At 59.1% G+C, this 57,671-nt stretch carries 48 protein-coding genes (2 of these 48 cut by a window edge); 21 read left to right on the forward strand and 27 right to left on the reverse strand.

The window, feature by feature from the left end:
- Both AC1RJ3_RS10770 and AC1RJ3_RS10775 read right to left on the reverse strand, forming a co-directional pair.
- Window positions 1-1,579: the 5' end (the start) of a Tc toxin subunit A gene (locus AC1RJ3_RS10770; protein ID WP_493078849.1), read on the reverse strand. 2,174 nt of this gene lie to the left of the window's left edge; 1,579 of the gene's 3,753 nt are visible here — the first part of the coding sequence; its start codon is at window positions 1,577-1,579; its stop codon lies off the left edge, out of view.
- Window positions 1,580-1,623: 44 nt separating this feature from the next.
- Window positions 1,624-4,620 carry a hypothetical protein gene (locus tag AC1RJ3_RS10775; RefSeq protein WP_493078851.1) on the reverse strand — a complete coding sequence of 999 codons (2,997 nt, stop codon included), beginning with the start codon at window positions 4,618-4,620 and terminating at the stop codon, window positions 1,624-1,626.
- A 564-nt stretch (window positions 4,621-5,184) separates the two neighbouring features.
- On the opposite strand from AC1RJ3_RS10775, the gene AC1RJ3_RS10780 reads away from it, so the two are divergent.
- Window positions 5,185-5,574, forward strand: coding sequence for a DUF6124 family protein (locus tag AC1RJ3_RS10780; RefSeq protein ID WP_123584189.1), 390 nt, complete (start codon window positions 5,185-5,187; stop codon window positions 5,572-5,574).
- 78 nt (window positions 5,575-5,652) lie between these two features.
- On the opposite strand, the gene AC1RJ3_RS10785 is transcribed toward AC1RJ3_RS10780, so the two are convergent.
- From AC1RJ3_RS10785 to AC1RJ3_RS10800, 4 genes are all read right to left on the reverse strand, one after another.
- Complete coding sequence (locus tag AC1RJ3_RS10785; RefSeq protein WP_347927851.1) at window positions 5,653-6,099, reverse strand: hypothetical protein; 447 nt, start codon at window positions 6,097-6,099, stop codon at window positions 5,653-5,655.
- 251 nt (window positions 6,100-6,350) lie between these two features.
- Complete coding sequence (locus tag AC1RJ3_RS10790; protein WP_493079001.1) at window positions 6,351-6,710, reverse strand: PilZ domain-containing protein; 360 nt, start codon at window positions 6,708-6,710, stop codon at window positions 6,351-6,353.
- Window positions 6,711-7,129: 419 nt separating this feature from the next.
- Complete coding sequence (locus AC1RJ3_RS10795) at window positions 7,130-7,504, reverse strand: tetratricopeptide repeat protein (RefSeq protein ID WP_103315042.1); 375 nt, start codon at window positions 7,502-7,504, stop codon at window positions 7,130-7,132.
- A 127-nt stretch (window positions 7,505-7,631) separates the two neighbouring features.
- The gene (locus AC1RJ3_RS10800) at window positions 7,632-7,934 is read right to left on the reverse strand and encodes a hypothetical protein (RefSeq protein ID WP_493078854.1); all 303 of its coding nucleotides are present in this window, start codon (window positions 7,932-7,934) and stop codon (window positions 7,632-7,634) included.
- 245 nt (window positions 7,935-8,179) lie between these two features.
- Between AC1RJ3_RS10800 and pyk the strand changes: the two genes are divergently transcribed.
- Window positions 8,180-9,631 (forward strand): pyruvate kinase, encoded by a 1,452-nt coding sequence (pyk, locus tag AC1RJ3_RS10805; RefSeq protein WP_054593742.1) that lies wholly within the window; start codon window positions 8,180-8,182, stop codon window positions 9,629-9,631.
- A 255-nt stretch (window positions 9,632-9,886) separates the two neighbouring features.
- On the forward strand, window positions 9,887-11,185 hold the full coding sequence (locus AC1RJ3_RS10810; protein ID WP_493078856.1) for a hypothetical protein: 1,299 nt from the start codon (window positions 9,887-9,889) through the stop codon (window positions 11,183-11,185).
- A 216-nt stretch (window positions 11,186-11,401) separates the two neighbouring features.
- Here AC1RJ3_RS10810 and AC1RJ3_RS10815 read toward each other — a convergent pair whose 3' ends face one another.
- Genes AC1RJ3_RS10815 through AC1RJ3_RS10825 form a run of 3 tightly spaced genes read right to left on the reverse strand, consistent with a single transcriptional unit; the run spans window position 11,402 to window position 14,214 of the window.
- Window positions 11,402-12,151: an enoyl-CoA hydratase-related protein gene (locus AC1RJ3_RS10815; protein ID WP_493078858.1), complete on the reverse strand. Its 750-nt coding sequence runs from the start codon at window positions 12,149-12,151 to the stop codon at window positions 11,402-11,404.
- A 28-nt stretch (window positions 12,152-12,179) separates the two neighbouring features.
- Window positions 12,180-13,115 (reverse strand): iron-sulfur-binding ferredoxin reductase, encoded by a 936-nt coding sequence (locus tag AC1RJ3_RS10820; protein WP_347927855.1) that lies wholly within the window; start codon window positions 13,113-13,115, stop codon window positions 12,180-12,182.
- On the reverse strand, window positions 13,108-14,214 hold the full coding sequence (locus AC1RJ3_RS10825) for a GGDEF domain-containing protein (protein ID WP_493078861.1): 1,107 nt from the start codon (window positions 14,212-14,214) through the stop codon (window positions 13,108-13,110). The genes AC1RJ3_RS10820 and AC1RJ3_RS10825 overlap by 8 nt, the downstream gene beginning before the upstream one ends.
- A gap of 491 nt (window positions 14,215-14,705) precedes the next feature.
- Here AC1RJ3_RS10825 and AC1RJ3_RS10830 point away from each other — a divergent pair, with 491 nt between their 5' ends.
- The 9 genes from AC1RJ3_RS10830 to AC1RJ3_RS10870 all read left to right on the forward strand — a co-directional run bounded on the left by AC1RJ3_RS10830 (window position 14,706) and on the right by AC1RJ3_RS10870 (window position 32,723).
- A complete protein-coding gene (locus AC1RJ3_RS10830) occupies window positions 14,706-16,229 on the forward strand; it encodes a fumarate hydratase (RefSeq protein ID WP_054593746.1) in 1,524 nt (507 codons plus the stop codon).
- Window positions 16,230-16,463: 234 nt separating this feature from the next.
- On the forward strand, window positions 16,464-21,005 hold the full coding sequence (locus AC1RJ3_RS10835; protein ID WP_493078863.1) for a SpvB/TcaC N-terminal domain-containing protein: 4,542 nt from the start codon (window positions 16,464-16,466) through the stop codon (window positions 21,003-21,005).
- Window positions 21,002-23,689: an RHS repeat domain-containing protein gene (locus tag AC1RJ3_RS10840; protein WP_493078865.1), complete on the forward strand. Its 2,688-nt coding sequence runs from the start codon at window positions 21,002-21,004 to the stop codon at window positions 23,687-23,689. The genes AC1RJ3_RS10835 and AC1RJ3_RS10840 overlap by 4 nt, the downstream gene beginning before the upstream one ends.
- Window positions 23,690-23,754: 65 nt before the next feature.
- The gene (locus AC1RJ3_RS10845; protein WP_347927859.1) at window positions 23,755-26,487 is read left to right on the forward strand and encodes an RHS repeat domain-containing protein; all 2,733 of its coding nucleotides are present in this window, start codon (window positions 23,755-23,757) and stop codon (window positions 26,485-26,487) included.
- 109 nt (window positions 26,488-26,596) lie between these two features.
- Window positions 26,597-28,363, forward strand: a complete 1,767-nt coding sequence (locus AC1RJ3_RS10850) for a sensor histidine kinase (protein WP_493078867.1) — start codon at window positions 26,597-26,599, stop codon at window positions 28,361-28,363.
- Entirely contained in the window at window positions 28,357-29,682 is a 1,326-nt protein-coding gene (locus AC1RJ3_RS10855) for a sigma-54-dependent transcriptional regulator (protein ID WP_493078869.1), read from the forward strand. Before AC1RJ3_RS10850 ends, AC1RJ3_RS10855 begins: the two co-directional genes overlap by 7 nt.
- 206 nt (window positions 29,683-29,888) lie before the next feature.
- A complete protein-coding gene (locus AC1RJ3_RS10860) occupies window positions 29,889-31,208 on the forward strand; it encodes an MFS transporter (protein ID WP_477772139.1) in 1,320 nt (439 codons plus the stop codon).
- A gap of 450 nt (window positions 31,209-31,658) precedes the next feature.
- Complete coding sequence (locus AC1RJ3_RS10865; RefSeq protein WP_493078871.1) at window positions 31,659-31,946, forward strand: hypothetical protein; 288 nt, start codon at window positions 31,659-31,661, stop codon at window positions 31,944-31,946.
- A 144-nt stretch (window positions 31,947-32,090) separates the two neighbouring features.
- Window positions 32,091-32,723 carry a flavin reductase family protein gene (locus AC1RJ3_RS10870; RefSeq protein WP_054593751.1) on the forward strand — a complete coding sequence of 211 codons (633 nt, stop codon included), beginning with the start codon at window positions 32,091-32,093 and terminating at the stop codon, window positions 32,721-32,723.
- Window positions 32,724-32,732: 9 nt separating this feature from the next.
- Here the strand turns inward: AC1RJ3_RS10870 and AC1RJ3_RS10875 are convergent, their stop codons facing one another.
- Both AC1RJ3_RS10875 and AC1RJ3_RS10880 read right to left on the reverse strand, forming a co-directional pair.
- Window positions 32,733-32,996, reverse strand: coding sequence for a hypothetical protein (locus AC1RJ3_RS10875; RefSeq protein WP_054593752.1), 264 nt, complete (start codon window positions 32,994-32,996; stop codon window positions 32,733-32,735).
- A 9-nt stretch (window positions 32,997-33,005) separates the two neighbouring features.
- Window positions 33,006-33,371: a putative quinol monooxygenase gene (locus tag AC1RJ3_RS10880; RefSeq protein ID WP_054593753.1), complete on the reverse strand. Its 366-nt coding sequence runs from the start codon at window positions 33,369-33,371 to the stop codon at window positions 33,006-33,008.
- A 335-nt stretch (window positions 33,372-33,706) separates the two neighbouring features.
- Between AC1RJ3_RS10880 and AC1RJ3_RS10885 the strand changes: the two genes are divergently transcribed.
- Window positions 33,707-34,636 (forward strand): AraC family transcriptional regulator, encoded by a 930-nt coding sequence (locus tag AC1RJ3_RS10885; protein ID WP_489110877.1) that lies wholly within the window; start codon window positions 33,707-33,709, stop codon window positions 34,634-34,636.
- A 169-nt stretch (window positions 34,637-34,805) separates the two neighbouring features.
- Here the strand turns inward: AC1RJ3_RS10885 and AC1RJ3_RS10890 are convergent, their stop codons facing one another.
- The 6 genes from AC1RJ3_RS10890 to AC1RJ3_RS10915 all read right to left on the reverse strand — a co-directional run bounded on the left by AC1RJ3_RS10890 (window position 34,806) and on the right by AC1RJ3_RS10915 (window position 42,251).
- Window positions 34,806-35,861, reverse strand: coding sequence for an ABC transporter ATP-binding protein (locus AC1RJ3_RS10890; protein WP_103315058.1), 1,056 nt, complete (start codon window positions 35,859-35,861; stop codon window positions 34,806-34,808).
- 15 nt (window positions 35,862-35,876) lie between these two features.
- A complete protein-coding gene (locus tag AC1RJ3_RS10895) occupies window positions 35,877-36,725 on the reverse strand; it encodes an ABC transporter permease (protein WP_216742091.1) in 849 nt (282 codons plus the stop codon).
- Window positions 36,722-37,630, reverse strand: coding sequence for an ABC transporter permease (locus AC1RJ3_RS10900; protein ID WP_493078876.1), 909 nt, complete (start codon window positions 37,628-37,630; stop codon window positions 36,722-36,724). Before AC1RJ3_RS10900 ends, AC1RJ3_RS10895 begins: the two co-directional genes overlap by 4 nt.
- A 218-nt stretch (window positions 37,631-37,848) precedes the next feature.
- Window positions 37,849-38,952, reverse strand: coding sequence for an ABC transporter substrate-binding protein (locus AC1RJ3_RS10905; protein ID WP_054593758.1), 1,104 nt, complete (start codon window positions 38,950-38,952; stop codon window positions 37,849-37,851).
- 216 nt (window positions 38,953-39,168) lie between these two features.
- On the reverse strand, window positions 39,169-40,617 hold the full coding sequence (locus tag AC1RJ3_RS10910; protein ID WP_493078879.1) for an aldehyde dehydrogenase family protein: 1,449 nt from the start codon (window positions 40,615-40,617) through the stop codon (window positions 39,169-39,171).
- Window positions 40,614-42,251, reverse strand: coding sequence for a 5-guanidino-2-oxopentanoate decarboxylase (locus tag AC1RJ3_RS10915; protein WP_493078881.1), 1,638 nt, complete (start codon window positions 42,249-42,251; stop codon window positions 40,614-40,616). Before AC1RJ3_RS10915 ends, AC1RJ3_RS10910 begins: the two co-directional genes overlap by 4 nt.
- A 159-nt stretch (window positions 42,252-42,410) precedes the next feature.
- Here AC1RJ3_RS10915 and AC1RJ3_RS10920 point away from each other — a divergent pair, with 159 nt between their 5' ends.
- Window positions 42,411-43,292: a LysR substrate-binding domain-containing protein gene (locus AC1RJ3_RS10920; RefSeq protein ID WP_054593761.1), complete on the forward strand. Its 882-nt coding sequence runs from the start codon at window positions 42,411-42,413 to the stop codon at window positions 43,290-43,292.
- Window positions 43,293-43,461: 169 nt separating this feature from the next.
- On the opposite strand, the gene AC1RJ3_RS10925 is transcribed toward AC1RJ3_RS10920, so the two are convergent.
- Window positions 43,462-44,076 (reverse strand): NAD(P)-dependent oxidoreductase, encoded by a 615-nt coding sequence (locus AC1RJ3_RS10925; RefSeq protein WP_493078883.1) that lies wholly within the window; start codon window positions 44,074-44,076, stop codon window positions 43,462-43,464.
- 155 nt (window positions 44,077-44,231) lie between these two features.
- Window positions 44,232-45,116 carry an MBL fold metallo-hydrolase gene (locus AC1RJ3_RS10930; RefSeq protein WP_493078885.1) on the reverse strand — a complete coding sequence of 295 codons (885 nt, stop codon included), beginning with the start codon at window positions 45,114-45,116 and terminating at the stop codon, window positions 44,232-44,234.
- A gap of 115 nt (window positions 45,117-45,231) precedes the next feature.
- On the opposite strand from AC1RJ3_RS10930, the gene AC1RJ3_RS10935 reads away from it, so the two are divergent.
- Both AC1RJ3_RS10935 and AC1RJ3_RS10940 read left to right on the forward strand, forming a co-directional pair.
- Window positions 45,232-46,137 carry a LysR family transcriptional regulator gene (locus AC1RJ3_RS10935; protein WP_493078887.1) on the forward strand — a complete coding sequence of 302 codons (906 nt, stop codon included), beginning with the start codon at window positions 45,232-45,234 and terminating at the stop codon, window positions 46,135-46,137.
- 274 nt (window positions 46,138-46,411) lie between these two features.
- A complete protein-coding gene (locus AC1RJ3_RS10940; protein WP_173859945.1) occupies window positions 46,412-46,585 on the forward strand; it encodes a hypothetical protein in 174 nt (57 codons plus the stop codon).
- A gap of 9 nt (window positions 46,586-46,594) precedes the next feature.
- Here the strand turns inward: AC1RJ3_RS10940 and AC1RJ3_RS10945 are convergent, their stop codons facing one another.
- On the reverse strand, window positions 46,595-47,491 hold the full coding sequence (locus AC1RJ3_RS10945; RefSeq protein ID WP_054593765.1) for a helix-turn-helix domain-containing protein: 897 nt from the start codon (window positions 47,489-47,491) through the stop codon (window positions 46,595-46,597).
- A gap of 177 nt (window positions 47,492-47,668) precedes the next feature.
- On the opposite strand from AC1RJ3_RS10945, the gene pobA reads away from it, so the two are divergent.
- A complete protein-coding gene (gene pobA, locus AC1RJ3_RS10950; RefSeq protein WP_493078890.1) occupies window positions 47,669-48,862 on the forward strand; it encodes a 4-hydroxybenzoate 3-monooxygenase in 1,194 nt (397 codons plus the stop codon).
- A 79-nt stretch (window positions 48,863-48,941) separates the two neighbouring features.
- Window positions 48,942-50,459 carry an MDR family MFS transporter gene (locus tag AC1RJ3_RS10955; protein WP_493078892.1) on the forward strand — a complete coding sequence of 506 codons (1,518 nt, stop codon included), beginning with the start codon at window positions 48,942-48,944 and terminating at the stop codon, window positions 50,457-50,459.
- A 120-nt stretch (window positions 50,460-50,579) separates the two neighbouring features.
- Here AC1RJ3_RS10955 and AC1RJ3_RS10960 read toward each other — a convergent pair whose 3' ends face one another.
- From AC1RJ3_RS10960 to AC1RJ3_RS10970, 3 genes are all read right to left on the reverse strand, one after another.
- Window positions 50,580-51,428 (reverse strand): ATPase, encoded by an 849-nt coding sequence (locus tag AC1RJ3_RS10960; protein WP_493078894.1) that lies wholly within the window; start codon window positions 51,426-51,428, stop codon window positions 50,580-50,582.
- A gap of 100 nt (window positions 51,429-51,528) precedes the next feature.
- A complete protein-coding gene (locus AC1RJ3_RS10965; RefSeq protein WP_054593768.1) occupies window positions 51,529-52,527 on the reverse strand; it encodes an NAD-dependent epimerase/dehydratase family protein in 999 nt (332 codons plus the stop codon).
- Between the two features lie 71 nt (window positions 52,528-52,598).
- Window positions 52,599-53,492, reverse strand: coding sequence for a LysR family transcriptional regulator ArgP (locus tag AC1RJ3_RS10970; RefSeq protein WP_054593769.1), 894 nt, complete (start codon window positions 53,490-53,492; stop codon window positions 52,599-52,601).
- A gap of 96 nt (window positions 53,493-53,588) precedes the next feature.
- On the opposite strand from AC1RJ3_RS10970, the gene AC1RJ3_RS10975 reads away from it, so the two are divergent.
- The 3 genes from AC1RJ3_RS10975 (at window position 53,589) to AC1RJ3_RS10985 (ending at window position 55,369) form a co-directional block, all read left to right on the forward strand.
- A complete protein-coding gene (locus tag AC1RJ3_RS10975) occupies window positions 53,589-53,990 on the forward strand; it encodes an ACT domain-containing protein (protein ID WP_054593770.1) in 402 nt (133 codons plus the stop codon).
- A gap of 5 nt (window positions 53,991-53,995) precedes the next feature.
- The gene (locus AC1RJ3_RS10980; RefSeq protein WP_054593771.1) at window positions 53,996-54,598 is read left to right on the forward strand and encodes a LysE/ArgO family amino acid transporter; all 603 of its coding nucleotides are present in this window, start codon (window positions 53,996-53,998) and stop codon (window positions 54,596-54,598) included.
- A 174-nt stretch (window positions 54,599-54,772) separates the two neighbouring features.
- Complete coding sequence (locus AC1RJ3_RS10985) at window positions 54,773-55,369, forward strand: superoxide dismutase (RefSeq protein ID WP_054593772.1); 597 nt, start codon at window positions 54,773-54,775, stop codon at window positions 55,367-55,369.
- Between the two features lie 58 nt (window positions 55,370-55,427).
- Here the strand turns inward: AC1RJ3_RS10985 and AC1RJ3_RS10990 are convergent, their stop codons facing one another.
- From AC1RJ3_RS10990 to AC1RJ3_RS11005, 4 genes are all read right to left on the reverse strand, one after another.
- Window positions 55,428-55,721, reverse strand: a complete 294-nt coding sequence (locus AC1RJ3_RS10990) for a hypothetical protein (RefSeq protein WP_054593773.1) — start codon at window positions 55,719-55,721, stop codon at window positions 55,428-55,430.
- Window positions 55,722-56,286: 565 nt separating this feature from the next.
- A complete protein-coding gene (locus tag AC1RJ3_RS10995; protein ID WP_493078898.1) occupies window positions 56,287-57,234 on the reverse strand; it encodes a DUF6708 domain-containing protein in 948 nt (315 codons plus the stop codon).
- Entirely contained in the window at window positions 57,231-57,503 is a 273-nt protein-coding gene (locus tag AC1RJ3_RS11000) for a hypothetical protein (RefSeq protein WP_493078900.1), read from the reverse strand. The genes AC1RJ3_RS10995 and AC1RJ3_RS11000 overlap by 4 nt, the downstream gene beginning before the upstream one ends.
- Before the next feature lie 74 nt (window positions 57,504-57,577).
- Window positions 57,578-57,671, reverse strand: the 3' end of a protein-coding gene (locus AC1RJ3_RS11005) for a hypothetical protein (protein WP_493078902.1). Its footprint extends 854 nt past the window's final position; the window shows 94 of its 948 coding nt (coding positions 855-948); its start codon lies off the right edge, out of view; the stop codon is at window positions 57,578-57,580.

Genomic DNA, 57,671 nt, shown 5'->3' on the forward strand with positions numbered 1-57,671 from the left:
TGGGGAAATGCACCGAAGCATTAAAAATGCGATCGAACTGCGACAGCACTTCGCCACGGCCGAAAATCGACAGCACGTAGATAAACACCGCGAAGTCCTCGGCGGTACAGCCATAACGCTCGCGTAACTCTTGAAACAGGCCGATGGCCTGCAGGGTGTTTTCTGATATCCAGCACTCGGGCTCAAGCACCCAAGGGGTCACATTGGCATTGATTGCCGCCATCAGCAGGCAATCCACTTGCTCGCTGGGCAGACCTAGCCAGTTGTCCAGGCGCAGCTTGCGGTTCATTCGGTCGAATCGGGTGTGGCTAACATTTATTAACCGGTGAAGGGGCCCGTCCAATCCACCTCTGAAATCGATACCGACAGAAGGACTCACACCCGCGTTGAGATAAACCGAGCCCGACTGCTCACCACTTGGAATTAACGGTTCGTCCTTTTTCAGAGGCACATTGTCAGATCGCACAGGGGAGAAGCTTTGAGTCGATAGCAGCGCCTCAACCTCCAGGGCTTCGAGTTTTGTTCTTTCACAGAAAAAGCGCACCTGATTCATATTCAACCTCTCAATAGGAGAGGTTCCAAAGTTCAGCTGATAAAAGGCATTCAAAACCTCTGGGTCACCTCCGAGAAAGGGCTCCTCAGTCAACAACTTCCGCTGATAAGGCCCCAGCCGAGACGCATGAAGCAAGGCCCGCTCCCCATAACCCCCCAGGGCATTGAGTTGCAGAAAGTACGGATAGGACCGATCGACCACACGGGCCACAGCCCCTACCGACAGGTCATGGTGCCGGGCGACAAAATCGATCGTCTTCCAGTCCTGGCAATGGGGCAGCCCGTTGGGATAACGGGCCTCGCGCAGGGCATCATCGATATCACTGCCCGCCTGACCGTGGGCCTTGATAAACGCTTCCAGCACCCGGACGATAATGTCCACCGATGACACCGATTGATGCACCGCCTTGTGATCGATGGGCAACGGCAGTAGATCCGTGCGCCGCTCCATGAGTGGTATTTTTTTGTTATCACCACGAGATTCGATTTTGTCTCTGATCCACATCAGCAGCTCAATCAGATACGCGACCGGCGAAGTCACCGACTCCAGGGCATCAGGCGGGCATAACCTATCAAAGGGAGGATAAAAAAGTTTTTCAAAACTGGGTCCCGGCACCAATGATAAAAGCCCGCTCATCGGCCTGATGTGTTCTGTTTCATCGCCGGTCAACTCCTGCTCGATAAACTGCCGTCGCACATAGATTGCCAAGGCATTGGAACGCCACAGAAACACTTGCGCGTCATCCCGGTTCAAGCCGAAGTCACGTACCAGACCTTCCACACCCTTTGCCACCAGAGGGAAAACCGATCCATCCTGTTCGATGTATTGGCTCAGCAAATCATTAACCTTGCGCTGTTTCTCACTGAACACTTCGCAGTAGATCTGCCGAAGGGGGCTATGCGGTGAGGCAGCCATGATGACACTCCTTGTATGGATGACAGGACGCTGAAACCCTGGTGAGGGCGTCGCCGGGTTCAATTCACTGATTGAATTTGGTGCCAGAGCGAAGCCTGCGTCTACTGTCATAACTGACAGTAACGCCGACCGCTCGTCGGAAGCCTTGAAGGCTGTTACTCAGACGAAGGCTCCGGCGGGCCAACCTCAAAGCGTGCGCTTTCGGCCCAGCGAGATGACTCCGTTCCACCCGCGAGGCGTTGCTGAAAGCAGACCCAATTACCCCCCGGCCTCAGCTTCACTTGAGCCGTAGCCCTCCAATCCGTCTCCGCGATCTCGATGCCGTCAACCAGCGTTTGATCAGGGTTGAACCAGGCAACCAGCTCACCCACACCGTCCTGGCCTTTGCCTTCGAACGCTACCGGTTCAGGGACCCAGCGACCCTCTGTCGGCACATTGACCTGCGGCTGATAAGCGCCCAACTGAATCTGTCGTTCAGGTGACGGCGCAGAAGCGAAGCCATCGCGCGATTGCACAGCGATCAATTTATGGATGCCGCCCGGACGGGCGAGCGTGATCCGCATTGACCAGCTCCGGTCAGCAAGAACCTGGACTTGCCCCAGCTCCGTTTGCGGAGCATCGGCGAACGCCACTGTGACCGTATCGCCCGTATTGTCCGTATAACCAAACCCGGAACACACCACCTTGTTCTGTACGAATGCGTCAGGGGCGGGGGTTTCCATGAACGGCGCATTCGGCACCACGTTACAGGTCAGCAGGGGACTGTCTTTTGACGTCTGCTGCTCAAAGGTTTGCGTGGCCCAGATGACTATTTTTCCGACAAAAAACTCCATCAGCGGGCGCTCCCAGTGACCCCGGTCGTCAACGAGAATTTCGCGAAGCCAAGGCTCCGGATTGCCTTGGCGCCATACCGAAACCTGGGCACCGGGCAGGCCTCGGCCTGAAATGATTGAGTTGCGCGGTAGATCGCCTTCTGGCTGCGGCACCTCGAACGATGGCGGCAACAGCAACACCGTGAACGTGCACACCTCACTACGCTCCGACTCCCGCACACTATTGCTCTGCATCGCGTCAATGCTGTATCGACGAAACGCCGGTAGCTTATCGAAAGTCACTGACCAAGGGCCGTCTTCGGTTAGAAGCCTGGAACCCACTATTGAGCTGTCTCGAGCGTCCCGGATCTTCACCGTGGCGCACTTCACCCCGTTGTCACCTTTAACGATCAGGTCAGGGCCAACCTCTTCGTCTTTACCTGGCTCAGGTGATGTGATGACCGGTTTGGGGAGCGGGATAGTGAACATCTTGCTCGCCGATTCCGACGTTTGCGAGCCGACCGTCTGGGTCACGGTGACTGTATGAGTGACATCGTGGTCAAAGGGAAGGGTGCGTTGAAAGGTCCAGGTGTCGTCCGTGAGGGTAGGTTTATGTACGGTGGCGCTGTCGCTGTAGGTCAGATTGACCACGGCCCCAGGCCAGCAGTTGCCGGTGATGATCGGCGACAATCCATCGTCGGTAATAGTGATCTCTGGCGCCAAGGGCGCAATGGTCACCTCGACGGTAATCCATGGATCAGACCACAGGTCATTCAGGACCTGCCTGATATGGACGTTGCGCTTGTGGGTAGGTCCCCACGGTGTCAAGGCTGTGCTTGTCCATGCGCCATTCCTCACGGTGGTATCCGGAAGAGCCGGGGTTGCCCCCAAATCGTTGAGGAGAACGACCGTCGCCCCCTCATAACCCTTTCCGGAGAAGGTGGGGGTGTATTCTTTCGTGTAGCTCACTTCGGTCGGGATGGGTAGTGCCCGGGTAAAGACAAACTGAACCGGCTCCGATGTAATCCACCCGTCAGGGTTATAGGAAACCTTTTGGATCGCCGACATCGTGTAATTGCCTGGTGGCCAGTTACTGACGGTCGCCTCCCATCGACTCGCTGCGACCTTAGCAATGGTCAACGGTGGCTCACCCGGCCCGCTGAGTTTTCTGATTTCAACCGTGGCACCGGTAAACCCGGCGCCGGAGAACTCCATGGTTTCATCGTCCCCTTGCGTCACGGTGACGGCCAGTTGAGCGGGACGGATTTTGAAGAAGCGGGTGGCGCTACGCCCTGATGTAGCCCCATCCAATTTTTGTAACGCAACAAGCCCTTTTCGCCCAGGCGGTCCGGCGACTTGAGCGCTCCAGTTCGCCCCTGTCAGCACGCCACTTTCACCGAGCTTAACGCTCTCAAAGCCCTCGTATATCTCGACGGTTGCGCCGACCATCCCCCCGACACCTGAGAGGGTGAAGGTTTGATTCTGCTCGGTATCGGCGCCAGGAGCAGTGATGGCTGGAATAACCATAGGGGGAAAAAGAGTAAAGGTGCGTACCGTTGACCATCCTTCGTTGCCAGATTCGACGTGCCGGACCGTAATCGATAAAGGGCCAACTATGTGTCGTAAATCAAGATACTTACTCCAATAGCCATCGCTATTTGCAGGCTCGGTAAGTCCAAAATCAGCAGTTCCGCCTTTATTCATAATATGAACGGGATAACCAGGGGCTGCGTTGACTCCGGCAACTAGCACCCGCTCGTTACTTTCCACCCTTTGATTTTCAGTCGGAACGGTAATAGATGGTGGTAACACGACAAAATTTCGATTTGCCGCACGGGCCGATCCACCATGGCCGGGCAGAGTCTCCAAAACCGAGATAGTGTGCTCTCGGCCGACTAACGGAGCAGTAACCCTTAGCTCCCAATTACGAGAAAACCCCACATGGACAGAACCACTCAGAGGTGCACTGTCAGTGCCTCGTATGAGTTGTACCTGATAACCAAGTTGTCCTGAGCCTTTAATCAAGGGAGTTATGGACGTTAGAATGTTACTGGATACGGGTGGATCCGTAATAATCGGCGGTTCTACTGCAACAAACCATCCTGTGTCGTACCAAACGGTCCACCACGTACCCACTCGATATCTGTAGTGAAGGGCGCAGCTTCCTGGCCGCAGAGTAATGTTCGGCACGAACCGGAGAGGATTTGAGGGGCCAGAAATAGATTGTTTGTGGTAGTTAACATTATTCCCATCGTAGAAATCCACCTCGACGAGGTTCGCGCTGCCATTGGAATCGTTAAATTTTTGAGCCAAAAATTCCGCCCCGGTACGCGAAATCATGTGATTGTCACCTGGCGTAACGAAGGGTAAATGAGTGAGCCGTGGTTGGTCTGTTTGCTCCGGCTGATACAGGTGATCTGGTTCATCCAACATGGTTCAGTGCTCCAAGACGGGCATAGCTGCCACTTCATTGAAGACATTTGAAACCTTAAAACCGAATTCATACCACCTGTAAAAACTGACAGTTCTGACGAACGGTATAGTTGATCTCCTCGCCTTCCCCCCTCGTGTTTTCAACCCCTCAGTCAGCGGCTACACCTCCTTGCGCCGCAGCCTACACATCCGCCAGAATCCGCCGGCTTGTGCACCTTGTTCGCCACGGCTAACGTGAGTCCTATCGCTGCCCATCAGCGATCGGGTTTAGTCGCTCGGAGGTTACACGTAGGTGCACTGCGCTCCAGATGGTCAGGTATTCCCTATCCCTGAACGTTATGGTGGCTGTGCGCAGGGCGCCCTCGGGCGCGCCGGTTTTTCGTGTTTCCTCCCGGTCGACTAACCTGCGTTCAGCCGCCACCCCTCGTTTAGTCGCGAGTCGGTGGCAGCCCCACTCAAGGAAACAACAGAATGTTCAAAGCCACGCCTAATCCCCCTGAATACGACAACGTTTCCCCCTACGATTCCCCCGACTCGAAAAAGCTCCACGCCGCCGCCCACAAGGCGCTGGACCACTACCTCAAACCCGGCACCGGCAACCCGCGCGACTATGAACGGCGCTCACTGAAGTTCTTCGCGGTGCTCCCCGACATCAACAACGAAGCCTTGATGGCCTACACCTACGAGACCTTCTGCTCGGTGAGCACATTGATCCTCGACCTGTCCGACGACCTGGAAGACAAGCACCGCAACCTGGCGCTGGCGATCCATCAGCTGACCGAGCACGGGTTGTTGTTGGTGGAGAAGGCGCTGGACAACGAGTACCCGATCCAGCCGATCGAGTACGGGCTTCAGCTGTAACGCGTTGAACGGCAAAAGATCGCAGCCTTCATCGCTCAAGTCCAATGCCTCTGTGGATAGAGGCATTGGTGGTAATACTCAATCCAGAGCAAGTGGTGGGTGCGCCCCGGACTTAGTTGCCACCACCAAGTCGAATGAGCCGTTTTGAATTCTTTTGCCTGTATACGTAGTAAATTGGAACGTGCCTTCCACACGCGTTCCATCTGCACTCACTATGATGGCGACCCAACCTGATACACCCATCTGGAGTAAATAGGTGCCATCTGGTCTTGTAAGCATATACGTGGCGGTTGCTTCGGTACCAATAACGTAACGTTTCGTCTTCACATCCGGAGGTAACACGATGCTTACCTCACTCTCGCCTAATGAATGGCCTTGTTTGGCATACACGTAAAAATTGCCATCCGACTGTTTTCCACAAATGAATTTTTCTCCAGAAAACCTCCCAGGTGGATCTGGTAGATCACAGGTGTATGCCTGCAAGAGCTTGGCTTCTTGCGACAAACCTTCGACTCTGGTGTTCATGATAGTGCTCCCTTTCATTCAGTAAACTTCAGATGACCTCGTAACGGCGTCAATCCAAAACTAAACAAAAAAAACGGGCGCGAATACTGTCACTTATGGCAGGTATAAAAACAGATTTTTTATCGCCAATTGATTAACCAGAATGCTGTTTTCGAAATAACATGCCTCCGATCCTGGCAACACTTCTTGTGTCGTCCAACGTTCGGAGAAGCTCATGCTGGGGATCCAGTCGCAGGCGATCTTTTGCTGCATCAGACCGAAGCCGGCATCGGATAAAAGCTGAAGTACTGGTGCAAGGCACTCACCAGTTGCCCGTATTCAACCGGTGCGCGTTGCACCTCGAAACCGGCGTCGTAGTGGTGGGGAGTGGCGTCTTCACGACACCACAGGCAACGGGCACGCAGGTCGATGACCTGCAAGACACCTTCGCTGGCCGGGATTTTCAAGCGCAGGTCAAACGCTGCGCCGACCATCATCGGCAACGGGCAAATGAGCATCAGGCCATCATCCGTGACATTGCCGATAAAGCCGACAGGCTTGTCGGTGACACTGTTGAACACTCTCAGAAAATACGGCAGTTGATGCCGCTCGATCCGACGGTCAGTGAACAGGCTGTTTATCACTTTGGAAAGCCCCTTGAGCAGGGTCGTACTGATACTTCGGAACGTGCCTGACAGACAGGAGCGCTCTCCCCGATTCCGTTGCCGGTCACAGGTATCAACATGGTTTAGGTTGAACATTCTAAAACACGCTAATCGAAGATTAGCTCAAGGCGGGCACACACACCCTGATGCTCGTCAGTTAACGAATATCTATCGACGGGTGATCAATTGTGGCGAGGGAGCTTGCTCCCGCTCGACCGCGAAGCGGTCGTAATCCGGTTAATCGCGTTCCATCTGAATATTCGCGGTGGCTGATTTCAGGGTCGCTTCGCCCGAGCGCGGACCGACCCGCGGGAGCAAGCTCCCTCGCCACAGGTTTTGCGTTCGGCACGCTTGTCTCTTGGCTGACGGGGATCAGGCACTTACCATTACAGAGGCGCGGGCATACTTTTGGCGCTGCTGCGCGGTGGGTACCAACCCAGCGACTGCAAGGTTTCCAGCCGCGCGCGGGCACGGTACGCGTACTCGTTGTCCGGGTACTGGGCGATGATGAACTGGTAAGTCTGGGCCGCATCGACATAGAGCTTCTGACGTTCCAGGCACTGGCCGCGCAGCATCGACACTTCCGGCTGTATATAGCGCCGCGCCCGGCTGTTGCGATCGACCTGGGACAATTCGAGCATCGCGTCCTCGCAATTGCCTCGGTCATAAGCGCGGTAGGCGTTGTTCAAATGATGGTCCATCGACCAACGGGTGCAGCCCGTGGCACTGAGGGCAAGGGCGGCAATGAGCACGAATCGCATGAGGGTTCTCCTGTCTTGTGCTCTGTATCGACCCGTTGGGAAAAATCTTCAATAACAGGATCAAGCGAAAAAAGCCCACTGAGCCGCCAAGGCTCAGTGGGCTTTTTAATGAACGACAACATCCTGGTCAGTCGACCGTAAATGTTCGAGCCGGTGACCAAGGGCCGGTGCCGGTGCCACGGATCAGGCGTGCCGTAATCATATGCACACCCTTGGGCAGATCTTCGTCCAACGTACCTGACCAATGATCGTCCTCTGACACCTCGCGTCTCAAAAGAAAATGGCCGCTCCCTGCTTTTACGATTTCAACAACGTCGCCTTTTTCAGTTTTAGAAGCGATGCCCGATACCTTGACCTTGTTTTGCTCTGTTGCGCCCTCTACCGGTTGCACGATTACCGGAATAATCAGTACCTGGGTGTCCGTGGTCATGTTGTCATCTCCTTGACTCGTCACCTTTTGACGAGCCTCCAGAGCATTCAACCCCGCCCCCTAATGCCTGCCTACCTGTTAAAACTAACAGCGCCGACAAACGGCAGGTGCTTATCAATGAACGGATCCGAAAATTTTCAGGAATGTTCGTTTAAAGAAACAAATGAAAAGTAGTGCAAACGAACAATGACTACAGCATCGGACCATAGTAGCCTCACCCAGCGCTTGAACTCAGGAGTCTTTGCATGTCCGTCCGTCGTACCAAAATCGTCGCTACCCTTGGCCCGGCCAGTAACTCGCCGGAAGTTCTCGAACAGCTGATTCTGGCTGGCTTGGACGTTGCCCGCTTGAACTTTTCCCACGGCACCCCCGACGAGCACAAGGCTCGCGCCAAGCTGGTGCGTGACCTCGCTGCCAAGCACGGGCGCTTCGTTGCCCTGCTGGGTGACCTGCAAGGCCCGAAAATCCGTATCGCCAAATTCGCCAACAAGAAGATCGAGCTGAAGATCGGTGATCAATTCACCTTCTCCACCAGCCATCCGTTGACCGAAGGCAACCAGCAAGTGGTCGGCATCGACTACCCGGACCTGGTGAAAGACTGCGGCGTGGGCGACGAGCTGCTGCTCGACGACGGCCGCGTGGTGATGCGCGTTGATACCGCCACCGCCACCGAACTGCATTGCACCGTGACCATCGGCGGCCCGCTGTCGGACCACAAAGGCATCAACCGTCGCGGTGGCGGCCTGACAGCTCCGGCCCTGACTGAAAAAGACAAGGCCGACATCAAGCTCGCCGCCGAAATGGAAGTCGACTACCTCGCCGTGTCCTTCCCGCGTGATGCCGCCGACATGGAATACGCCCGCCAACTGCGCGACGAAGCCGGCGGTACTGCCTGGCTGGTGGCGAAGATCGAGCGCGCTGAAGCCGTGGCCGATGACGAAACCCTCGATGGCCTGATCAAAGCCTCGGACGCCGTGATGGTCGCCCGTGGTGACCTGGGCGTGGAAATCGGCGACGCCGAGCTGGTGGGTATTCAGAAGAAGATCATCCTGCACGCACGCCGCCACAATAAAGCGGTGATCGTCGCGACCCAGATGATGGAGTCGATGATCCTGAACCCGATGCCGACCCGCGCTGAAGTGTCCGACGTAGCCAACGCCGTACTTGACTACACCGACGCCGTAATGCTCTCGGCAGAAAGCGCCGCCGGCCAATACCCGCTCGAAGCGGTCCAGGCCATGGCACGGATTTGCATCGGCGCAGAAAAGCACCCGACCAGCAAAACCTCCAGCCACCGCATCGGTAAAGTGTTCGAAAGCTGCGACCAGAGTATTGCCCTGGCCGCCATGTACACCGCCAACCACTTCCCGGGCGTGAAGGCGATCATCGCCTTGACCGAAAGTGGCTACACGCCGTTGATCATGTCGCGCATTCGTTCTTCGGTGCCGATCTACGCTTTCTCCCCGCACCGCGAAACCCAGGCCCGCGCGGCCATGTTCCGTGGCGTCTACACCGTACCGTTCGACCCGGCATCGTTGCCGCCCGAACAAGTCAGCCAGGCTGCGATCGACGAGTTGCTCAAACTCGGTGTGGTCGAGAAAGGCGACTGGGTCATCCTGACCAAGGGCGACAGCTACCACACCATCGGTGGCACCAACGGCATGAAGATCCTGCACGTTGGCGACAAGATGGTCTGAGTAAAAGAGCGCTGAAACGCAAAAGCCCCGCCATGTGAATGGCGGGGCTTTTTTTCGTTTAAAAATAATCAGATAGACGATTTAAGCGTTTCTCACCTGTCAGATCTGACAGTAGACGCCCTTCCGTTCACCCCCTTTAATCGATTCCGTCCACCGCTGCTATCGCTGTCATCAAGGCATTCTCACGCTTGACTGTTGCGGCTCGTCATTGGCAGCCCTTGACGGACAACCCACTCCAATTAAAGGAATAGAACGATGAGCCAATACACAGCACTGACCGCTCGCGCCGCGGGTGATCTCGACCCGGAATTTGGTGAAGACAAAGACGGTAAAGTCATTCTGCGTTTTCCCGATGCACGAGATACTTCAGGCGAATGTATTGCCGAAGGCCCCGACGGCAAGATCTATGTCGGCGGCAGCGTCGACGCCGAAGGCATTGACATCATCCACAAGCTAGGTATCGCCTGCCTGCACAAGAATGGCACTTTAAATAAAGCGTTCGGCAAGGATGGATATGTAGTCTTACGTTTTGGCCCGATGCAAGACACCCATCTGCGCCAGATCCTTTTTCTCACCGTCGGGGGTGAACCCAGAATCCTGCTGTCCGGTATCGATACGAAAAGAGGTGAAGTTGTGCTTGCTCGCCTTCATATCGACGGGCGTGTGGATGTGCGTTTTGGCGTGAAAGGTCTGCTGACGGTCAAACAGCCTGAAAACCTTGCTAAAGACCTTGGGCTGGGTTTTACACCGCAGACGACCACCAGCATGGACGCCTCTGGGCCTTGCACGGTGGCGGATGGGAAAATTTATGTGGTCATGGAAGTGTACATGCCGATCTGGATTGCCACGGTGGCGTTACTGATCCGCCTCAATGATGACGGCTCGTTTGACACCACCTTTAACAACATCGGTTATGTCGCCGTTACCAATCAGTACTGGGGCAATAGCACCATCAAGGACATTTTGGTGCATAACGAAAAAATCACCGTGTGCGGAACACTGGCAGGTCATGGCATGGTGGCTCGCCTCAATGACGATGGTTCTTTCGTTCACACCTTCGCCGACAACGGTTTCAAACTGCTCGAGAACCCCGGTCCCTCGCTCGAAAAGCTCGTCCAGTATTCCAAAGGCGCTGTTCTTGCAGTCGGTTGGGTGTCGTCTCCGACACAGGGTGTGCTGGTTTGCCTTAACGATAAAGGTGAATTTGAATCAGAATTCAATGGCGGCAAGGTGCTGCTTCAATCCCTCGAAAAACATGTCATGTTTTTGGGTGTTGGGCTGTTTGATGGAAAAATCATCGTATCTGGACGTTTATTTCAAGATGACAAAACCCCTGAATTCCTGGTGGTGCGTTACCTGATTAACGGCAAACTGGATACCGACTTTGGCCACGGGAAAGGTTGGAGCTCCACTCGATTCGAAGACCATTACACGGCCGCAAACACCATGACCTTACAAAAAGACGGGAACGTGCTGGTCTTGGGCGATTGGGGGGGCGGCGCCAGCTACGCTGCGCTAATTGCCTGCTTCCTGAACCCCGCAGCCTCACGTTGAATACAGTGCAGAACCGCCCCCGTAGTAGCTGTCGAGCCTGCGAGGCGGCGTTAGAGGCGGACCGCGGTCGGGCGAAGTCCTCGCAAATCCTGCATACGCGGCTTTCTGGTAAGAATGCGTTGCCTGATTTTACGACTGCTTCGCAGCCGAACGCCGCCTCGCAGGCTCGACAGCTGCTACAGAACCGGATCGCGGGCTCGGCAGCTGCGGCAACCTTCAGGATCTGTTGATAAACCCCGACAACGCCGCAATCGCTTCCGGCGAGCGCAGCCGTTGGACAAACAGCTTGCCCTCCTCCTCGATCGCTTTGCGCAGCTGTTCGCGGTCCGGGGCTTTCATCAACTGCTTGCTGATGCGCACGGCTTCGGGCGCCAGTGTTTCGAAGCGCAATGCCATCTCGCGCGCCTTGGCCACTGCGGCCTCGCCACTGGGCAACGCTTGGGTTGCGATGCCCCAGGCGGCGGCCTGTTCACCGTTGAAACCTTCGCCCAGCAGCAACAGCTCGGCAGCTTTGGCCTGCCCGAGCAAACGCGGCAGGATCAGGCTGGAACCAAATTCCGGGCACAGCCCGAGGTTGACGAACGGCATGCGCAACTTCGCGTCCGCGCTGATGTACACCAGGTCGCAATGCAACAGCAGGGTAGTGCCGATGCCCACGGCAGCGCCGGCCACTGCCGCGATCACCGGCTTGCGGCATTCCAGCAGGTTGCGCATGAACTGGAACACCGGGCTGCTGAGGTCGCTTGGCGGCTCTTCGAGGAAATCAGCAATGTCGTTACCCGCGGTAAAGCATTCACGGGTGCCGGTGATCAGTATGGCGTTGATCTCGGGGTCGACGTCGGCCTGTAGCAAGGCGTCCGCCAATTGGCTGTACATGGCGCGGGTCAGGGCGTTTTTCTTGTCTGGGCGGTTGAGGCGCAAGGTCAGCAGCCCGCGCTCACGTTCCAGCAGGATGGCGTTCGTCATGGTGAGTCTCGTGAAAGTGATTTCGCGTTCAACCCCGCGGCACGAAGACATCGGCCAATAGTTGATTGCGCGGCAGCCCTGCCAGGTACAGGCGCCGGGCAAAGGCGTCGACGCTGTCGGGGTGCCCGCAGAGTAAGGCCAGGGTTTGCCGGGAAACAAGGCGTAATTGCGCCAAAGCCGCCGCCAGCTCAGCCGTCGTCAACAGCTCGACGCTCAGGTTGGGACGCTGTGCCGCCAGCGCCGCCAAGGGTTTGGCCAGGTAATGCTCGCTGGCATCATGGGCCAGGTGAATTACCCGGATGGGGCCTTGATGATCCTGGCGCAACGCCTCGCGCAACACACCGAACAATGGCGCCAATCCGGTGCCGGCCGCCAGCAGCCACAACGGCTGGGTTTGCCAGTCGGGGTCATAATGCAGCGCACCGCCGCGCAACTCGCCCAGGCGAATCGGGTCGCCGATTTTCAGCAAGCGTGCCGCATCGCTGAATTCGCCCGGCAAGCGGCAGTCGAGGTGAAACTCCAGAAAACGATCTTCCTGCGGCAGGCTGGCCAGCGAATACGGCCGCGCCACATTACCGGCCCACAACACCAGATGCTGCCCGGCCTGATAGCGCAAGGGCCGCTCGGGCTGCAAACGCAGGCGCAACACGCTGGCACTTAACCAGTCGGCAGCTTCGACGGTGGCCGGCAAGCCGTCGCGCAGCGGATCGAATACCGCTACGTGCAGGTCATCGACGACCTCGCACTGACAGGCCAGCCGCCAACCTTGCTCACGTTGCTCGGCGCTCAGCGCATCGGGACGTCGGTCGCTCACCTCGCCTTTGAGGCAATGCACCATGCACGCATGGCAACTGCCGGCGCGGCAGCTGTAGGGCACGTGCATCCCCTTCTGGTTAAGCGCGTCGAGCAGGTTGCTACCCGCTGCCACCGACCATTGGTTATCGCCCACCCTTAGTTCAGGCATCGGCGTTTTCCCAAGCGGCAGCGCAGCGATTGCGACCGTCACGCTTGGCGCGATACAGCGCCTGATCGGCACGCTGCAAGGCGCCATCCAGATCGTCGCCCGACTCAAGCAAGGTCATGCCGGCGGACAGGCTCAGGTCCTGCACCGGCAGACCGACCAGTTCGACCTCGGTAAAGGCAATGCGCAGCCGCTCGCAGCAAGAGGTCAGGCGCTCGGGATCACAATCGGGTAGTAACAACACAAACTCCTCACCGCCATAACGCGCCAGTACATCGTCTTCACGCAGGCAGGCCGTGGCGACACCGGCGAACGCCTGCAACACCTGATCGCCGGCCGCATGGCCATACTTGTCGTTGATGCGTTTGAAATAGTCGAGGTCAATCAGTGCCAGACCATGCACCGTACCCTCTTCCATGCTGCGCAGTTCGCGCGTGGTCAGGCGTAGAAAATGCCGGCGGTTGAACAACCCCGTGAGTTCGTCGGTGGCAACCAGGTCTTCGAGTTGGCGCATCATCCCGCGCAAGGTGTCTTGATGCGCTTGCAAGGCAAAGCGCCGCTTGCGCATGCGTTGGCGTGAGGTCTGAACGTAGCCGGCATATAGCGTCAGCCAGACCAGCACGATAAACAACACGCAGACTTGCAGCGCCGCCAGCGCCGGGTCGACCGGCTCGAGGTGATAACCTTCCCAGAGGTTAAGGCCCGCAAAGCTGAAAAAGACCAAGGCCGCACATCGGATGAACGCTTGGCGCGGCAGATGGAAAAGTCCGAATAACAGAATCAACAGGTAAAACACCAGGAAGGCGCCACGGGCCGAGTCCAGATGAGCGATCAACCAGGTCTGCCAGCCAAGCCCCAGGAGCACCTGAACTTCAGTCAGGCCAGGGTCGGCAAAACGCAGATTGCTCCCGGTGGAGAACATCGCGAACAACACCGACTGGCTGAGTATCACCAGCAGCGTACCGATTACCGCGCTGCGCACCGAGCCTTGATAGTGACCACTGAGAATCGCCAGCCACAGCAGCAATAACACCAGCGCATAGGTGCCCGTCGCCAGAATAAAGCGCTTGAGCAACAGACTCTGGAGAGCGTTATGGGTCAATCGTTGGCTCACCGTGCGAAGGGGGGACTGATAACAGTGTCCTACCCTGAAATGCCAGATGTCACTTTAGTGTTGCACCTCAAGAATGACCATTCAATTTTGAGGTGATAGGCACGCACGATGCAATGCAGGCCAGGCAAACCTTTGTGGCGAGGGAGCTTGCTCCCGCTCGGCTGCGAAGCGGCCGCAAATCCGGCCGGCCAGGTGTGCCTGAGACATCGAGGTGAGAAGCTTTAGGCCTGCTTCGCAGTCCAGCGGGAGCAAGCTCCCTCGCCACAAAGGTTTGCCAACAGATGGGCATGCTTGACCCTATGCGACTTTGGTTTGACTGCCGGCGGGTGTGCCCGGCTTCGAGGCGCGTTATACTGCCGCGCCTTTTTAGCGTCGCGCCAGCAACCCCGGCGTGCCTTGAAAGGTGCTTGCAGCCGACCGATGCACCCCAACTGCAAGCACCTTATTGAATGTTCCCGTCTTTTAGAGGAGCGCGACTCATGACCGTGATCAAGCAAGACGACCTGATTCAGAGCGTTGCTGACGCCCTGCAGTTCATTTCCTACTACCACCCCGTGGATTTCATCCAGGCGATGCACGAGGCCTACCTGCGTGAAGAATCGCCGGCAGCTCGCGATTCGATGGCGCAGATCCTGATCAACTCGCGCATGTGTGCCACTGGCCACCGTCCGATTTGCCAGGACACCGGTATCGTCACCGTGTTCGTACGCGTAGGTATGGACGTGCGCTGGGATGGCGCGACCATGAGCCTGGACGACATGATCAACGAAGGCGTGCGTCGCGCCTACAACCTGCCGGAAAACGTCCTGCGTGCTTCGATCCTCGCCGACCCGGCGGGCGCTCGTAAAAACACCAAGGACAACACCCCGGCGGTGATCCACTACTCGATCGTTCCGGGTAACACCGTGGAAGTCGACGTGGCAGCCAAGGGCGGCGGTTCCGAGAACAAGTCGAAAATGGCCATGCTCAACCCGTCCGACTCGATCGTTGACTGGGTGCTGAAAACCGTTCCGGAAATGGGCGCTGGCTGGTGCCCACCGGGCATGCTCGGCATCGGCATCGGCGGCACCGCCGAGAAAGCCGCGGTCATGGCCAAGGAAGTGTTGATGGAATCCATCGACATCCACGAGCTGAAAAAACGCGGCCCGTCCAACCGTATCGAAGAGATGCGCCTGGAGTTGTTCGAGAAGGTCAACCAACTGGGCATCGGCGCCCAGGGCCTGGGTGGCCTGACCACCGTGCTCGACGTGAAGATCATGGATTACCCGACCCACGCCGCCTCGTTGCCGGTGTGCATGATCCCCAACTGCGCCGCCACCCGTCACGCGCACTTCGTGCTCGACGGTTCCGGCCCGGCGTCGCTGGAAGCGCCACCGTTGGACGCCTACCCGGAAATCGTCTGGGAAGCCGGTCCGTCGGCCCGCCGCGTCAATCTCGACACCCTGACACCCGAAGAAGTGCAGAGCTGGAAGCCGGGCGAAACCGTCCTGCTGAACGGCAAGATGCTCACCGGTCGCGACGCTGCGCACAAGCGCATGGTCGAGATGCTGAATAAGGGTGAAACCCTGCCGGTGGACCTCAAGGGTCGCTTCATCTACTACGTCGGCCCGGTCGATCCGGTACGCGAAGAAGTGGTCGGCCCAGCTGGCCCGACCACCGCGACGCGGATGGACAAGTTCACCCGCCAGATCCTCGAGCAAACCGGCCTGCTGGGCATGATCGGCAAATCGGAACGCGGCCCGACCGCGATCGAAGCGATCAAGGACCACAAGGCGGTTTACCTGATGGCAGTCGGCGGCGCGGCTTACCTGGTAGCGCAAGCGATCAAGAAATCCCGCGTGGTGGCGTTCGCCGAACTGGGCATGGAAGCGATCTACGAGTTCGACGTCAAAGACATGCCGGTGACCGTTGCGGTCGACAGCAAGGGCGAGTCGGTGCACATCACCGGCCCAGCCATCTGGCAGAAGAAAATCAGTGAAAGCCTGGCAGTAGAAGTGCAATAAGCCTTTAACCGCTGGAAAAGAAAGCCGCGCTGTTTGCAAAAACAGCGCGGCTTTTTTTGCCTGTCACTTTCACAAAACGCTACGAACTGACAGCGATAAAAAAACCGACAGACAGACTGATTCGTTCTAGAAAAACCCTTCATACCTGTCAAGTCTGACAGGTTACGTCGTGTGCCCTACTTGGTAGCGTGAGCCATCCGCCCCCCGCTCGCCAGGCTGGAACAAAATCTGACCATGGAAGATCAAGCCTCCCCAAACATCACCCCGCCTTCCATTGCCAAGAGTGCCGCGATTACTACCATCGGCAAAAGCTGGGGCGCTATTGGCAGCAGCGGCAAGGCTTCTTTCGAGTTGCCGTTGCCGATCTCGCCGGGACGCGGCTTTGATCCGGCACTGGCACTGAGCTACGACAGTCAAGCGGGCAATGGCCCGTTCGGCTTCGGCTGGCGCTTGAGCATCAACGCCATTACTCGCCAGACCAGCAAAGGCGTACCGCGCTACCTCACAGACGATGTCATCGTGGGGCCCAGCGGTGATGAATGGATGCCCGAGCGCGATAAGGATGGTCACATCCAGTCCCGCCCCGAAGATCACTACAACGGTGAACCTGTCGGCAAGCACTTGGTGGTCCGTTACTGGCCTCGGGTCGAAGGCGCCTTCGATCGGATCGAGCTCTGGCAATCGAGCACCAAGCTTAACCAGCCGCCTTTCTGGCTGGTGCACGGGGCCGACGGCAGTCTGCACATTTATGGCAAGACCGAGGCTTCGCGGCGCGCCGATCCAAACGACAGGTTACGGGTTGGCGCCTGGCTGCTGCTTGAAAGCAAGAGCGCCCATGGCGAACACATCGTCTATGAGTACAAACCCGAAGACCCGCTCAACGACCAACCTCACGACTACCGGGCCCAGCGTTATCTGCGACGGGTGTGTTACGGCAACTTCAGCGCCAGCGAGCATCTGTATGCCTGGACCGTGGACAACCCGGCCGAGCTGGATTGGCACTTTCACCTGCTGTTCGACTACGGAGAACGGACGCTGGAGTGGGACAAGAAACCGGTCTTTGGCGAACCGTTTGCACAACCGAACGATGACATCGGCGAGTGGCTGATTCGCCCCGACTCGTTCTTTACCTATGGCTATGGCTTCGAATTGAGCACCCGCCGCCTGTGCCGGCAGGTTTTGATGTTTCACCACTTCCCCGATGAACTGGGGCCCAATCCCGCGCTGGTCAAACGCCTGTTGCTGGACTATCACCCGGAGCCGGCGTTCTACAGCCAGCTGTGCGCCGCGCACTATCAAGCTTTTAACGCCAGTGGTGCAGTCGAACACCTGCCGCCGATGGAATTCGGCTACTCGCCCTTCGAGATCAACACCCAGTCGGTACCCTTCTTCCCCTTCGAACACATGCCCGGCATCCAGGACGGGCAACACCATCAATGCATCGACCTGTATGGCGAGGGTGTGCCCGGTTTCCTCTGCCAATACACTCAGAGCTGGTACTACCGCGAACCGATGCGAGGGCCGAACCACCCCGACGAAATAACCTACGGCCGGTGGCGGGTATTGCCGACCATCCCGGTCACCGATGGCAGCAAACCGGTGAAGCAGTCGCTTAACGACCTGACCGGTGATGGCTTTTTCGACTGGGTCGTTGCACAACCGGCTTTCAGTGGTTTCTATGCCCTAAACCCTGACCGCAGCTGGTCGCCGTTCAGCCCCTTCACGTCCTTTCCCCTGGAGTTCTTCAACGCTCTGGCACAATTCGGAGACCTGACGGGCAGCGGCCTCAGTTCACTGGCGCTGATCGGTCCAAAAAGCGTACGTCTTTATCCCAGCCTTCGGGAGGACGGTTTTGGGCCCGCGAAGGACGTGCCCCATGAACCGAACGGCGACAACCTGCCATTGTTCAGCAACTCACGCAGCGAACTGGTGTTTCTGGGCCATATGCTCGGCAGCGACCTGCCGGACCTGTGCCGCATTCGTCACGACGAAATCAAATGCTGGCCGAACCTGGGCCACGGACGTTTCGGCAAAGGGTTCGTCATGGATACCTTGCCCTTCGAGTACGGGACGTTCGACGCAGCGCGGGTGCGAATCGTCGACATCGATGGTTGCGGTGCCACGTCGGTGATTTACCTGCATTCGGATCACTTCGAAATCTACCTCAATCTCGGTGGCAATCGGCTCAAGCAAACGCCGATCAGCGTGGCCTGGCCCGAGGGTGTGCGCTACGACACCCTGAGCCAGGTCAATTTCGCCGACCTGCAAGGGCTCGGTTGCGCCAGTTTGATCTTCACCGTGCCATACCCATCGCCACGGCACTGGCGTTACGACTTTGTCGGCGTGCGGCCTTACGCGCTGATAGCGACCAATAACAATATGGGTTGCAGTGGCACCGTGCGCTACCGCAGTTCGGCACAAGAGTGGCTGGATGAAAAACGACAATGGCCGGATGCCGATAAACCGCCGCCCTGCTACCTGCCGTTCCCGGTTCAGGTGGTCAGCCAGCAGAGTCAGCTCGACGAGATTACCGGCAACTGCCTGAATCAGTTTTTCAACTATTTTCATGGCTATTACGACAGCCATGACCGCGAGTTTCGTGGCTTTGGCCTGTTGCACCAGACCGACAGCGAAACCAGCCCGGAGGAAGGCGACAGCGGTTTTACCGCACCCACATTGACCCGCACCTGGTTCCATACCGGCCGCCGGGTGGACTTGCCTCGCGAGGACTACTTCAACGGTGACGACCAGGCCCATCCGTTGGGTGACACGCTGATCAGTCATTTCCACGAGAACGACGGCATCGATGAACTCATCGAGCCCACTGACGAAGCCACCCTGCATGAAATTGCCCGAGGCCTGAGCGGTTCGGTACTGCGCGTGGAAGTCTTCGGATTACAGAAAGACCGCGTCGCGGCCATGCCCTATTCGGTGGAGCAGTCACGTTATCTGGTGCGAGAACTCAGGCCCATGGCCCCGCACCATCCCCATGCGATTGTCCTGCCGTTGCTGGTCGAAAAAATCAGCTACCAATATGAACGCTGCGTTGATGATCCGTTGTGCCGTCATGAAATCACGCTGCAGTGGGACCGTTTTGGCACGCCGCTTCACGCGTTGACCGTCAACTATGCACGACGCAAAACCGAAAAGGATGAACCACCCTTTGCAGATCCCGATGAGGCTCAATGGTGGCTGGATGCCCACGATGAAGCTCAACAGCGTTATTACCTGAGCGAGTCGCTTGCCGGGTTCATTCACCTGGATGCGCTGCAAGGCTGGCGGCTGCGGCTGCCGTGGCGCCAACGCGTCAATGTGTTGGCGCTGCCCAAAGGCTCGCTGCCTGCTGGCCTCAAGCCCGAAGAAGCGTCGTATGAATGCCTGAACCAATCCCACACGTGGAAGGAGTGGAACGCGTTGCGGCAGTTGAGCCGGTTATCGCGGCAAAGCTATCTATCCACTGACGGCAGCTTGTTGCCGGACGGCAGCGCCCAGCTCCAGGCATTGGCGGGTCCCCTGGAGCGGGCGGAATATGACAAGACCGCATTGGCCGCCTACGACACCTTGCCCGCTCCGTTCGACATCCGAAAGGAACTGCAAAACATCGGCTTCCAACCCATGCCGTTGTTTCTCGACAAAGACGAGGAAGAAGACAAGCTGGAAAACCTCTGGTCGGGCCTGCACGGTTTTTCCCGTTACGCCGACCTCGACGGCTTCTACAAGGTGCTGCAATTCAATGCGACCGCCAGTCACGGCTTGACCACGATCAGCTACGACCCCTATCGCTTGCTGACCACGGCAGTTGAGTTGCCGGACGGCTGCATCACACACGCCCAATACGACTACCACGCACTCCAGCCAAAATGCGTCATTGATGCCAACGAAAATACTCGGGAAGCGATCTACGAACCCTCTGGGCAACCGCTGGCAACCAGTTTTTTTGGCACTGAAAATGGCGCGGACGTCGGCTTCGCCCCCCTCGATAAACACCGTCTCCCCGAAGACTCCAGCCCTGGCGAAGCGATCCGGGACCCGGTCGAAGCCTTGCAAAAAGCGGCCAGCGTATTACGCAAGGACTTGCTCAGCTGGATGGGCACGCTGCCCGATACGGTTCGCCAGCGCCCTGATCAGTTAGCCCAATGGATTGCACAAGGTTACATCTTGCCGTCCCTGCACATTTGCGCCAGCGCACGCACGCGTCTGGCCAGGCTCAAGGCCCGAACAGCGGCCGAACAGACACTGCTCGAGCTGATTCGCGGTGTTGCGCGTGAGCCCGTGCACAACCTGGTGCTGACCGCCGATGACTATCCGGACCCGGACGCCGAAACAGGCCCGCAAATCCAGATGCAGATGACCTGCGTCGATGGCTTTGGCCGTACCTTGCAAACCAAGCAATTGGTTGAACCGGGGATGGCCTATGTCGTCAATCCGCAGGGCGAGCTGGAACTCGACCCGGTAACCGGCAAACCGTTGGAACGTCATGCCGACCCGCGCTGGCGCGTCAGCGAACGGGTGGAATACAACAACAAGGGCTTGGCCGTGCGGGTCTATCGCCCCTACTTCGCCAACGCCTGGCGCTATATCAACGATGCAGCGTTTCGCCGGTTCGGCCATCACGACCAGCAGTTTTATGATCCGTTGGGCCGACCGGTCAAAATCATCAATGCCAAAGGCTATGAGTCTCGCGAGACCTACCACCCCTGGTTTCAAACCAGTGAAGATTTCAACGATACCTATGAACCTGAGCCCGATAAACGCCAGGACCGGAACACGCCATGAACCTTCAGGTGCATCGCAATACACCGACCCTGAAGGTCAACGACAACCGTGGTTTGACCGTCCGGCACGTCGAATACCTGCGCAAGGTCATCGACGGTCCCGTGACAACCCTCGTTACCCGGCAAATCCATGACCCTATCGGGCGACTGATCGCGCAATGGGACCCGCGACTGTTCGGTATCGCCCCAAAGCCCAACATCTCCACAGTCCATGGGTTATCCGGCAATGCACTGCGGGTCGATGGCGTTGATGCAGGTAAGCGTTTGAACCTGCTCGGGGTCGCCGGGCAAGCGCTGCGACGCTGGGATGGGCGCGGTTGTCACTGGCAAACCGATTACGATCCCCAGTTACGCATGATCGCCCTGCACGAACAGCCGCCCGGGCAGCCGCAGACTATCGTCGAACGCCTCATTTACGCCGACCATTCGGCCGATCCGGGCCACAACCTGCGTGGTCAGAAAACGGCTCAAGAGGATCCGGCAGGCAGGCTGGACTTCGCAGGTTTCAGCCTGCTGGGCGCACCGTTGAGCGAAACCCGAACCTTCCTCGACGGCAAGGCCTGCAGCACCTCGTGGCACTACAGCGCCAATGGCGCGGAACTGACCCGGACCGATGCCGCCGGCCATCGACAGCACACTCGCTTCGACCTCGCGGGGCAGCTCAAGCAGAGCTTTCTTCAGCTAAAGGATGAGGACTTGCTGCAACCGGTATTGCAGCGTTTGACCTACAACGCGTTCGCTCAAATTGAAACGAAAACCGCTGGCAACGGCGTTGTCAGCACCTGGACCTATGGCCCTGCCGATGGTCGCCTGACGAATCAATGGGCCGGAATCCCAGGGCAACCACTGCTTCAAAACCTCGGTTATTACTACGACCGCATGGGCAACATCCTGCGTATCGAGGATCACCGTTTCAAACCGGTATTCTTTGCCAACCAGCGAGTCGATGGCCACCGTGACTTTGCCTATGACTCGCTGTCCCGGCTGATCCGTGCCAGCGGTTTTGAAGTGGCCGACGCCACGATCCGCCCGGGGCTGCCCGAGTTGATCGTGCCTATCGATCCGAGCCGCCTCCTCAATTACACCGAGCGCTACTATTACGATCTGGGTGGCAACCTGACGACGCTCTGTCACCAGCGTGAAGGCAACTGTTACACCCATCACCTGCGCATCGCGCCCAATAGCAATCGGGGCCTCGCCTGGAAGGAAGACGACCCCGAGCCGGTGTTTGAGGAAGGCTTCGATGATCATGGCAATCAGCTGATGCTGCAAAAAGGTCAGCCACTGGCCTGGAATCATCGCGACCAGCTGGGCAGCGCCACCCTGATCAAGCGCGACACAGGGGACGATGAGGAAACCTACGCTTACAGCCAGGGCGTGCGTGTACACAAACAGCTGATCACACACGCCGGGGCCGTCCGCCACCGCTGCGATGTCCGCTATTTACCGGGGCTGGAAAATCGCACCCTCGACGACAGCGAAGAACTCCACGTCATTACCCTGCCCGGCAGCGTGCGCTGCCTGCACTGGGTCAAGGGCAAACCCGCCGGGATTGAACAAGATCAACTGCGCTACAGCCTCGACGATCACCTGGGCTCCAGTACCCTCGAACTGGACCGCAACGGCGCAGTGATCAGCCACGAGTTGTACTCCCCCTTCGGCAGAACCTGCTGGTGGGCGGCGCGCTCGACCGTGGAGGCCAGTTACAAAACCATCCGTTACTCAGGCAAGGAGATGGATGTGAGCGGGCTTTGTTACTTCGGGCTGCGCTATTGCGCACCCTGGCTGCGACGCTGGGTCAGTGCCGACCCCAAGGGCGCGGTGGATGGGCTGAACCGGTATGCGATGGTGGGTAACAACCCGATGAGTTATATCGACAACGATGGCGGCGCAAGATCGGGGTTCTGGGAACGAGCCACCAGCCTGTTCAAAACGGCAGCCGACGTAGGCAGTAAAGTCGATGACGCGGCAAAGAACTTTGATGGCCCTGATGACGAAGCTCACGTCACTCCCGAGATCAGAAGCAGCATGACCTTTCGCAAGTACCTCTTTTCAAAAAATGGTCTGTCGGCCTTTGGCTTGGGAGCGACCGTCGGTGCCACGTTAGGAGGTGCGGCCGGGGCGTTCGCACCCGTCATAGGGAACGCGATTGGAGGCGTGGTGGGCGGCTTGATTGGAGGTCTTCTCGCGTCCTATGTGCGTTACCGTTTTTTCAAGCAAGGCATACGCGTCGCCGAAACGTTGCAGACCGAACAGATCAAGAATGTCACCCGCGATCTCTCCAATGGCGCCAATGACCTGGCCAGCGGCAAGCTCCCGGAGGCACTTCAAAACAAGCTGGATGATTTCCGCGAAAAAGCCGTGACCTCGTTAATGGAGCAATTGTCGCCGCTGGATCAACTCGAAGTGCTGGAGCAAATGCGCCGAGGTATCGATATTCATGACGCCCTGCGCTCAAAAATCGACAGCGCCCAAAACGCGTTGACCGAAGCCAGTAACGTACTGACAGAGCTCAAGGATCAGGCCACCGAGCTCGGTAACTCTGCCACCAAGATGGGTAAAAACGTTGTCCTGATGATTGATGAAGCCGGCAAGTTCGTACTGCCCGAGGCGCCGGGAACTGCATCAGAGCTACGCCCCATTCCCAAACCAAGGGCCCGAAGAGCGCTTGAAACAGCGGTATGAGACCGGAACCCGCCAATAGCAATTGACAGGGCCAGTATGCTAAAGAAAACACCCGAGCAGACCCGATGAGCACAAATGTCCACTGGCGCACACCTGAACTGAAAGCCAACGACCCTCGCGGCTTGCCGATCCGTCAGGTCGGTTATCTGCGCAAGGTCGCTGGTGGAGCACAGGAAACACTGATCACCCGGCAACGCCATGACACGCTCGGACGGCTGGTCGAGCAATGGGACCCGCGACTGTTCGGAAAGGCCCCCAGACCTAACCAGGCCAGCGTCTATCGGCTGTCAGGTGAAGCGCTCAGGGTCGACAGTGTCGACGCCGGTCGGCACCTGAGCCTGGCCGGACTGGCCGGTGAAATCCTTCAGCACTGGGATCAACGCGGTCATCACTGGCGAACCACTCACGATCACCTGATGCGCGTGGTCGCCGTCGAGGAAAACGCGCAACCGAACATCGAAACCTTTACCTACGCCGACGCCTCTGCCGACCCCGGGCACAATCAACGTGGCCAGATGATCGAACAGGTCGATCTCGCAGGTGTGTTGAGTGTCAGTGGCTTCAGCCTGCACAGTCAGCCACTGAGTGAAACCCGCACTTTTCCCGACACCCAGCGCTACACCAGCCGCCGACACTACAGCGCCCTTGGCGCGGTACTGACTCAAACCGATGCCGGCGACCATCATCAGCACACGCGCTACGACATTGCCGGGCAACTCAAGCACGTCATGCTTCAGCTCGATACCGCCAGCCCGCGTCAAGACATTCTCAACGACGCGCAGTACAACGCTGCCGGCCAGATCATCGAACAGAACGCCGGCAACGGCGTGATCAGCACCTGGGGCTACGACCCTGTCGACGGTCGACTGCAGACGCTCAAAGCCGGAAAACCCGGTGAAGCGCTGTGCCAGAACCTTGAGTATGTCCATGACCGCATGGGCAATGTGCTGCGCATCGAGGACCACACACTGACCACGGTGTTCTTCGCCAATCAGCGCATCGACGGTCATCGCGAGTTTGTCTATGACTCGCTGTACCGGCTGACGCAGGCGAGCGGTTTCGAGGCTGAAAAACCCAATCTCCAGCCGGGCTTGCCAGACTTGATCACGCCCATCGACCCCGCTCGACGCTTCAACTACACCCGGCACTACGCTTACGATCTTGGCAACAACCTGACGACGGTGTGTCATCTCCGCGACGGTAACACCTTCACTCGCCAGATGTGCATCGATGAACACAGCAACCGGGGCGTGCGCTGGGAAGAAGGTGATCCAGAGCCGATTTTCGATGAGCTCTTCGACCCCAACGGTAACCAGTTACTGCTGCAACGTGGCCAGCCGCTGAACTGGAATGCCCGTGACCAACTGGCCAAAGTGACCTTGCTCACACACAGCAACGGCCTGCCTGATGACGAAGAAACCTACCGCTACAGCCAAGGCATGCGGGTCTACAAACGCCATGTATGGCATACCCCGTCCGCTAACCACTACCACGACGTGCGCTATCTGCCAAGACTGGAAATCCGCACCCGCAGCGACGGCCAGCAACTGCACGTCATCACCTTGTCGACCGGCGTGGGCAGTGTGCGTTGCCTGCATTGGGTCACTGGAAAACCGGCCGGCATCAAGGCAGATCAACTGCGTTACCACCTCGCTGATCATCTTGGCTCAACCGTTCTGGAGCTGGATCGCAACGGCGCCTTGATCAGTCTGGAGTTCTATTATCCCTACGGCGGTACATGCTGGTGCGCGGCGCGGTCGGTAGTAGAGGCCGATTACAAGACCCTCCGGTATTCGGGCAAGGAGATGGATGACAGTAAGCTTTACTACTATGGTGACCGGTATTACGCGCCGTGGTTGCAATGTTGGATCAGTGCCGACCCGGCCGGGGACGTGGATGGGCTTAATCCGTATGCGATGGTGGGGAACAACCCCATTCGTTACATTGACGAAGAGGGTTCTTCTAAAACAGAAAGCGAATTGCTCAACGAAATAAAGGCGTTCAGCAAAAACCTGTCCACCGCGATCAAGGTCGTGGACAAACAAAACGCATTGTTCGAACACCTCTTTGAGGATAAGGATAGAAACACAACGATCGCCAAAGTCTCCACGTTCACGGTAGTGACTGGCATTGTGACCACCGCTGCAACCATTGCCGGAGGCCTGTTAGGTGGCCTGGCGGGAACGCTCACGTTGCCCATAGCAGGCACTATAGGGGGCGTTGGTCTCGGTGCATTCGGTGCTAAAAAGGCGACCGCTGAGGTCATGAAGAAAATTGGCAAAGAGACCCATTTGGAACCGTCGATCACTCCCAAGGCAGCGGAGCTCTCCTGGGAAAAAATCAAAGAGAAAAACACACCGACATTTACCATTGAAAATGCTCATCAAACTTACAAAAAATATGACCCGAAGACTCAGGAAGGCCAAAAAAATGCCTTTATGAAGCTAGCAAAAAAAACCCTGAAAGAGTTCATGACATACGGTGCAAAAGAGATGATCCAGTTAGGAAAACTCTCTGAAGAGGCAAATGATGCACAAAACGGCTTAAGCCCTATGAAGATCAACAGACTGGGCGATGAGTACGCGAAATTAAAAAGCAATGCCGAAGCAGATTTCCACCTCATGATGGAGAACTTTATCGCGCTGAAAACCAATGTTCTGTTTTCAACCGGCGGTTTGACAGGACGTGATAAGTTGATAACTCTTGCGGGAGTAAAAGCAGACATGAATATATTCCGGGCCAAAGTAAATAAAGGTCAAGAATTAGCATCCAGGTATGCACAGCGGCAGGGTTGGTAAGAGCGATCACCTCATGCACCGCAGGCCCGGAACGTACGTGAGACTATTACTGATACTCGGCAACGGCGTGCTATGGTGCCGATCCCGATGACTGCCCATTCCCGACCGCATGCCTCTGATCTCTCGCGCATCCAGGTTGACGCTCTACACCTTACTGATCCTCGCTGGCGCCGCCCTCGCCGCCGCCCTGGCCATGCGCCACGCCGAACGCCAGGCCCAGGTGGACGATGCCGCCCGCGCCAATCAGCAACTGGCGCTGTACGCCAATTCCCTGCACACCTTGATCGAACGTTACCGCACCCTGCCCGCGGTGCTGGCGCTAGACCCGGAACTGCGCGCCGCACTCAATGGCCCGGTGAGTGCTGATCAACAGGATGCGCTGAACCGCAAACTGGAGAAGATCAACGGCACGGCCCAGTCGTCCACCCTGGAACTGCTGGATCACACGGGCCTGGCCGTGGCCGCCAGCAATTGGCGCTTGCCCAGCAGTTACGTCGGCCACAACTACGGCTTCCGCCCTTATTTCAGCCAGACCCGCATCCAGGGTGCCGGACGCTTTTACGCGGTGGGCGTGACCAGTGGAATTCCCGGGTATTTTCTGTCCAGTGCGGTGAAGGGCGATAACGGCGAGTTTCTCGGCGCCATGGTGGTGAAACTCGAGTTTCCGGAACTGGAACGCGAATGGCGTCAAGGCAGCGACACGCTGCTGGTCAGCGATGCGCGGGGCATAGTGTTTATCGCCAATCAGCCGGGATGGCGCTATCGCTTGCTGAGCACGCTGTCGGACACTGATCGCGCCGAGCTCAAAACCACCCGCCAATACGACAAGCAGCCGCTGACCCCGCTTGACCATCAACCGATTCGACACTTTGACCAGAACAGTTACCTGGCCCGCGTCGACGGCCCCGACGGCACAGCGGATTACCTCTGGGAATCGCTGCCCTTGAGCACCGAAGGCTGGACCTTGCACCTGCTGCGTCGCCCGCAAGTGGCCTTCGAAGATGTGCGTAACGCCGGGTTGGCCGCTGCCGGACTCTGGCTGGCGCTGGTGTTTTTGCTGCTGTTTCTCAGCCAGCGTTGGCGTCTGGCCAGGTTGCGCCAGCGCAGCCGCGAAGAGCTTGAACGCTTGGTCGAAGAGCGCACCCGCGAGCTGCGCACCGCTCAGGACGGCCTGGTGCAATCGGCCAAACTCGCGGCGCTGGGGCAAATGTCGGCGGCCCTGGCCCATGAAATCAACCAGCCACTCACCGCCCAGCGCACGCAGCTGGCGACCTTGCGCCTGCTGCTCGATCATGGCCGGGTCGACGACGCGTATAAAGCGCTGAGGCCGGTGGATGAGATGCTGACGCGCATGGCCGCCCTCACCGGTCATCTCAAGACGTTCGCGCGCAAAAGCCCCAGCGGTTTGCGCGAGCGTCTGGACCTGGCGGCGGTGGTCGATCAATCCTTGCAGTTACTTGACGCTCGACTGCGCGATGAACAGATCGACCGGGTTTTGCACATGAGTCGCCCGGCCTGGGTTCGCGGCGATGCGATTCGCCTGGAACAGGTGCTGATCAATCTGCTGCGCAACGCCCTCGATGCGATGCGTGACAAACCACTCAAGCGTCTGGAAATCCGCCTTGAAGCCGATGAACAGCTATGGCGCCTGACCGTCGCCGACAGCGGTGGCGGTATTGCGCCGCAGGATCTGCCGAAGGTCTTCGATCCGTTCTTCACCACCAAACCGGTGGGTGACGGCCTGGGCCTCGGGCTGGCGGTATCGTTCGCCATCGTGCATGAACTCGGCGGTCGCCTGAGCGCCGACAATCACGGCGACGGCGCCGTCTTCACCCTCACCTTGCCCATCGATCTGGAGACGCACATTCAATGTTGAACTCGGTGATCGTGGTCGACGATGAGAGCAGTATTCGTGATGCCGTCGAACAGTGGCTGAGCCTCTCGGGGTTCGAGGTCAAACTGTTCAGCCGCGCCGATGAATGCCTGGCGCAACTGCCGGCAAATTTTCCCGGGGTGATCCTCAGCGATGTGCGGATGCCCGGCATGACCGGCCTGGAACTGCTGGCCCGGCTGCAACAGCGGGACGCCGATTTGCCGGTGATCCTGCTGACCGGCCACGGCGATGTGCCGATGGCGGTTGAAGCCATGCGCGATGGCGCCTACGACTTCCTCGAAAAACCCTTCAGCCCGGAAACCTTGCTCAGCAGCCTGCGCCGGGCGCTCGACAAACGTCGGCTGGTGCTGGAAAACCGTGCCCTGCATGAACAGGCCGACAACCGCAGCAAACTCGACGCCAGCCTGCTCGGCGTCTCCCGTGGTTTGCAGACCCTGCGTCGGCAAGTGCTGGACCTAGCGGCGCTGCCGGTGAACGTGCTGATCCGCGGCGAAACCGGCAGCGGCAAAGAGCTGGTCGCCCGCTGCCTGCATGATTTCGGCCCGCGCGCCGACAAGCCGTTCGTGGCACTGAACTGTGCCGCAATCCCCGAGCAGCTGTTCGAAGCCGAGTTGTTCGGTCATGAAAGCGGTGCCTTCACCGGCGCTCAGGGCAAACGTATCGGCAAGCTTGAATACGCCGATGGCGGCACTTTGTTCCTCGATGAAATCGAAAGCATGCCGCTGGCTCAGCAGGTCAAATTGCTGCGGGTGTTGCAGGAGCAAAAGCTTGAGCGACTGGGCTCCAACCAAAGCATTCACGTGGACCTGCGGATCATTGCCGCAACCAAACCCGACCTGCTGGATGAAGCCCGCGCCGGGCGTTTTCGCGAAGACCTGGCGTATCGGCTGAACGTCGCGGAGTTGCGCCTGCCGCCGTTGCGCGAACGACGTGAAGACATTCCGTTGTTGTTCGAACACTTCGCTCACGCTGCGGCGCAGCGGCTGGGACGCAGCTTTCCGCCTCTGAGCGGCCCGCAGTTGAGTCGGTTGCTGAGCCACGACTGGCCGGGCAATGTGCGCGAACTGGCGAACGTCGCCGAGCGTCAGGTGCTGGGCCTGGGCGAACCGGAACCGGTCGGCATCGAACCCGGCCAGTCCCTCGCCGCCCAGCAGGAAGCCTTCGAAGCCCACTGCCTGCGCGCCGCACTGACCCGGCACAAGGGCGATATCAAAGCCGTGCTGGAAGAACTGCAACTGCCGCGTCGGACCTTCAATGAAAAGATGCAGCGGCATGGGCTGAGCCGAGAGATGTTCCTGTAATCAATCATTCCCACGCAGAGCGTGGGAATGATCATGCGTAGGCGGTTTTTTGCTCATCACCCTATTCACCATAAGCGGATTTCCGCTCACTCATTCCCGTAACCCCCTCTAAACCGGCCCTCTCCCCCTTGGCACAGCTCCTGCTATAGCCCTCGCAGGCTGCGTTTACGCGCGCTCCACAAAAACAATTAAATGAAGGATCCGTCATGGATAACTCACAAACCCTGCCTCTTGGGTCGGCCGCTGTGCCTGCCAAAGAAAAGACCACGGCCAGCCGCATCAAATCGATCTTCAGCGGCTCTGTCGGCAACATGGTCGAGTGGTACGACTGGTATGTCTACGCCGCCTTCTCGCTGTACTTCGCCAAAGCCTTTTTCCCCAAAGGCGACACCACCGCCCAACTGCTGAACACCGCTGCGATTTTCGCCGTGGGCTTTCTGATGCGTCCGATCGGCGGCTGGCTGATGGGCCTGTATGCCGACCGCGCCGGACGTAAAGCGGCGTTGATGGCATCGGTCTACCTGATGTGCTTCGGCTCGCTGATCATCGCCTTGAGCCCGGGTTATGAAACCATCGGCGTCGGCGCACCGATCCTATTGGTGTTCGCCCGCTTGCTGCAGGGCCTGTCGGTCGGTGGCGAGTACGGCACCTCGGCCACCTATTTGAGCGAGATGGCGACCAAGGAACGTCGCGGCTTCTTCTCGAGCTTCCAGTACGTCACGCTGATCTCCGGCCAGCTCATCGCCCTGGGCGTGCTGATCGTGCTGCAGCAAACCCTGACCACCGAACAACTGTACGATTGGGGCTGGCGTATTCCGTTTGCCATCGGTGCACTGTGTGCCATCGTCGCGTTGTACCTGCGTCGCGGGATGGAAGAAACCGAGTCGTTCGCCAAGAAAGAAAAGTCCAAAGAAAGCGCGATGCGCACCCTGCTGCGTCATCCCAAGGAACTGATGACCGTGGTCGGCCTGACCATGGGCGGCACCCTGGCCTTCTACACCTACACCACCTATATGCAGAAATACCTGGTGAACACGGTCGGCATGAGCATCTCCGACTCCACCACCATTTCGGCGGCCACGCTGTTCCTGTTCATGTGCCTGCAACCGGTCATCGGCGGCTTGTCGGATAAAGTCGGGCGGCGGCCGATCCTGATTGCCTTCGGCATTCTCGGCACCCTGTTCACCGTGCCGATCCTCACCACCCTGCACACCATCCAGACCTGGTGGGGCGCGTTCTTCCTGATCATGGCGGCGCTGATCATCGTCAGCGGCTACACCTCGATCAACGCAGTGGTCAAAGCCGAACTGTTCCCCACCGAAATCCGCGCGCTGGGCGTCGGCCTGCCGTATGCGCTGACCGTGTCGATCTTCGGCGGTACCGCTGAATACATCGCCCTGTGGTTCAAGAGCATCGGCATGGAAACCGGTTACTACTGGTATGTCACCGCCTGCATCGCGGTGTCGTTGCTGGTGTACGTGACCATGAAGGACACCCGCAAACACTCGCGGATCGAGACTGACTGACCGGCAAAAATCCCACAAAGGTGCAAGGCCTTTGTGGGAGCCAGGCTTGCCCGCGATAGCGATCTGGCAGGCGGCCTGTTGAGTGATCGTTCTCACGCTCCTGCGTGGGAACGATCATCACAGGACGCTTAAGACAACTCGGCAGCCCTACGACTCGCGTACTTGTTCTGCACACCACCAATCCCCCCGCCAAACCCGCGACGAACCGATAACGATCCGTTAATGCCCTGCTGACACTCTCGTTCTGTCGCCGCTTGAATCCATATCGACATCTCGTACGTATACACAATGCAGGCCTCGAAGCCGTGGTCTGGAACAGACTGCGACGATCTTAATATCCACTTAATCGATTGTTTTTAGCATTTATTTGCGCTTTTTAATCAAATTTTTTTGCGTAGTATGAGCTCCATACCCAACGCACAACACGCAAACACACTTGGAGTACACATCATGAAAACCCAACTGATCCTCGCTCTGACCCTCTCCGTACTGGCCGCCAACACCTTCGCCGCCGACGGTTATGACCGCACCGGTTCTGGCGCTTTCACCGCTGAACATTCGGCCGCTGTCGCGGCTGATGGTTACGATCACACAGGCTCGGCGTCTTTCGCCGCTGACGGCTTCGATCGCACTGGCTCGGCCAAAGTCGCGTCTGATGGTTTTGATCACACCGGTACCGCTGACGCTATCGCCGCCGACGGTTTTGATCGCACCGGTACTGCCGCCGCTATCAGCTAAACCTTGGGCAGACTTCACAGCCCGGCTTCGGCCGGGCTTAGTTGTTTCTGGGACAGTGAAAACCCGGCGCTGCGAGAGTGGCACTCACCCTCAATGACTTGCACTATGGCAACCTTCACCTTTACGTCTGCACAAGAGCCCGCCATGTCTGATGATATTCACTACTACGAACCTGCCCTGGGCCATGGCCTGCCCCACGACCCGTTCAACGCCATCGTCGGCCCGCGGCCTATCGGCTGGATTTCCTCGCAGGATGCCGAAGGTCGGCTGAACCTGGCGCCGTACAGTTTTTTCAACGCGTTCAACTACATTCCGCCGATCATCGGGTTCTCAAGCGTCGGCCGTAAAGACAGCCTGAACAACATCGAGCAGACCGGCGAATTCGCCTGGAACCTGGCCACCCGTCCGCTGGCCGAGCAGATGAACCAGAGCTGCGCGACGGTCCCGGCCGACGTCAACGAATTCGAACTGGCCGGGCTGACGCCGGCAGCCTCGAAAATCATTCAGGTGCCACGCGTCGCTGAAAGCCCGGTGTCCTTCGAGTGCAAGGTCACGCAGATCATTCAGTTGCAACGTGCGGATAAAGAAGTGGTGCCGAGCTGGCTGATTCTTGGCGAAGTGGTCGCCGTGCATATCGCCAAGTGGCTGCTCAAGGATGGGGTGTACGACACCGCCGCGGCAGAACCGATTCTGCGCGGTGGTGGGCCGGCGGATTATTTCCAGCTGGGGCCTGAGGCCTTGTTCAAGATGTTCCGCCCGGGGGCGACCAAGGCATAGGTCAAATCGTTACCAGACCAGTTCGCCGTCTTCAGCGACGTCGGTCAACTGCTCAAGCTTCTGCTCGGCAGCCTGATCGGCTTCGAAGGCGGTCTTGAATTTCTGTTCATCGAGGATTTTGTGAAAGCGCGGGGCGCCTGAGCCACCCAGGGCTTTGACGGCGATGGCGGCGCTGTAGCCTCCTTCACCCGGTACTACGGCGGAAACAGCTTCGAACTGTGCAAACTCTTTACGTGCCATGTCGCGGATCCTGGCCAATGGAAAGTCGGCCATTCTAAACCGTCAGCTGGCCAACTGCTGTAGTGAGGCACTGTTCAACTGCGGATATTCGCCGTGTGCCTGAGCCGCCGAGACTTCGCTGAAGGTGTGAAAATCCAGGCTGTTGACCACCAACTCTTGCACCAGCTCGGCAAAGATCTGCATGGCCGGGGTGCCGAAGTAGGCAGTCATGGCCTGCTGGTCGACCCAAAAACCGGACACCAGCCACAGTTCGGGATCGCACAACGAATGCTGCAAGGCAAAGTGCAGGCAACCGCTGGCCTGACGCGACGGTTCGATCAGGCTGCTCAAACGCGCGCCCAACTCCATCGAGCGGCCTGCGCGGGCACGGACAAAAGCCATATGGCTGACGGGGATCTGCGTGGACATGTTCGACTCTCCCTGATGTAGACGATCGGCAGCCTGAGAGAAGCTGCGACAGGGACAGAGATTAAGCGACAGGCGCTAGGCCCGTTAGTCGATTCCTGCCGGCTTATTGCACAATCCTGCACCCGCAGCTGACTGCCGCCTAACCAGCGCCAGGTCAGCTGCGCAAATGTGACAAAGGGGTTTCAAGCAAGTTTTCCCGCGTTCTGTTTACGTTCTCTATGCTGAATCCGACCACACAGCAGGATCAGGCAAGTTTTGCGCAGGATTTGCCTACCACCCGGACTTGCACAAATTTAAGCTGTGCTCATCCCATCTCCTTGCCGAGGATGTTTTGCATGCCATCTCTGGATTCCACTCACGCCCCGCTGGATGCCAACATGGAAAAACAGCGTGTGGAGCTCTCGGCAATCATTCGTCGTAATACCTGCGAGGATGGCAGCTACGCGACCGCCATCGGCTCGTTGTTTTTGTCGCGTCACAGCCAGTCCCACGACTTTGCCCCGGTGCTCGCGCAACCGGCCCTGTGCATCATGGCCCAGGGGCGCAAGGAAGTTCGGCTGGCCGACGACGTCTTCAACTACGACCCGCTCAACTATCTGGTGGTCTCGGTCTCGATGCCGCTCAGCGGACGGGTGGTCGATGTCTCGCCAGATAAGCCGATCCTGGCCTTGCGCCTGGATATCGACCCGGCGGAAATCACCGCATTGATTGCCGACGCCGGGCCCATCGGCGTGCCCACCCGCCCTGCCGGGCGCGGCCTGTATGTCGAACAACTGGATCAACCGATGCTCGATGCCGTGCTGCGCCTGGCACGCTTGCTCGACACCCCGAAAGACATCGCGATGCTCGCGCCGCTGATTCGCCGGGAAATTCTCTATCGCTTGTTGCGCAGCCCCCAGGGCCATCGGCTGTATGAGATTGCCGTCGCCAACAGCCAGAGCCATCGCATCGGCCAGGCAATCAAATGGCTCAACGGTAACTACGAGCAGCCGTTGCGCATTGATGAGTTGGCCAAGGAAGTGAACCTGAGTGTGTCGACCCTGCACCATCGCTTCAAGGCGATGACGGCGATGAGTCCACTGCAGTATCAGAAGCAACTGCGCCTGCAAGAGGCGCGGCGCTTGATGCTCGCCGAGGGCATCGACGCCTCGGCGGCAGGTTACCGCGTGGGCTATGAAAGCCCCTCGCAGTTCAGCCGCGAGTACAGCCGGCTGTTTGGCGCGCCGCCGTTGCGGGATCTGGCGCGGTTGCGGATGACGGTTTGAAGCGGTTGCAGAATGCTTATTGTGGCGAGGGAGCTTGCTCCCGCTCGGCTGCGCAGCAGTCGTAACCCAGCAAACGAGTTTTGCCTGACACAACCCGATTGCTGATGTTGGGCCCGCTACGCAGGCCAGCGGGAGCAAGCTCCCTCGCCACAGTGATCGGCGTCGTGACTTAGGCGGCGAGTACGCGGCAGGCTTCGGATGGAATGGTCACCGACACCGGGTTGCCGATGCTCAGGCCGATACCCTGGCACGGCGTGCTCAACGCTGTCAGCGTCACGCCGGAACACTCGACCGTGGTTTCGATGGTCGCGCCGATATCGCGCACGAACGTCACCCTGCCCAGTAAACGATTGCCTGCGGTTGCCTGTGGGTGCGACAGCTGGAGGTCTTCCGGACGCACCAGCATCTTGACTTTTTCACCGACCACGATGCTGCTGCAAATCGGCACCTGAAGCGCATCGCCACCGGGCAAACCGACTTTACCGTCACCCAATGCCGTGGCCGGAAAAATGTTCCCCGAGCCGATGAAGTCGGCGACGAACTCGTTGGCCGGATGCCGGTAGATCTCGATCGGCGTGCCGACCTGCTGCACCCGATTCTGCCCCAGCACCACCACGATGTCCGCCATGGTCATGGCTTCGCGCTGGTCGTGGGTGACCATGATGGTGGTGATGTTCAGGCGTTGCTGAAGCTGGCGGATCTCCACTTGCATCGATTCGCGCAGCTTGGCATCGAGGGCCGACAGCGGTTCGTCGAGCAGGAGGATTTTCGGGTGCGAGGCAATCGCCCGGGCAATCGCTACGCGCTGACGTTGCCCACCGGAGAGCTTCGCAACCGGGCGATCAATCATTTCTTGCAGCTGAATCAGCTCTAGCAACTCCACCACCCGCGCCTGCTGATCGGCCTTGCTCACGCCACGCAGTTTCAGCGGATAGGCGATATTCTCGCCGACCGTCATGTGCGGGAACAGCGCCAGCGACTGAAACACCATGCCGAAGTTGCGCAGGTGCGCCGGTGTGTTGCCGATGTCTTCACCGTCCAGACGAATTTCACCGTCGCTCAGGGTTTCCAGGCCAGCGATCATTCGCAGCAAGGTGGTTTTGCCACAGCCCGAAGGGCCGAGAAAACACACCAGCTTGCCCTCAGGCAGGTGCAGATTGACGTCCTTCACCGCGCACGCCGTGCCGTAGCGTTTCTCGACGTTTTCCAGAATTAAACCAGTCATGCTTCACCTCAAGAATCAGAACGAGACGCCACCTTCACCGACCAGCTTCTCCAACGCCCAAATGAGGACGAAGTCGATCAGCACGATCAGCACGGCAAACGAGAATACGGTTGGGTCCAGCGACGATACGGTGCGGCTGAACATCCAGATAGGCACGGTCATGACATCGATGGTGTAGAGGAAGTAAGTCACGGTGAACTCGTTGAACGAGACAATGAACGCCAGCAGCATCCCGGCGAGGATCCCCGACTTCATCAACGGCACCACCACATCGACAATCGCCCGCATCGGCGAAGCGCCGAGCATTTGTGCGGCTTCTTCGACTTCGCTGCCGATGGACAGCATCGCCGCGGTGCAGTTTTTCACCACGAACGGCAAGGCCAGGATCACGTGGGCAATCACCAGTCGCGACACCGTCATCTGGAACGGCAGGCTGTCGAACACCAGCAACAACGCCAGGCCCAGTACCACCATCGGAAACACCAATGGCAGTGACATCAACTGCAGTGCCACGGCTTTGCCACGAAACTCCAGGCGGGTCAGTGCATAAGCTGCCGGCACCGCAACGAGGGTCGCGAAGATCATGGCCATGAACGAGACCATCAGGCTGGTGGTCATGGCTTTGCCCAGGCTCAGCACATCGCTGGCGTCCGGGGACGCGAAGGTGTGCCAGGCGGCCTTGTACCATTGCAGGCTGTAACTGCTGGGTGGGAAGTCGAGGTTCGAAGAACCACTGAACGACATGACAATCATGGTCAGGATCGGCAACACCGCCAGAAACAGGATGACGCCTGAAAGGATCCCGGCAAATTTACCGGTATCGCCTGGCAACAGCGACAGGCGCTTCTTGCTCAACGTGCTCATTGCGAAGCCTCCAGCATGCGCCGACGACGGCCAGTGATGTATTCGGACAAGGTCATGATGGCCAGCGTGGTGACGATCAGCACCACACCCGCCGCAGAGGCGGCTGGCCAGTTCATCAGCGGCGCGATCTGGTCATGCACCATCACCGCGAGCATCGGCACACGCCGACCACCGAGCAGCAAGGGCACCACAAAGCTGCTGGCGTTGTAGGCGAATACCAGGGTCGCGCCGGTGATGATTCCCGGCATGCTCATCGGCAGCACCACCTGGAAAAACACCTTCAAGCGGCTCGCGCCCAAGGTCGCCGCGGCTTCCTCGTAAGTGCGGGCAACGCCGCGCATGGCGCTGGCAATCGGCAGCACGGCCAACGGGAAAGCGGTTTGGACCAGGCCCATCAAGACGCCGTTCTGGTTGTACAGCAGCATGATCGGACGCTTGATCAAACCGAGGCCCATCAGCGCCTGATTGAGCATCCCGCCAGGTCCCAGAATCACCAGCCAGCCGTAGCTTTGTAGCAACAGGTTGACCAGCAACGGCAACAGCACGGCGGCCAGAAACACTCGACGCAGCAACGGCGAGGTCAGGCGCGACATGGTGTACGCCACCGGGATTGCCAGCAGCACGGCAATCACCGCGCTGATCAATGCCAGGCGCAAGGTCAGCAGCAGGGATTTGAGGTAATAGGGTTCCAGCAGCTGGGCATAACTGGTCAGGCTGAAACCGCTCCATTCCGCGCCTTTGGTGCCCACGCTCATGCGCAACACCAGCAGGCTGGCGGCAATCAGCACACCGAGAAACAGCATCGATGGCGAAAGAAATAACCAGGCGCGCGTCGTCGGCGAAACGCCGAAGCTCGGGCGTACGGCAACGGGGCTGACCGTTTGGGTCAGAGGTTGGTGTTCCATAGCAATGGTCTCGTCAATGGAAGGCAAAAAACCTGGAGCCGTACAAGAAACCGTGGCGAGGGAGCTTGCTCCCGCTGGGCCGCGAAGCGACCCCAGAACCTGCCAACCGGTGTTTTTCCGACACACCGCATCTACCGGTTCACGACTGCTGCGCCCGAGCGCGGAACGGCCGGCGGGAGCAAGCTCCCTCGCCACAATGGATCTCCAGGCGGCAGACGTCAGGAAGAGAAGATTTCCGTGTAGCGACGAATCCATTGGTCATGCACCGTCGCCAGGAAGGCGTTGTCGTGCATGATCGCCTTCTCGGCAATCTGCTCCGGCGTCAGGATGTACGGGCTCTTGCGCGCTTCGGCAGAGATGATTGCCTTGGCGTTGACCGGGCCGTTATAGATGTCTTCGGCCATCTTGCCCTGCACCAGCGGATCGAGTGAGTGGTTGATGAAGGCATAGGCCAGGTCGGTATCGCCCGGACGGTTCTTCGGCATGACCGACTGCATCAGGTCGGTGTAGAAACCTTCCTTCATGCCAAAGGTTGCACTCAGACCGTAGTTCGGATCGCGGATCTGTTTCGGGAAGAATGCAGGAGCGTACAACCCACCCATGTCCAGGGAGCCGGTGCGGAACAGTTCGGCGATCTGGTTCGGGTTTTCACCCAAAGTCACCACGCGGCTCTTGAGCTCGGCGAGTTTCTTGAAGCCGGGTTCGATGTTGTGCTCGTCACCACCGGCCAGTTTGGCGGCGATGATGATCAGGTCCATGGCCTCGGTCCAGTTCGGCGGCGGCAGGAAGATGTTCGGCGCCAGATCCGCGTCCCACAGGGCCGCATAGCTGTCCGGGGCTTCTTTCTGAGTGCGGCTGCTGTAGACGAGGCTGTTGCACCAGAGCAGGTAACCGATGCCGTGACCGTTGGCCCCGGTGCGGTATTTCTCCGGTACGTCGATCAGGTTGGGAATGCGGTTCAGGTCTGGCTTTTCCAGCAACCCGGCAGCGGCCAGACCTTCAGCGCCGACGCCAGCCAGGGTGATGACGTCGTATTGCGGGCGATCACCACCGGCCTTCAGTTTGGCGACCATTTCCGAAGTACTGCCGGTACGGTCCGCGATGACCTTGGCGCCGGTCTTGGCTTCAAAGGTCGCGGCGATGTTGCGCAGCGCCGCAAGCCCGGTGTCATCGGACCAGGTCAACAGCCGCAGGGTCTTGCCCTGAAAACGTGTGTCACTGGCGTTGGCGCGGATGAACGGCATGCTCATGGCGGCCGCCGCAACCGATGCAACGCCTACGGTCTTGATGAATTGTCTTCTGTTCAGATCATGATCGCCCATGAAGGACTCCCTTTATTGTTGTAGGTATGAGTTAGGAGCATCCCTTGCGCCCGCGCTCTTCGATCCGCTGCCAGCCCCGTGTTACAAGGGCTGTAGCGAGGTCTGCGGGTTCATCCTGAGGTCACGCAAAACGCGCAACAATCGAAAAAAAATCATTGGTGCCATGTCCCTGGCGCATGCCTCGTTACGAGGCATGCGTGGGCCGTTTTCGTGCTGTCAGACGGCGCGAATCACGTGCTTTATTTCTTGAAACGCCTGCAAGCCCCACGGCCCCAACTCACGGCCGATGCTGCTCTGCTTGTAGCCGCCCCAGGCCGTCTGCGGGAAGATCACCTGCGGCGCGTTGATCCACACCAGCCCCGCCTGCAAGGCGTTGGCGACCCGTTCGGCGGTCAGCGGATCAGCGCTGACCACGCTGGCCACCAGACCGAACTGGCTGTCGTTGGCCAGCTCGATTGCCTCTTGCTCCGTGGCAAAACTGCGCACACAGAGCACCGGGCCAAAAATCTCTTCACACCACAACGCACTGTCGAGGGGCACTTCGGTGAAAATGGTCGGCCGCAAAAAATAGCCATGCGGCAGATCGGCAGGCCGGTCACCACCGCAGACCAACCGCGCACCCGCGCTCAAGCCGCGATCAATGTGGCCCAGCACGCGCTGGTACTGCGCCTGATTGACCAACGCGCCCATTTCAACCTCGGGGTCAAACGGGTCAGCCACGCGAATCGCATTGGCCCGCGCCGTCAGGCGCAGCAGGAATTCATCCGCCAGCTCATCGGCAACCAACACCCGACTGGTGGCCGAACACATCTGCCCGGCATTGAAGAAACCACCGCCACTGGCCAACTCCACAGCCAGGTCGAGATCGGCATCCGCCAGCACCAGCAGCGAGGATTTGCCACCCAGTTCCAGGCTCACGCCCTTGACGGTTTCCGCCGCACGCTGCATGACCTGAACGCCGACCGCGTTGCTGCCGGTGAAGGAAATTTTTGCCACCCGCGGATCGGCCGACAGCGGCGCACCGACCGCCAGCCCGGTACCGCAGACCAGGTTGAACACACCGTCGGGCAAGCCGCTCTCGGCGATGATCGCCGCCAGTTCCAGCTCCGGCAGCGGCGTGACTTCCGAAGGCTTGAGCACCACGCAGCAGCCCGCTGCCAAGGCTGGTGCGAGCTTCCAGGCGGTGGTGACCATCGGGAAGTTCCACGGCACGATCAACCCGACCACACCGCACGCTTCACGGCGCACGCGGGCGGCGAAGTCTTCGCTCGGCAGTTCCACAACGCGGTCCTGGCCGGCGTCCAGCGCTTCAGCGAGACCTGCGTAATACTCGAACGTGGCGATCACGTCATCGACGTCGATGCCCGCTTCGAACTGTGGCTTGCCGTTGTTGCTCGACTGCAAGTGCATCAAGCGTTCACGGCGGGCCTGCACTCCATTGGCGATCTTGCGCAGCACCGCGCCGCGTTCGGCACCGGTGGTTTTCGACCACTGCACAAACGCCGCGCTGGCCGCTGTGACCGCTTGATCAACCGCGCGCTGATCGCCCCCCTTGACGGTGGTCAACAGCGCTTCGGTCGCCGGATTGATGACCCGCAAATGCTCGTCACCAGCCGACCATTGGCCGTCGATGTACAAACCGTCCTGGATGATAGGAAAGCTCATGCCGACACCGCCTTCATCCACTGGGTCTGGTCGATTTCGATCAGCGTCGGGCCCTGGCGATCAGTGGCTGCACGCAATGCCGCGCGCAGTTCTTCAACACCGCTGATGGCGTGTGCCGCACAGCCCAGGCCTTTGGCCACGGCGATGAAATCCGGGGTGTAGATGTCGACGCCAACCGGTTCGATGTCGCGGTTGACCATGTATTTCTTGATCTCTTCGTAGCCCTGGTTATTCCACAGCAGGACGATGACCGGGGTGCGTGCTTCCACCGCGCTGGCCAGTTCCGGCAAGGTGAATTGCAGGCCGCCGTCGCCGATCAGGCACACCACCGGTGGACGACTGTTGCGTTCCTGACCACCGCCGAGCCACGCGCCAATGGCCGCCGGCAAGGCATAGCCGAGGGTGCCGTAACCGGTCGACGAGTTGAACCAGCGACGCGGGCGTTCCGGGTTGAACGTCAGGTTGCCGGTGTACACCGGTTGGGTCGAGTCGCCGACGAATACCGCTTCCGGCAACTCATCCAGCACGGTGTGCAGGAACTGCGTCTGGGCACGGGTTGGCGCGTCCCAGATGGTTTCAAGTTCGGCACGCAAGCTGGCGGCGCGAGCCTGGCCCCAATCGCTGCAACGCTCGGCCAGCGAATGTTTGGCCACGCCGTCGAGCAAGGCCTGGGCTGCGCTTTGTGCGTCGGAGACCAGCGCCACCTTGGGCGGGTAGTTGCGCACGGTCTGGTCCGGGTCGATGTCGACCCGCAGCAAAGTGCCCGGAATTTCAAAGCCACCGGCAAAGGTCACGTCGTAGTCGGTCTCGGCCAGTTCAGTACCGATGGCCAGGACCACGTCGGCGTCAGCCACCAGGGCACGAGTGGCCACCAGCGTTTGCGTCGAACCAATGAGCAACGGGTGAGCCGACGGCAGCATGCCTTTGGCATTGATGGTCAGCGCCACCGGTGCATCAAGTAATTCGGCAAGCCGGGTCAGCTCGGCCGCTGCATCGATCGAACCGCCACCGGCGAGGATCAACGGGCGTTTGGCGTTGGCCAGCAGTTCGCTCATCTGCGCCACGGCCGACGGCGCTGCACCGGCGCGAGTGATGCTCACCGGTTGGCTGGCGAGCAAGGCATCGGCGTCTTCGACCAGCACATCGAGCGGGATTTCGATGTGCACCGGACGCGGCCGACCCGCCTGGAACAAGGCAAAGGCACGGGCCAGCACGCCCGGCAGTTCGGCAGCGGACATCAGCGTGTGGGAGAACGCAGCAACGCCGGCCACCAGTGCGCCCTGGTTCGGCAGTTCGTGCAGCTTGCCGCGTCCGCCGCCCAACTGACTGCGCGATTGCACGCTGGAGATCACCAGCATCGGGATCGAATCGGCGTAGGCCTGGCCCATCGCCGTGGTGATGTTGGTCATGCCGGGGCCGGTGATGATGAAGCACACACCCGGTTTGCCGCTGGTGCGGGCATAACCGTCAGCCATGAAGCCGGCACCCTGCTCGTGACGCGGAGTAACGTGGTTGATGCTCGAACGGGCCAGCCCGCGATACAGCTCAACGGTATGCACGCCGGGAATGCCGAACACCTGCTCGACCCCGTAACCTTCGAGTAACTTGACCAATACTTCGCCGCACGTCGCCATATCTTTACCCTTCTTGTTCGTTGAGACGCTGGCCCCGCGCGGCATTGGATGGCGCGCCGCGGTGCTCAGTCATGGCGTTATTGGAACGGTCAGCGGGTAGCCGCAACAATCGATAAAAAGTCATACTCGCCATGTCCTCACCTCATGCCTTGGCGTTCTATGAAACGACTTCCCCCCCTTCCCGCGTTGCACACGTTCCTGATCACGGCCCAGTGCTGCAATTTCACCCGGGCAGCCGAGCAACTGCACATCACCCAGGGCGCGGTGAGCCGGCAGATCGCCGGGCTGGAAGAGCATTTGGGCTACACGCTGTTTCATCGCCAGGCACGCGGTTTGAGCCTGACGGCCGAGGGGCTCGAGTGGCTGCCACGGATCCAGCAGGTGTTCGGTTTGATCGATGAGGCGGTAGAACAGGTGGGCGCACACCGCGAAACCTTGCAGCTCAAGGCCCCGACCTGTGTCATGCGTTGGTTGCTGCCGCGTTTGCTGCAATGGCAAAAAGAACGCCCGGACGTGCCGGTGGAGTTGACCACCACGGTGCAACATGGCGTGGATTTTCATCGCGAGCAGTTCGACGCCGCCGTCATGTACGGCGCGCCGCCCGACAGTTCGCTGGCCTCACTGCATCTGTTTGACGAGCAACTGACGCCGGTCTGTTCGCAGCCTCTGCTCGACGGCCCGGTGCCGCTGCACAGCCCGTCAGACCTGAGTCAACATTTGCTGCTGCACCCAACGCGCGATCAGCGGGACTGGAAGGCCTGGCTGAAAGCCGCGGACGTCAACCTCAACACACTCGGCAAGGGTCAGCATTTCGAAACCCTGGACCTGGCGATGTCCGTGGCGTCTCAAGGAACGGGGGTGGCGATTGGGGATTGGTCGTTGATCGGCGATGACCTGAGTGCCGGACGGCTGGTCATGCCTTTTGATTTGAAGGTGAAAACGGGGCTGGGGTATTACCTGGTGTTCCCGCAGAAACCCGGACCGTCGCCGCAGTTGCGTGAACTGATGGAATGGCTGGTGGTGCAGGCGCAGGCGCGCTGAATCTGCCCTCAAACGCTTCCCCCTGTAGCAGCTGGCGCAGCCTGCGTTCGAGCGCGTAGCGGTCGTAAAACCTGCACACGCGATTCTTCAGGTAAACCGCATGTGCCGGATTGCGAGCGCTGCGCACTCGAACGCAGGCTGCTACAGGGAGCGCGTGGTGTCCTTTGGATCAGTAGCCCACAGTAAACCGCTGGCGGCTATGCGCTGGCTTCTCGACTTCATCGAGCATCGCAATCGCGTAGTCGGCGAAGGTGATCCAGCTCTTGCCTTCGGCGCTCACCAGCAGATGGTCCTTGCCCACGCGGAAGGTGCCGGTACGCTCGCCTTCGACGAACAGCGCCGACGGTGAAAGGAAGGTCCAGTCCAGATTCTTTTCCTGACGCAAGGTGTCGAGGTAGACGCCACCAGCAGTGGCCTCGGCCTTGTACTCTTCAGGGAAGTTCGGGGATTCGATGACTTTGCTGCCATCCGGCACCAACAGGGAACCGGCACCACCGACCACCAGCAGACGCTTCACGCCGGCCTTTTTGACCGGCTCGATAATCGCGCTGGCCGGGATCGTCGAAAAGTGTGCCGCGCTGATCACCACATCAGCACCTGCGACCGCCGCTTGCAGCGCTGCGCTATCGGCAACGTCGACATTTTTGCTGACAACACCGGCACGCGGGCTGATTTTCGAGGTGTCGCGGGCGATGGCGATGACGCTGTGACCGCGACGCAGGGCTTCTTCCAGCAGTTGGCTACCGGCACGACCGGTGGCGCCAATGATTGCGATCTTACTCATGAACAGTGCTCCAGTTGATTAGGTTGACCTGTGGCGAGCGAGCTTGCTCGCGCTGGGCTGCGTAGCAGCCCTAAAGCTTCGTACTCATTGCAGATTTTACGAGTGCTGCGCCCTCGAGCGGGAGCAAGCTCCCTCGCCACAAGGGGTGAAGCGATTTACCACTTCATCTCGCCTTTGGCGACTTTGGCGCTCAGCTCAAGCGAGCTTTCTTCGCCGAGGTTCGGGTAACGCTTTTTCATCGCGGCGATCAGCTCGGCCGAATCTTTGGCCTTGGCAGTTTCAGCGTCGAACGCCTTGATGTAGTCGGCGGTGAAGTGCACAGCGGCCAGCGAACGTGCGCTGTCACCCAGGTAATGACCTGGAACGATGGTGTTCGGTTTCAGGCTGTCGATGGTCTTCAGCGTAGTCAACCAATCGGCATGGGACTGCGCGCTTTGAGTATCGGCCATCCACACGTGGATGTTTTCCGCGACGACCACACCACCGACCGCGGCTTTGATCGACGGGATCCAGACAAAGGTCCGGTCCGGTTGCTTGCCGTCCAGGCCAATGATGTCGAGCTGCTTGCCTTCCAGGGTCAGGCTATGGCCCTTGAGCACACCCGGCACGATGGTTTTTGCCGGTGCATCGGCACCCAGTTTCGGTCCCCAGAACGCTACTTTGCCTTCAACGGTGGCCTTGATGTGATCAACCGTCGGCTGTGAGGCGAGCACTTTGGCTTTTGGGAACGCAGCGGTGATCGTGTCCAGGCCGAAGTAGTAATCCGGGTCACCGTGGCTGATGTAGATGGCGGTCAGTTGCTTGCCACTGGCGCGGATTTTTTCCACCACCTGCTCGGCCTGGGATTTGCCGAATTGCGCGTCCACCAGAATCGCTTCTTTCTCGCCGCTGACCAGTACCGAGGTCACCGGAAAAATCGCAGCGGCGCCCGGGTTGTAGACGTCCAGGGTCAGTGCCGGCGTGGCGGCTGCCGCATGAGCGGCAAAACCCAGGGTGGCGGTGGCGAGTAAAAGACGCTTGAAAGAAGTGAAGCCGATCATGGTGCTGCTCCGTTGTGCATAAGCCGTGTTTGGCGATGGGACAGAGCTTAGTTGCCTGACTCGCTACAAAAAATGCGATGCTTGAACATAGTTTGTTTCTGAAAGCGGGCAAATCATGGATCGTCTCCAAGCAATGCGGGTGTTCGTCACCGTCGTCGACCTCGGCAGCCAGTCAGCCGCGGCCGATCACCTGGACCTGTCGCGCCCGGTGGTGTCGCGCTATCTGGCCGAACTGGAGGACTGGGTCGGGGCGCGCTTGATGCACCGCACCACGCGCAAACTCAGCCTGACCGCCGCCGGCACCGAGATCCTGCCGCGTTGCCGGCAGATGCTCGATCTGTCGAGCGACATGCAGGCCGCCGTCAGCGAGCCGGACGATGCGCCACGCGGCTTGCTGCGGATCAGCGTCAGCACCTCGTTCGGTCAGGCACAACTGGCGGACGCCATGGCGGCATACGTCAAACGCTTTCCCGGGGTCAGCATCGACCTGCAAATGCTCGACCGCACGGTGAACCTGGTGGACGAGCGCATAGACCTCGCGATCCGCACCAGCAACGACCTGGACCCGAACCTGATTGCCCGAAAGCTGACCGTCTGCCGTTCGGTAATCTGCGCCTCCCCCGCCTACCTGCGCGAGCACCCGACGCCGCAACGGGTCGAGGATTTGAGCCAGCACAATTGCCTGACCCACTCCTACTTCGGCAAAAGCCTCTGGCATTTCGAACAGGACGGCGAGCAGGTTTCGGTGCCGGTGCAGGGCAACATCAGCGCCAACGAAGCCAGCACGCTGTTGCGCGCAGCCATGGCCGGTGCCGGCGTGGCGATGCTGCCCAGCTACCAGGCCGGCGTGCATATCCACAGCGGCGAACTGGTGCGCCTGCTGCCACACGCCGAACCACGGCAGATGAACATGTACGCGGTGTACGCCTCACGCAAACACATGCCCGCGGCGCTGCGCAGCATGCTGGATTTTCTGGTGTCGAGATTTCCCGAAACACCTGCGTGGGATGTGGGGCTTTAAAGGCAGAACACATACTTTGTGGCGAGGGGGCTTGCCCCCGTTCGGCTGCGAAGCAGTCGTAAAACTTGCAAGCGAGTTCTATCTGATAGATCTCGATTGCAGGATTTGGGCTTGCTTCGCAAGCCAACGGGGGCAAGCCCCCTCGCCACAATGGTTTCGCTGCTGATACTGAGTAAGTGGTGTGGGCGGGGTTTATGGCAACTCACCACCGCTGACCTATGCTGATATCAGTACCCCTTAAAAAATAAGAGGTATCGGTTCAGAGGTCAGCGCCATGAGCGTTAAAACCAGAAGGTATCTCGCGATCTTTATCACCTGCACCGCCGCGCTGGCGTTGTATGGCACCGCCGCCTATCGCGTTGAACAGGCCCGGCAGCTGCCACGTGAGTACGCCAGCTGCAACTTTGAACGGTGCATTCCACACACCGCGACCCTGAACCTCAAGTAACGAGGGCGCTTAGCCCTCGCTATCCTGATCAGCCTTCAAGCGATCCCGAAACGCCTTCGGCGAGATCCCCACGCGGCGTCGAAACAGCCGGGTGAAATTGGTCGGGTCAGAGAACCCCAACACATCCGACATCTCGTAGATGGTCATGCTGGTGTAGGTCAGCAGTCGCTTGGCCTCCAGCAACTGGCGCTCGTGCATGATCTGCAATGCCGGTTGTCCCGCCAGCTCACGGCAGGTGCCGTTGAGGTGGGACACGGAAATCCCCAACCGGTGTGCCAGATCCTCGACCTTCACGTGCTGGCGATAATTCTCTTCCACCAGTTGAATAAACCCGTTGAGGTATTCGCGTGCACGCTGTGGTCGCTGACTGGCGGCGCGGCGCTGGATCACCTGGCGGCTGACCCACACCATGATCACGCTGACCAGCGAATGCATGAGCATTTCGCGTGCTGGCTGGTGCCCGACGTATTCATTCTGCAAGGCTGTAAACAGGCTGTTGAGGTAGTCCGCATCGCTTCCTGCCGCGTAACTCTCCGCCACTGCCAGGGCATTCACCGAACTGCCCAGCTGCGCTTGAAGATGAGCCACCAGCGGCGCGGCCAGTGTCACCACAAATCCCTCTACATCTTCGGAAAAACGAAAGCCGTGCACCGACAGCGGTGGCAGGATCTGGATCGCGGCTTCGCTCAGTTGCGTGCGCTGCCCCTCGATCTCCAGCTCTGCCTGACCTTTGTACACAAACAGTAACTGACATAAATCGGCATGCCGATGGGGTTTGATTTCCCATTGATGTTCACGGCTGCGTTTGGAAATGGTTTCGCAATGCAACAAGTCAGGGGTCGGCCAGTCCAGGCTCTCGCCATAGAGTTTGAATACGGGAATCGAAGGAAGGGCAGGCTTGTTCATCACTTCAGTCCAGGCCTCAGCGTAACGGGCGGTAATCGCCCCGATTGGCGAAATGTACAGGTTTCAGCGCAGTTTTCACCTTCAATTGACCGACTCACAAGCGAAAAATGCAAGCACTCGATTCATAAAAACCATTCACCGACTTTGTCCGCGTGAAGCTTGCGAGCCCTAACAATAATGAAAACCCTCAAAACCCAAGTCGCGATTATCGGTGCAGGCCCCTCTGGCCTGCTGCTCGGCCAGTTGCTGCACAACGCCGGCATTGCCACGGTCATTGTCGAACGCCAGACACCCGACTATGTACTGGGGCGAATCCGCGCCGGGGTCCTGGAGCAAGGCATGGTCGAGTTGTTGCGCCAGGCCGGCGTCAGCCAGCGCATGGACGCTGAAGGTCTGGTGCATGGCGGCTTCCAGCTGGCCCTCGATGGACGCCAGGTGCACATCGATCTACACGCGTTGACCGGCGGCAAAACCGTGATGATCTACGGTCAGACCGAAGTCACCCGCGACCTCATGGCCGCCCGTCAGTCGGCGGGGGCATCGACCCTCTACGAAGCCAGCAACGTAATACCTCACGGGATGAAATCCGACGAACCGTTCCTGACCTTTGAAAAGGACGGTGAAACCTGGCGCCTGGACTGCGACTACATTGCCGGTTGCGACGGCTTTCATGGTGTCGCACGGCAATCGATTCCCGCCGACACGCTGAACATATTCGAACGGGTCTACCCGTTCGGCTGGCTCGGTATACTCGCCGACACCCCGCCGGTCCACGATGAACTGGTGTACGCCCGACATGCTCGCGGCTTCGCGTTGTGCAGCATGCGGTCGACCACACGTACCCGCTATTACGTTCAGGTGCCCGCTGACGAAAAGGTCGAGGACTGGTCCGATCAGCGCTTTTGGGAAGAGCTGAAATCGCGCCTGCCGCAGGCGCTTGCCGACACGCTGGTCACCGGTCCGTCGATTGAAAAAAGCATCGCGCCGCTACGCAGTTTTGTGGTCGAGCCCATGCAGTACGGGCGGATGTTCCTGGTCGGCGACGCGGCCCATATCGTCCCGCCCACCGGCGCCAAAGGCCTGAACCTGGCCGCCAGCGACGTCAGCACCTTGTTCAACATTCTGCTCAAGGTCTACCGCGACGGCCGCACCGAGCTGCTGGAGAAGTACTCGGAAATCTGCCTGCGGAGAGTCTGGAAGGCCGAACGGTTTTCCTGGTGGATGACCTCGATGCTGCACACCTTCGAAGGCAGCGATGCCTTCAGCCAGCGCATCAGCGAGTCGGAGCTCGAGTACTTCGTCGACTCCGAAGCCGGTCGCAAAACCATTGCAGAAAATTACGTCGGGCTTCCGTACGAGGCTATCGAATAGCCTGCTATCGACTTACACTGGCGAGCATCCCCGCTCGCCTTGCCTCTTGCGGGTTAATCACCGCCCGCAGGTTTGACCCGTGACCAATCTGAACCAGCCTGACTCCACCAAACCGGCCATCCGCAGCGTGTTGGTCTCCCTGATGCTGGCGATCTTTCTCGGGGCGCTGGATCAAACCATCGTCGCCGTCTCGATGCCGGCCATTTCAGCCCAGTTCAAGGATTTCAGCCTGTTGGCCTGGGTCATCGCAGGCTACATGGTGGCGATGACCGTGGCAGTGCCGATCTACGGCAAGCTCGGCGACCTTTACGGCCGTCGGCGGCTGATGCTGTTCGGCATGGGATTATTCACGCTGGCCTCGGTGTTTTGCGGCATGGCCCAGAGCATGGAGCAGCTTGTCCTCGCCAGGATTTTTCAGGGCATCGGTGCCGGCGGAATGATTTCGGTCAGCCAGGCGATCATCGGCGACATCGTGCCGCCCCGCGAACGCGGGCGTTATCAGGGCTATTTCAGCAGCATGTACGCAGTGGCCAGCGTGGCCGGGCCGGTGCTCGGCGGTTACATGACCGAGTACCTGTCGTGGCGCTGGGTGTTTCTGATCAACCTGCCGCTGGGCCTCGGCGCCTGGCTGGTGGCCAACCGCACGCTGGTGGGTTTGCCGGTGCCACAGCGCAAGCCGGTCATCGACTATTTGGGCACGCTGCTGATGATCATCGGCCTGACCGCGTTGCTGCTGGGCATCACTCAGGTTGGCCAAGGACATTCGTGGCGCAGCAGCGAAGTGCTCGGGTTGCTGGCGTGTGCGTTGCTGACCCTGACGCTGTTCGCCTGGCATGAGCGGCGGGCGCGCGAGCCGTTGCTGCCGATGCACCTGTTCGCCAACCGCAATGCGCTCCTCTGCTGGTGCACGATTTTCTTCACCAGTTTCCAGGCGATTTCGCTGATTGTGCTGATGCCGCTACGTTTCCAGAGTGTCACCGGGGCCGGAGCCGACAGCGCGGCGCTGCACTTATTGCCGTTGGCGATGGGGTTGCCGATGGGCGCCTACTTCGCCGGTCGCCGGACCTCGGTGACCGGTCGCTACAAACCGATGATCCTGACAGGCGCCCTGCTCACCCCGATCGCAATTCTCGGCATGGCGTTCAGCCCGCCGCAAGCGATGCTCATCAGCAGCGCCTTCATGTTGCTCAGTGGCATTGCCGCCGGCATGCAGTTCCCGACCTCATTGGTCGGCACGCAAAACTCGGTGGAGCAACGCGACATCGGCGTCGCCACCAGCACCACCAACCTGTTTCGCTCACTTGGTGGCGCGGTCGGCGTGGCATTGATGTCGGCCTTGTTGCTGGCGCTGTTGCAGGATTCGAGTTTCGCCCATTTGACCGGCTCGTCGCTGATCGCCGAAGGCAGTTCCGGAAACGTTTTGCTCGATGGCCTGAACGCCGCACCGGGCGAGACTCAAAACGCCTTGCGCGCCGAGCTGCTGCTGACCTTCCAGCATTTGCTGATGGTCAGCGCAGCGGTGTCGTTGCTGGGGCTGGCGGCGGCGATTGCGATGCCGAACATGTTGCTGCGCGGTCGGGAAGACAAGGTTCGCTGACCAGCGCAAAACCTGTGGGAGCGTGGCTTGCCCGCGATGACGCTGGGTCAGGTGACATCTAATCGTCTGACAGTCAGTCATCGCGGGCAAGCCACGCTCCCACAAGGATTTCTCCCCGCATCAAGGTCGAGCGTTGAGCTGCTGCTGCAGGTTCTGGATCTGGCTCTGCAAGGTGGTGATGTTACGCGTGACCTGGCCACGGAAGGCGTCGAACTCGGCGACATTCGCATTGCTGCCTTGAGCCGCGGCCGGGCGGCTGTCCTGCTGGCTTTTGATCACTACCAATTCTTGCTCCAGGCGCTCGATCGCCGCACTCGGGTTGCCTTGTTTCTTCAAGGCGGCGATTTCGGCACTCAGGCTTTTCAGCTGGGCATCGAACTTGCTGGTGTCGCTCGGGGTATTTTTCAGGGTCGCCACATCAGCGCTCAGGGCTTTCAGGTCGGTTTGCAATTGAGCGTTGACGGCATGTTGCTCAACGCTTTGCGCAGCGATCTGTGCCAGCCGCTTGTCCAGGTCCGACGCCTGGCCGACTACGCCTTGCTGCTGTTGGTTTTGCTCCACCAGCTTGGTTTCCAGTTGCTTGATTTTCAGTTTCAGCGCTTCGCTGTCGCTGGTGACGTTCGACTGACTGGCGACCACTTTGCCGGAAATATCCTGCAAGCGCCCGGCGGCCTCCTCGCTGATGCGGGCAAAACTTTCCTGGGTCGCGACCAGTTGCTGCTCCATCAGCGAGATCTGCTGAAAACTCCACCAGGCAAGGCCGGCAAAAGCGAACAGCAACGCCCCGACCAAGGCCCACAACGGGCCGGTGCTCGGGACTTTTACTTTGCCCCTGCTCGCGCTTCGCGCATGTACGCTGGTGTGTTCACGGGCAGCGGCGGCGGTTGGAAAATCGTCGGCATCGTGAGGGTCGGCACGCAGGCTCGGTACATCGTCGAAGTCGTCGTTGGCATCGTTACGCATGGACATGAGGCAACCTTTCTGAACCACAGTGATGGCTAAATGCGACGAGTATAAACCCTGAACTCGCCGCATTGATCGACCGTGATCAGTTGGCTCGGTTCAGAGTTTATTTTGCGCCCGGGTCCTGGGCCTTCCACCAGCCGCAAAACTCATCGAGCGCCGTCCACAGACTGACCTTGGGATCGTAGTCCAGATAATGCCTGGCGCGGCTGATATCGAGGGTGAAGTTTTTGTTCATCACTTGCATGCCCAAACGTGACAGGGTCGGTTCCGGACGCCCCGGCCAGAGTGCGCAAAAGCCCTCGTTCAGCGCCGCAATGCTGTAGGCCAAACCGTAGGAGCGATGACGAGTCACCTGCGGGACGTCCATCTGGCGCATTACATAATTGACCACATCCCACAGCGGCACCGGCGCGCCGTTGCTGATGTTGTAGGCCTTGCCAAGCGCCGATCCCGTCGCCAGCAAACAGCTGAGCATGGCTTCGTTGAGGTTCTGCATGCTGGTGAAATCGACCTTGTTCAGGCCGTTGCCGATGATTGCCAAACGCCCTTTGCGCTGCATGTTCAACAGACGCGGGAAAATGCTCATGTCACCGGCTCCAGTGACAAAGCGCGGGCGCAGGGCCAGTACTTCAAGACCAAACTCCTGAGCACCGAAGACTTTTTGCTCGGCCAGGTATTTGGTCGCTGCATAAGGATGCTTGAAGCGCTTGGGTACCTGTTCTTCGGTCAGCCCCAAGTGGTCACGGCCATCGAAGTAGATCGACGGCGACGACAAGTGCACCAGCCGCCGGACGTTCTGTTTCAGGCAGGCTTCGACCACGTTTTCGGTGACCAGCACGTTGCCCTGATGGAAGTCCTGATAGCGCCCCCAAAGCCCCACCGCACCCGCGCAATGCACCACGGCTTCGACGTCAGCGCACAGCTCGCGAACCAGTTCCGGGTCACTCAAATCGCCCTGAACGAACTCCGCGCCCCGCCGTACCAGATGTTCGACGCCTTCGGCCCGGCGGCCGTTGACCCGCACGTCCAGGCCCTGCTCCAGGGCGAAACGCGCAAAGCGCCCGCCAATGAAGCCGCTTGCGCCGGTGACCAGAATTTTCATGACTTGCTCCGATGTGTTTCGTTTTTCATGCGTGTCGCATTACAGATTTCGTGTGCTCTTGACGCTGCCCGTCAGTCCAACGGCACCAGCCACTGCCTGGATAAACGTACCAGATGCTCGGTAAGTAACCCCAGCAACTGGCCACCATTGCGCCAATGATGCCAGTACAACGGCACATCAATCGGTTTATCTGGCAACAACTCCACCAGCACACCGCGTTCAAGTTGTTCGCGCACCTGCAACTCCGGCACCAGCCCCCAGCCCAGACCGGCTTCGGTCAGACGGATAAAACCTTCGGATGACGGGCACAAATGATGTTCGAAACCACCCTCCACACCCAATGACGCCAGGTAACGGTGCTGCAGAAAGTCATCCGGGCCAAACACCAGCGCCGGCGTGCGCGCCAACTGATCGGCCCTGACCCCTTGGGGAAAATGCCGGGCAATAAACGCCGGGCTGGCCAGCGCGCGGTAACGCATGGCGCCCAGCAACACACTGCGGGCGCCCGCCACCGGGCGCTCACTGGCACACACGCACGCCGCCACTTCACCGGCGCGCATGCGTTTGAGGCCAACGGTCTGGTCTTCCACCACCAGGTCGAGCAATAGATGTTGCTCGGCACAAAAGTCACTCACCGCCTCGGCCCACCACGTGGCCAGGCTATCGGCGTTGAGGGCGATGCGCAGGCGTTCCGGCAAGCCTTCTTCGTCCAGCGCCGGCACCAGGCTTTGCAGATCGCGCTCCAGCAAACGCACCTGCTGCACATGGTTGAGCAAACGCCGGCCAATCTCGGTCGGCGCCGGCGGTGTAGCCCGCACCAGCACCGGCTGGCCGATCCGCGCTTCGAGCAACTTGATGCGCTGGGAGATCGCCGATTGCGACAACCCCAACACCTGGGCAGCACGCTCGAACCCGGCCTGCTCAACCACCGCAGCAAGGGCGGACAGCAATTTATAGTCGAACATCAGTTTTCCTAATGAGCGATCAGCAATATTGGTTTTTCTTATACAGCCTGGGACAGGAGAATGACCAGCAAGAACTCCTCACAAAGGATCAGCAACATGGCTGGCGAAACCTCACTGAACACCCTGCTGCGCAGCATGAGCCCGCAGCTCAACGACGGCGAATACGTGTTCTGCACGATTCGCGACGGTCACCTGCCGAAGGGCTGCGAAATCATCGGCAGTTTCCGCGAACAGGAAGGCCTGACGGTGATCCTTGAGCGCTCGCAAGCCGAAAAGGCCGGGTTGAGTTTCGACTATCTGGCGGCGTGGATCACCCTCAACGTGCATTCGGCCCTCGAAGCCGTTGGCCTGACCGCCGCCTTCGCCACCGCCCTCGGCCAGGCCGGGATCAGCTGCAACGTGATTGCCGGCTATTACCACGACCATTTGTTTGTCGGCCAGGCCGACGCCAAACGCGCGATGTCGGTACTGCGGCAACTCGCGGCCAACGCGGAGTAAACCTTATGTGGCAAAGCTATGTGAACGGCCTGTTGGTCGCTGCGGGACTGATCATGGCGATCGGTACGCAAAATGCGTTCGTGCTGGCGCAAAGCCTGCGCCGCGAACATCACCTGCCGGTGGCGGCGCTCTGCGTGACCTGCGATGCGTTGCTGGTGGCCGCCGGGGTGTTCGGGCTGGCGACGATCCTCGCGCAAAATCCATTGTTGCTGGCGATCGCCCGTTGGGGCGGCGCGGCCTTCCTGCTGTGGTACGGCAGCCTGGCCCTGCGTCGCGCCTGTTCCAGGCAAAGCCTGCAACAGGGTGAAAACCAGACCGTGCGTTCATTGCGCGCGGTATTGCTCAGTGCATTGGCGGTGACCCTGCTCAACCCTCATGTGTATCTGGACACGGTGTTGCTGATCGGTTCGCTCGGGGCCCAACAAACCGTGCCGAGCGCTTATGTAGTGGGCGCGGCCAGTGCATCACTGCTGTGGTTTTTCACCCTGGCGCTGGGCGCCGCGTGGCTGGCGCCATGGCTGGCACGCCCGAGCACCTGGCGGATTCTCGACCTGCTGGTGGCGGTGATGATGTTTGCCGTGGCCTTTCAACTGATCAGCGCCGCCTGAATATTACAAACGGCTCTGGAACCTCTATTCCACACAGTTGCTGCGTGGTTAAGCCGCACCCCCGGTGCTATGATCCGACACCTGCGCCGCAAAGAGTACAAACTCCCGGCGCTTGTCTGGCCGCCCGTGATCGGCCTTGCGCTCACCGCAACTGACCTGATTAGGAGAATCACCATGGCTTTCGAATTGCCGCCACTGCCTTACGCACACGATGCACTGCAGCCGCACATTTCCAAGGAAACGCTGGAATATCACCACGACAAGCACCACAACACCTACGTCGTGAACCTGAACAACCTGGTGCCAGGCACCGAGTTCGAAGGCAAGACCCTGGAACAAATCGTCAAGACTTCTTCGGGTGGCATCTTCAACAACGCCGCTCAGGTCTGGAACCACACTTTCTACTGGAACTGCATGGCGCCAAACGCTGGCGGTCAACCAACCGGCGCACTGGCTGACGCAATCAACGCGGCTTTCGGTTCGTTCGACAAGTTCAAAGAAGAATTCACCAAGACTTCGATCGGCACCTTCGGTTCCGGTTGGGGCTGGCTGGTGAAAAAAGCTGACGGTTCCCTGGCCCTGGCCAGCACCATCGGCGCCGGCAACCCGCTGACCAGCGGTGACACCCCGCTGCTGACCTGCGACGTCTGGGAACACGCTTACTACATCGACTACCGCAACCTGCGTCCGAAGTACGTTGAAGCGTTCTGGAACCTGGTCAACTGGAAGTTCGTGGCTGAGCAGTTCGAAGGCAAAACCTTCACCGCTTAAGTCTGCTTGCAGTCAAAAAAACCCGGCATTGCCGGGTTTTTTTATGGTTGAACATCGGCTATTGGTGCTGGGAGGCCTCAAAACCACGCTGCTCAATCACCCCAAACACATCGGCAACATCCTGGATCATGATCCGGGCGATGTTGGTGACGGTGTTGATGTCGTTCTCGGCGTAGTCCGGCAGGCTGGTGCAAGCCATGAGGTTGAGGTACTTGAGGACGGCATTAAGGCGTTCGCTGACGCAGTTGTGGAGATCGCGTAGCGGCGCATCACTGTCGATGAGCAGGACGGGGTAATCGGTGGCGAATTGGGCCATGGGGGTGAAGCGGCGTGACGGGTTGTTCATCGTCATAAGTAAATCTTCCTCGAATCTAAAAGAAGAGCTACCGCCGTTCGCTGCGAAACGAATGGGGTGGTAGCTATGTGCGGGTTCGCAGACCAGGGATACGAGGAACCCGGCAGACCCGAAGATCTCCCACACACAGCCACCATAAAACGGACTTCGGGCGTTGAGACGACCGTCGTTACTTTTTAGGGTGCTAGGTTACTACACGTATCGTAAGGGCTGCGAAACCCCGTAGCCGATTGACATTGGCCACGGGAGAACTTTAGGCGTCGACTTTAGTGACTGCAACTGCGGTGTAGGACGGTTGCGCGGTCATTGTGGCGAGGGAGCTTGCTCCCGTTCGGCGGCGAAGCCGGCGTAAACCGGCTACTCGATGTGACTGGAGGAATGAACGCGCAGTTTTTTTGGCTGCTTCCCCACCCGATGAGAACAAGCTCTCTCGCCACACCGGGAGCAGTCCTACAAGTATTAGGGACATGCAAAAATCAAAAAATCGCAGCTTTCGCAGCGCCTATTTTTGAAAACAAACCTGTCCTTGCGCGTCCCTTGCAGATACCTGCCGGTGGCGTGCTCACGCCGCATCCCTGGCCCGCGTGGCCAGTTCAGTCTCGCGTTTGGCGATGGCTGCTTCGAGCTCCGGGGAGCGTTTGGCCCACTGTTCCGGGGGTAATGGTTTTGACCACTCGATGATGTCGGGATAGGGCAAATCAGGTGGTGGCGATAATTTCCACTCTTGCAACATCATTGCCAGCGGAGCACCCAGGAACACGGCCCCAATTACCAGCCATAACGCCTTGCCAACTTCCTGCGCGACCACGTGCTGTCTGATGCCATCTAAATATGCGCAACAAATGCCCCAAAAGACGTTTCTACCCCGCAACTTTTCTCGTCCGCCCTCAAAGTCATTTGTGATTGGCAGAACGTGCGGCCCAATCTCCATATAACTGCGCATGCACTCCCACAACGCTATCGCCGTGGTGCCGCCGCCACAGTTGAAGCCCAGTGAAAAGTGCTTGTTAGCTTCCTTGGCCTGCGGGTCTGGGTTTTCGAAACCAATGATCAACAAACCCATTGTGGCTTTACCGGCCTGACTGACCGACGACTGCTGGGTGGCGGCGGCTGTCACTGTTTCCCACGGCACTATCCAGTACTCGCCGTCGTCGCGGGGGACGCAGACCTCTCGGCGCTGACGATTGAAGCGAATAGGAAGCGGCACCTCGCGAAATAGCCCTTGGATCAACAAAAAAATGGGGATGACCATAATGCAAGCTCCCAGAATCAATGCGTCAGGATCCTTGAGAAAGTATGCCAACCCCAAAAACAACATCACCATCGGCCACATAACCATCACCGCCGAACCGATGCTGTAGCTACCTATGTCGAGATATACCTCGTTCTTGCGCCAGATCGTGTTGAGTGCATCACAGGGTTTTCTACCCGTAGGAATGGGCAACGGCGCCAGGTAGTCATTGCGCGAAAGCATCCGTTTTTTCGTGGTGCCTGCTGGTGGCGTGCTCATTGTTTGTCCTTGGGTTGCAGGTAAATCGCGCCGGGGTGATCCTCGCCGAGCGGGTATTTCGGCACACGATCCAATTGCGGCGTCGGGTCGGCCCGCAGCTCTATCACACCAGTGGTGTCATTCAGGGTAAAAGCGAGTCCCAGTTCGCCGCCGATAAAAGTGCGGGCGCCGAGCATTGCGATCAATGGCGTGCGATACCGCAACCTTAGTGAAACCGTGCTGGGTGTCGTGCCCAATACGTTGCGCAGCTCTTTAAAGGGGCCACTCAAGCGTAGGCCCTGACCTTCCTTGTGCGGTATCCACTGACAGGTGCTGCTGGGCAAGCAGCCTTGAGTATTCGCCCTCAAGCCAACGCTCGCTCTGCCTGCGTGGCCAGCTCAGCCTCGCGTTTGGCAATGGCGGCTTCCAGTTCCGGAGAGCGTTTGGCCCACTGTTCC

The sequence above is a fragment of the Pseudomonas sp. GW822-FHT04C11 genome (assembly GCF_058800905.1).

Excerpts from the sequence above, each read along its gene's own strand:
- AC1RJ3_RS10775 (WP_493078851.1), bottom strand. The coding sequence starts at position 4,620 with ATGATTTCGCGTACCGGGGCGGAATTTTTGGCTCAAAAATTTAACGAT.
- AC1RJ3_RS10780 (WP_123584189.1), top strand. The coding sequence starts at position 5,185 with ATGTTCAAAGCCACGCCTAATCCCCCTGAATACGACAACGTTTCCCCC.
- AC1RJ3_RS10785 (WP_347927851.1), bottom strand. The coding sequence starts at position 6,099 with ATGAACACCAGAGTCGAAGGTTTGTCGCAAGAAGCCAAGCTCTTGCAG.
- AC1RJ3_RS10795 (WP_103315042.1), bottom strand. The coding sequence starts at position 7,504 with ATGCGATTCGTGCTCATTGCCGCCCTTGCCCTCAGTGCCACGGGCTGC.
- AC1RJ3_RS10800 (WP_493078854.1), bottom strand. The coding sequence starts at position 7,934 with ATGACCACGGACACCCAGGTACTGATTATTCCGGTAATCGTGCAACCG.
- pyk (WP_054593742.1), top strand. The coding sequence starts at position 8,180 with ATGTCCGTCCGTCGTACCAAAATCGTCGCTACCCTTGGCCCGGCCAGT.
- AC1RJ3_RS10810 (WP_493078856.1), top strand. The coding sequence starts at position 9,887 with ATGAGCCAATACACAGCACTGACCGCTCGCGCCGCGGGTGATCTCGAC.
- AC1RJ3_RS10815 (WP_493078858.1), bottom strand. The coding sequence starts at position 12,151 with ATGACGAACGCCATCCTGCTGGAACGTGAGCGCGGGCTGCTGACCTTG.
- AC1RJ3_RS10820 (WP_347927855.1), bottom strand. The coding sequence starts at position 13,115 with ATGCCTGAACTAAGGGTGGGCGATAACCAATGGTCGGTGGCAGCGGGT.
- AC1RJ3_RS10830 (WP_054593746.1), top strand. The coding sequence starts at position 14,706 with ATGACCGTGATCAAGCAAGACGACCTGATTCAGAGCGTTGCTGACGCC.
- AC1RJ3_RS10835 (WP_493078863.1), top strand. The coding sequence starts at position 16,464 with ATGGAAGATCAAGCCTCCCCAAACATCACCCCGCCTTCCATTGCCAAG.
- AC1RJ3_RS10840 (WP_493078865.1), top strand. The coding sequence starts at position 21,002 with ATGAACCTTCAGGTGCATCGCAATACACCGACCCTGAAGGTCAACGAC.
- AC1RJ3_RS10845 (WP_347927859.1), top strand. The coding sequence starts at position 23,755 with ATGAGCACAAATGTCCACTGGCGCACACCTGAACTGAAAGCCAACGAC.
- AC1RJ3_RS10850 (WP_493078867.1), top strand. The coding sequence starts at position 26,597 with ATGCCTCTGATCTCTCGCGCATCCAGGTTGACGCTCTACACCTTACTG.
- AC1RJ3_RS10855 (WP_493078869.1), top strand. The coding sequence starts at position 28,357 with ATGTTGAACTCGGTGATCGTGGTCGACGATGAGAGCAGTATTCGTGAT.
- AC1RJ3_RS10860 (WP_477772139.1), top strand. The coding sequence starts at position 29,889 with ATGGATAACTCACAAACCCTGCCTCTTGGGTCGGCCGCTGTGCCTGCC.
- AC1RJ3_RS10865 (WP_493078871.1), top strand. The coding sequence starts at position 31,659 with ATGAAAACCCAACTGATCCTCGCTCTGACCCTCTCCGTACTGGCCGCC.
- AC1RJ3_RS10870 (WP_054593751.1), top strand. The coding sequence starts at position 32,091 with ATGTCTGATGATATTCACTACTACGAACCTGCCCTGGGCCATGGCCTG.
- AC1RJ3_RS10875 (WP_054593752.1), bottom strand. The coding sequence starts at position 32,996 with ATGGCCGACTTTCCATTGGCCAGGATCCGCGACATGGCACGTAAAGAG.
- AC1RJ3_RS10880 (WP_054593753.1), bottom strand. The coding sequence starts at position 33,371 with ATGTCCACGCAGATCCCCGTCAGCCATATGGCTTTTGTCCGTGCCCGC.
- AC1RJ3_RS10885 (WP_489110877.1), top strand. The coding sequence starts at position 33,707 with ATGCCATCTCTGGATTCCACTCACGCCCCGCTGGATGCCAACATGGAA.
- AC1RJ3_RS10890 (WP_103315058.1), bottom strand. The coding sequence starts at position 35,861 with ATGACTGGTTTAATTCTGGAAAACGTCGAGAAACGCTACGGCACGGCG.
- AC1RJ3_RS10895 (WP_216742091.1), bottom strand. The coding sequence starts at position 36,725 with ATGAGCACGTTGAGCAAGAAGCGCCTGTCGCTGTTGCCAGGCGATACC.
- AC1RJ3_RS10900 (WP_493078876.1), bottom strand. The coding sequence starts at position 37,630 with ATGGAACACCAACCTCTGACCCAAACGGTCAGCCCCGTTGCCGTACGC.
- AC1RJ3_RS10905 (WP_054593758.1), bottom strand. The coding sequence starts at position 38,952 with ATGGGCGATCATGATCTGAACAGAAGACAATTCATCAAGACCGTAGGC.
- AC1RJ3_RS10910 (WP_493078879.1), bottom strand. The coding sequence starts at position 40,617 with ATGAGCTTTCCTATCATCCAGGACGGTTTGTACATCGACGGCCAATGG.
- AC1RJ3_RS10915 (WP_493078881.1), bottom strand. The coding sequence starts at position 42,251 with ATGGCGACGTGCGGCGAAGTATTGGTCAAGTTACTCGAAGGTTACGGG.
- AC1RJ3_RS10920 (WP_054593761.1), top strand. The coding sequence starts at position 42,411 with ATGAAACGACTTCCCCCCCTTCCCGCGTTGCACACGTTCCTGATCACG.
- AC1RJ3_RS10925 (WP_493078883.1), bottom strand. The coding sequence starts at position 44,076 with ATGAGTAAGATCGCAATCATTGGCGCCACCGGTCGTGCCGGTAGCCAA.
- AC1RJ3_RS10930 (WP_493078885.1), bottom strand. The coding sequence starts at position 45,116 with ATGATCGGCTTCACTTCTTTCAAGCGTCTTTTACTCGCCACCGCCACC.
- AC1RJ3_RS10935 (WP_493078887.1), top strand. The coding sequence starts at position 45,232 with ATGGATCGTCTCCAAGCAATGCGGGTGTTCGTCACCGTCGTCGACCTC.
- AC1RJ3_RS10940 (WP_173859945.1), top strand. The coding sequence starts at position 46,412 with ATGAGCGTTAAAACCAGAAGGTATCTCGCGATCTTTATCACCTGCACC.
- AC1RJ3_RS10945 (WP_054593765.1), bottom strand. The coding sequence starts at position 47,491 with ATGAACAAGCCTGCCCTTCCTTCGATTCCCGTATTCAAACTCTATGGC.
- pobA (WP_493078890.1), top strand. The coding sequence starts at position 47,669 with ATGAAAACCCTCAAAACCCAAGTCGCGATTATCGGTGCAGGCCCCTCT.
- AC1RJ3_RS10960 (WP_493078894.1), bottom strand. The coding sequence starts at position 51,428 with ATGTCCATGCGTAACGATGCCAACGACGACTTCGACGATGTACCGAGC.
- AC1RJ3_RS10965 (WP_054593768.1), bottom strand. The coding sequence starts at position 52,527 with ATGAAAATTCTGGTCACCGGCGCAAGCGGCTTCATTGGCGGGCGCTTT.
- AC1RJ3_RS10970 (WP_054593769.1), bottom strand. The coding sequence starts at position 53,492 with ATGTTCGACTATAAATTGCTGTCCGCCCTTGCTGCGGTGGTTGAGCAG.
- AC1RJ3_RS10975 (WP_054593770.1), top strand. The coding sequence starts at position 53,589 with ATGGCTGGCGAAACCTCACTGAACACCCTGCTGCGCAGCATGAGCCCG.
- AC1RJ3_RS10980 (WP_054593771.1), top strand. The coding sequence starts at position 53,996 with ATGTGGCAAAGCTATGTGAACGGCCTGTTGGTCGCTGCGGGACTGATC.
- AC1RJ3_RS10985 (WP_054593772.1), top strand. The coding sequence starts at position 54,773 with ATGGCTTTCGAATTGCCGCCACTGCCTTACGCACACGATGCACTGCAG.
- AC1RJ3_RS10990 (WP_054593773.1), bottom strand. The coding sequence starts at position 55,721 with ATGACGATGAACAACCCGTCACGCCGCTTCACCCCCATGGCCCAATTC.
- AC1RJ3_RS10995 (WP_493078898.1), bottom strand. The coding sequence starts at position 57,234 with ATGAGCACGCCACCAGCAGGCACCACGAAAAAACGGATGCTTTCGCGC.